General features: G+C 51.8%; 70 protein-coding genes, 1 other RNA gene, 1 pseudogene and 1 riboswitch (2 of these 73 cut by a window edge). Of the genes and pseudogenes, 16 read left to right on the top strand and 56 right to left on the bottom strand.

Going from position 1 to position 54,063, the window contains the following annotated elements; all coding sequences use genetic code 11:
• Together smpB and AC0CW1_RS09610 are read left to right on the top strand one after the other, a co-directional pair.
• Positions 1–283, top strand: partial view of an SsrA-binding protein SmpB gene (gene smpB / locus AC0CW1_RS09615; protein ID WP_488182839.1) — the 3' portion only. 185 nt of this gene lie to the left of the window's left edge; 283 of the gene's 468 nt are visible here — the last part of the coding sequence; its start codon lies off the left edge, out of view; it ends in the stop codon at positions 281–283.
• Between the two features lie 166 nt (positions 284–449).
• Positions 450–1,988, top strand: coding sequence for an HD domain-containing phosphohydrolase (locus tag AC0CW1_RS09610; protein ID WP_488182838.1), 1,539 nt, complete (start codon positions 450–452; stop codon positions 1,986–1,988).
• A 95-nt stretch (positions 1,989–2,083) separates the two neighbouring features.
• Here the strand turns inward: AC0CW1_RS09610 and AC0CW1_RS09605 are convergent, their stop codons facing one another.
• The 4 genes from AC0CW1_RS09605 to AC0CW1_RS09590 all read right to left on the bottom strand — a co-directional run bounded on the left by AC0CW1_RS09605 (position 2,084) and on the right by AC0CW1_RS09590 (position 5,424).
• The gene (locus AC0CW1_RS09605) at positions 2,084–3,949 is read right to left on the bottom strand and encodes a CHASE2 domain-containing protein (protein ID WP_488182837.1); all 1,866 of its coding nucleotides are present in this window, start codon (positions 3,947–3,949) and stop codon (positions 2,084–2,086) included.
• Positions 3,950–4,222: 273 nt separating this feature from the next.
• Positions 4,223–4,795 carry a manganese catalase family protein gene (locus AC0CW1_RS09600; protein ID WP_488182836.1) on the bottom strand — a complete coding sequence of 191 codons (573 nt, stop codon included), beginning with the start codon at positions 4,793–4,795 and terminating at the stop codon, positions 4,223–4,225.
• Between the two features lie 27 nt (positions 4,796–4,822).
• Complete coding sequence (locus AC0CW1_RS09595) at positions 4,823–5,083, bottom strand: spore coat protein CotJB (RefSeq protein ID WP_488182835.1); 261 nt, start codon at positions 5,081–5,083, stop codon at positions 4,823–4,825.
• Positions 5,084–5,103: 20 nt separating this feature from the next.
• Positions 5,104–5,424, bottom strand: coding sequence for a spore coat associated protein CotJA (locus tag AC0CW1_RS09590; RefSeq protein WP_488182834.1), 321 nt, complete (start codon positions 5,422–5,424; stop codon positions 5,104–5,106).
• Positions 5,425–5,594: 170 nt separating this feature from the next.
• Here AC0CW1_RS09590 and AC0CW1_RS09585 point away from each other — a divergent pair, with 170 nt between their 5' ends.
• Complete coding sequence (locus AC0CW1_RS09585) at positions 5,595–5,810, top strand: hypothetical protein (protein ID WP_488182833.1); 216 nt, start codon at positions 5,595–5,597, stop codon at positions 5,808–5,810.
• 298 nt (positions 5,811–6,108) lie between these two features.
• On the opposite strand, the gene AC0CW1_RS09580 is transcribed toward AC0CW1_RS09585, so the two are convergent.
• Positions 6,109–7,302 carry a pyridoxal phosphate-dependent aminotransferase gene (locus AC0CW1_RS09580; RefSeq protein WP_488182832.1) on the bottom strand — a complete coding sequence of 398 codons (1,194 nt, stop codon included), beginning with the start codon at positions 7,300–7,302 and terminating at the stop codon, positions 6,109–6,111.
• Between the two features lie 324 nt (positions 7,303–7,626).
• Between AC0CW1_RS09580 and ssrA the strand changes: the two genes are divergently transcribed.
• Positions 7,627–7,978, top strand: a transfer-messenger RNA (tmRNA) gene (ssrA, locus tag AC0CW1_RS09575).
• Positions 7,979–8,088: 110 nt separating this feature from the next.
• Here the strand turns inward: ssrA and AC0CW1_RS09570 are convergent.
• The 50 genes and pseudogenes from AC0CW1_RS09570 to AC0CW1_RS09325 all read right to left on the bottom strand — a co-directional run bounded on the left by AC0CW1_RS09570 (position 8,089) and on the right by AC0CW1_RS09325 (position 40,853).
• Positions 8,089–8,322, bottom strand: coding sequence for a hypothetical protein (locus AC0CW1_RS09570; RefSeq protein ID WP_488182831.1), 234 nt, complete (start codon positions 8,320–8,322; stop codon positions 8,089–8,091).
• On the bottom strand, positions 8,315–8,611 hold the full coding sequence (locus AC0CW1_RS09565) for a hypothetical protein (protein WP_320405083.1): 297 nt from the start codon (positions 8,609–8,611) through the stop codon (positions 8,315–8,317). The genes AC0CW1_RS09570 and AC0CW1_RS09565 overlap by 8 nt, the downstream gene beginning before the upstream one ends.
• Before the next feature lie 20 nt (positions 8,612–8,631).
• Positions 8,632–10,005 (bottom strand): glucosaminidase domain-containing protein, encoded by a 1,374-nt coding sequence (locus AC0CW1_RS09560; RefSeq protein ID WP_488182830.1) that lies wholly within the window; start codon positions 10,003–10,005, stop codon positions 8,632–8,634.
• Between the two features lie 53 nt (positions 10,006–10,058).
• Positions 10,059–10,190 (bottom strand): hypothetical protein, encoded by a 132-nt coding sequence (locus AC0CW1_RS09555; RefSeq protein ID WP_488182829.1) that lies wholly within the window; start codon positions 10,188–10,190, stop codon positions 10,059–10,061.
• A gap of 60 nt (positions 10,191–10,250) precedes the next feature.
• Entirely contained in the window at positions 10,251–10,391 is a 141-nt protein-coding gene (locus tag AC0CW1_RS09550; protein WP_488182828.1) for a CD1375 family protein, read from the bottom strand.
• Between the two features lie 18 nt (positions 10,392–10,409).
• Positions 10,410–10,553, bottom strand: a complete 144-nt coding sequence (locus tag AC0CW1_RS09545) for a hypothetical protein (protein ID WP_488182827.1) — start codon at positions 10,551–10,553, stop codon at positions 10,410–10,412.
• A 15-nt stretch (positions 10,554–10,568) separates the two neighbouring features.
• Positions 10,569–12,275: a DUF6273 domain-containing protein gene (locus AC0CW1_RS09540; protein WP_488182826.1), complete on the bottom strand. Its 1,707-nt coding sequence runs from the start codon at positions 12,273–12,275 to the stop codon at positions 10,569–10,571.
• A complete protein-coding gene (locus tag AC0CW1_RS09535; protein WP_488182825.1) occupies positions 12,232–13,335 on the bottom strand; it encodes a reverse transcriptase/maturase family protein in 1,104 nt (367 codons plus the stop codon). The genes AC0CW1_RS09540 and AC0CW1_RS09535 overlap by 44 nt, the downstream gene beginning before the upstream one ends.
• A gap of 297 nt (positions 13,336–13,632) precedes the next feature.
• On the bottom strand, positions 13,633–14,088 hold the full coding sequence (locus tag AC0CW1_RS09530; RefSeq protein ID WP_488182824.1) for a four helix bundle protein: 456 nt from the start codon (positions 14,086–14,088) through the stop codon (positions 13,633–13,635).
• Positions 14,089–14,304: 216 nt separating this feature from the next.
• Positions 14,305–15,063 (bottom strand): phage tail protein, encoded by a 759-nt coding sequence (locus tag AC0CW1_RS09525; RefSeq protein ID WP_320405075.1) that lies wholly within the window; start codon positions 15,061–15,063, stop codon positions 14,305–14,307.
• Between the two features lie 6 nt (positions 15,064–15,069).
• Entirely contained in the window at positions 15,070–15,600 is a 531-nt protein-coding gene (locus AC0CW1_RS09520; RefSeq protein ID WP_488182823.1) for a putative phage tail protein, read from the bottom strand.
• Positions 15,587–16,669, bottom strand: a complete 1,083-nt coding sequence (locus AC0CW1_RS09515; protein WP_488182822.1) for a baseplate J/gp47 family protein — start codon at positions 16,667–16,669, stop codon at positions 15,587–15,589. The genes AC0CW1_RS09520 and AC0CW1_RS09515 overlap by 14 nt, the downstream gene beginning before the upstream one ends.
• A complete protein-coding gene (locus AC0CW1_RS09510; RefSeq protein ID WP_320405072.1) occupies positions 16,662–17,090 on the bottom strand; it encodes a DUF2634 domain-containing protein in 429 nt (142 codons plus the stop codon). The genes AC0CW1_RS09515 and AC0CW1_RS09510 overlap by 8 nt, the downstream gene beginning before the upstream one ends.
• A 4-nt stretch (positions 17,091–17,094) precedes the next feature.
• Positions 17,095–17,493 carry a DUF2577 domain-containing protein gene (locus AC0CW1_RS09505; protein ID WP_488182821.1) on the bottom strand — a complete coding sequence of 133 codons (399 nt, stop codon included), beginning with the start codon at positions 17,491–17,493 and terminating at the stop codon, positions 17,095–17,097.
• Between the two features lies 1 nt (position 17,494).
• Positions 17,495–18,445 carry an XkdQ/YqbQ family protein gene (locus tag AC0CW1_RS09500; RefSeq protein ID WP_488182820.1) on the bottom strand — a complete coding sequence of 317 codons (951 nt, stop codon included), beginning with the start codon at positions 18,443–18,445 and terminating at the stop codon, positions 17,495–17,497.
• A complete protein-coding gene (locus tag AC0CW1_RS09495; protein WP_320405069.1) occupies positions 18,442–19,113 on the bottom strand; it encodes a LysM peptidoglycan-binding domain-containing protein in 672 nt (223 codons plus the stop codon). The genes AC0CW1_RS09500 and AC0CW1_RS09495 overlap by 4 nt, the downstream gene beginning before the upstream one ends.
• Positions 19,113–21,020, bottom strand: a complete 1,908-nt coding sequence (locus AC0CW1_RS09490) for a tape measure protein (protein ID WP_488182819.1) — start codon at positions 21,018–21,020, stop codon at positions 19,113–19,115. The genes AC0CW1_RS09495 and AC0CW1_RS09490 overlap by 1 nt, the downstream gene beginning before the upstream one ends.
• Before the next feature lie 212 nt (positions 21,021–21,232).
• Entirely contained in the window at positions 21,233–21,640 is a 408-nt protein-coding gene (locus AC0CW1_RS09485) for a phage tail assembly chaperone (protein WP_488182818.1), read from the bottom strand.
• Positions 21,641–21,660: 20 nt separating this feature from the next.
• The gene (locus AC0CW1_RS09480; RefSeq protein WP_320405066.1) at positions 21,661–22,119 is read right to left on the bottom strand and encodes a phage tail tube protein; all 459 of its coding nucleotides are present in this window, start codon (positions 22,117–22,119) and stop codon (positions 21,661–21,663) included.
• Between the two features lie 18 nt (positions 22,120–22,137).
• Positions 22,138–23,475 (bottom strand): phage tail sheath family protein, encoded by a 1,338-nt coding sequence (locus tag AC0CW1_RS09475; RefSeq protein ID WP_488182817.1) that lies wholly within the window; start codon positions 23,473–23,475, stop codon positions 22,138–22,140.
• Between the two features lie 6 nt (positions 23,476–23,481).
• Complete coding sequence (locus AC0CW1_RS09470) at positions 23,482–23,682, bottom strand: hypothetical protein (protein ID WP_320405064.1); 201 nt, start codon at positions 23,680–23,682, stop codon at positions 23,482–23,484.
• Positions 23,682–24,110 carry a phage tail terminator family protein gene (locus AC0CW1_RS09465; RefSeq protein WP_488182816.1) on the bottom strand — a complete coding sequence of 143 codons (429 nt, stop codon included), beginning with the start codon at positions 24,108–24,110 and terminating at the stop codon, positions 23,682–23,684. The genes AC0CW1_RS09470 and AC0CW1_RS09465 overlap by 1 nt, the downstream gene beginning before the upstream one ends.
• Positions 24,111–24,131: 21 nt before the next feature.
• Entirely contained in the window at positions 24,132–24,674 is a 543-nt protein-coding gene (locus AC0CW1_RS09460; protein ID WP_488182815.1) for an HK97 gp10 family phage protein, read from the bottom strand.
• Complete coding sequence (locus AC0CW1_RS09455) at positions 24,671–25,060, bottom strand: hypothetical protein (protein ID WP_488182814.1); 390 nt, start codon at positions 25,058–25,060, stop codon at positions 24,671–24,673. The genes AC0CW1_RS09460 and AC0CW1_RS09455 overlap by 4 nt, the downstream gene beginning before the upstream one ends.
• A gap of 6 nt (positions 25,061–25,066) precedes the next feature.
• Positions 25,067–25,519 carry a phage head-tail connector protein gene (locus tag AC0CW1_RS09450; protein ID WP_488182813.1) on the bottom strand — a complete coding sequence of 151 codons (453 nt, stop codon included), beginning with the start codon at positions 25,517–25,519 and terminating at the stop codon, positions 25,067–25,069.
• Between the two features lie 30 nt (positions 25,520–25,549).
• Positions 25,550–25,795, bottom strand: coding sequence for a hypothetical protein (locus AC0CW1_RS09445; RefSeq protein WP_488182812.1), 246 nt, complete (start codon positions 25,793–25,795; stop codon positions 25,550–25,552).
• Positions 25,796–25,813: 18 nt separating this feature from the next.
• Positions 25,814–26,659, bottom strand: a complete 846-nt coding sequence (locus tag AC0CW1_RS09440; RefSeq protein WP_320405058.1) for a phage major capsid protein — start codon at positions 26,657–26,659, stop codon at positions 25,814–25,816.
• Between the two features lie 34 nt (positions 26,660–26,693).
• The gene (locus tag AC0CW1_RS09435) at positions 26,694–27,278 is read right to left on the bottom strand and encodes a phage scaffolding protein (protein WP_320405057.1); all 585 of its coding nucleotides are present in this window, start codon (positions 27,276–27,278) and stop codon (positions 26,694–26,696) included.
• A gap of 114 nt (positions 27,279–27,392) precedes the next feature.
• Positions 27,393–28,460 (bottom strand): minor capsid protein, encoded by a 1,068-nt coding sequence (locus tag AC0CW1_RS09430; RefSeq protein WP_488182811.1) that lies wholly within the window; start codon positions 28,458–28,460, stop codon positions 27,393–27,395.
• Positions 28,447–29,928 (bottom strand): phage portal protein, encoded by a 1,482-nt coding sequence (locus tag AC0CW1_RS09425; RefSeq protein WP_488182810.1) that lies wholly within the window; start codon positions 29,926–29,928, stop codon positions 28,447–28,449. The genes AC0CW1_RS09430 and AC0CW1_RS09425 overlap by 14 nt, the downstream gene beginning before the upstream one ends.
• Before the next feature lie 10 nt (positions 29,929–29,938).
• Complete coding sequence (locus AC0CW1_RS09420; RefSeq protein WP_488182809.1) at positions 29,939–31,210, bottom strand: PBSX family phage terminase large subunit; 1,272 nt, start codon at positions 31,208–31,210, stop codon at positions 29,939–29,941.
• On the bottom strand, positions 31,188–31,685 hold the full coding sequence (locus AC0CW1_RS09415) for a terminase small subunit (protein WP_488182808.1): 498 nt from the start codon (positions 31,683–31,685) through the stop codon (positions 31,188–31,190). The genes AC0CW1_RS09420 and AC0CW1_RS09415 overlap by 23 nt, the downstream gene beginning before the upstream one ends.
• Before the next feature lie 192 nt (positions 31,686–31,877).
• Positions 31,878–32,393 (bottom strand): hypothetical protein, encoded by a 516-nt coding sequence (locus AC0CW1_RS09410; protein WP_488182807.1) that lies wholly within the window; start codon positions 32,391–32,393, stop codon positions 31,878–31,880.
• Between the two features lie 36 nt (positions 32,394–32,429).
• Entirely contained in the window at positions 32,430–32,825 is a 396-nt protein-coding gene (locus AC0CW1_RS09405; protein ID WP_488182806.1) for a single-stranded DNA-binding protein, read from the bottom strand.
• Positions 32,822–33,178 (bottom strand): hypothetical protein, encoded by a 357-nt coding sequence (locus AC0CW1_RS09400; RefSeq protein WP_320405050.1) that lies wholly within the window; start codon positions 33,176–33,178, stop codon positions 32,822–32,824. The genes AC0CW1_RS09405 and AC0CW1_RS09400 overlap by 4 nt, the downstream gene beginning before the upstream one ends.
• A gap of 16 nt (positions 33,179–33,194) precedes the next feature.
• The gene (locus AC0CW1_RS09395; protein WP_488182805.1) at positions 33,195–33,551 is read right to left on the bottom strand and encodes a hypothetical protein; all 357 of its coding nucleotides are present in this window, start codon (positions 33,549–33,551) and stop codon (positions 33,195–33,197) included.
• A 165-nt stretch (positions 33,552–33,716) separates the two neighbouring features.
• Positions 33,717–34,487, bottom strand: coding sequence for a DUF5131 family protein (locus tag AC0CW1_RS09390; RefSeq protein ID WP_488182804.1), 771 nt, complete (start codon positions 34,485–34,487; stop codon positions 33,717–33,719).
• Positions 34,480–35,035: pseudogene (locus AC0CW1_RS09385) on the bottom strand (MT-A70 family methyltransferase). The gene AC0CW1_RS09390 and the pseudogene AC0CW1_RS09385 overlap by 8 nt, the downstream one beginning before the upstream one ends.
• The gene (locus AC0CW1_RS09380) at positions 35,035–35,316 is read right to left on the bottom strand and encodes a chitinase (protein ID WP_488182803.1); all 282 of its coding nucleotides are present in this window, start codon (positions 35,314–35,316) and stop codon (positions 35,035–35,037) included. The pseudogene AC0CW1_RS09385 and the gene AC0CW1_RS09380 overlap by 1 nt, the downstream one beginning before the upstream one ends.
• The gene (locus tag AC0CW1_RS09375) at positions 35,300–35,989 is read right to left on the bottom strand and encodes a DUF6273 domain-containing protein (protein ID WP_488182802.1); all 690 of its coding nucleotides are present in this window, start codon (positions 35,987–35,989) and stop codon (positions 35,300–35,302) included. Before AC0CW1_RS09375 ends, AC0CW1_RS09380 begins: the two co-directional genes overlap by 17 nt.
• Entirely contained in the window at positions 35,967–36,377 is a 411-nt protein-coding gene (locus tag AC0CW1_RS09370) for a RusA family crossover junction endodeoxyribonuclease (RefSeq protein WP_488182801.1), read from the bottom strand. The genes AC0CW1_RS09375 and AC0CW1_RS09370 overlap by 23 nt, the downstream gene beginning before the upstream one ends.
• A 14-nt stretch (positions 36,378–36,391) precedes the next feature.
• The gene (locus AC0CW1_RS09365; RefSeq protein ID WP_488182800.1) at positions 36,392–37,255 is read right to left on the bottom strand and encodes an ATP-binding protein; all 864 of its coding nucleotides are present in this window, start codon (positions 37,253–37,255) and stop codon (positions 36,392–36,394) included.
• Between the two features lie 4 nt (positions 37,256–37,259).
• On the bottom strand, positions 37,260–38,030 hold the full coding sequence (locus AC0CW1_RS09360) for a hypothetical protein (RefSeq protein WP_488182799.1): 771 nt from the start codon (positions 38,028–38,030) through the stop codon (positions 37,260–37,262).
• A 29-nt stretch (positions 38,031–38,059) separates the two neighbouring features.
• Entirely contained in the window at positions 38,060–38,833 is a 774-nt protein-coding gene (locus tag AC0CW1_RS09355; protein ID WP_320405042.1) for a hypothetical protein, read from the bottom strand.
• Complete coding sequence (locus AC0CW1_RS09350) at positions 38,811–39,695, bottom strand: PD-(D/E)XK nuclease family protein (protein WP_488182798.1); 885 nt, start codon at positions 39,693–39,695, stop codon at positions 38,811–38,813. The genes AC0CW1_RS09355 and AC0CW1_RS09350 overlap by 23 nt, the downstream gene beginning before the upstream one ends.
• On the bottom strand, positions 39,692–39,931 hold the full coding sequence (locus tag AC0CW1_RS09345; RefSeq protein WP_488182797.1) for a hypothetical protein: 240 nt from the start codon (positions 39,929–39,931) through the stop codon (positions 39,692–39,694). The genes AC0CW1_RS09350 and AC0CW1_RS09345 overlap by 4 nt, the downstream gene beginning before the upstream one ends.
• A gap of 38 nt (positions 39,932–39,969) precedes the next feature.
• Positions 39,970–40,125 carry a hypothetical protein gene (locus AC0CW1_RS09340; protein WP_488182796.1) on the bottom strand — a complete coding sequence of 52 codons (156 nt, stop codon included), beginning with the start codon at positions 40,123–40,125 and terminating at the stop codon, positions 39,970–39,972.
• Positions 40,126–40,332: 207 nt separating this feature from the next.
• Positions 40,333–40,512, bottom strand: a complete 180-nt coding sequence (locus tag AC0CW1_RS09335) for a DUF6011 domain-containing protein (RefSeq protein WP_488182795.1) — start codon at positions 40,510–40,512, stop codon at positions 40,333–40,335.
• 2 nt (positions 40,513–40,514) lie between these two features.
• Positions 40,515–40,670 (bottom strand): hypothetical protein, encoded by a 156-nt coding sequence (locus AC0CW1_RS09330; protein WP_488182794.1) that lies wholly within the window; start codon positions 40,668–40,670, stop codon positions 40,515–40,517.
• 12 nt (positions 40,671–40,682) lie between these two features.
• Entirely contained in the window at positions 40,683–40,853 is a 171-nt protein-coding gene (locus tag AC0CW1_RS09325) for a helix-turn-helix domain-containing protein (RefSeq protein ID WP_320405035.1), read from the bottom strand.
• 214 nt (positions 40,854–41,067) lie between these two features.
• On the opposite strand from AC0CW1_RS09325, the gene AC0CW1_RS09320 reads away from it, so the two are divergent.
• The 5 genes from AC0CW1_RS09320 (at position 41,068) to AC0CW1_RS09300 (ending at position 44,860) form a co-directional block, all read left to right on the top strand.
• The gene (locus AC0CW1_RS09320; protein ID WP_488182793.1) at positions 41,068–41,463 is read left to right on the top strand and encodes a helix-turn-helix domain-containing protein; all 396 of its coding nucleotides are present in this window, start codon (positions 41,068–41,070) and stop codon (positions 41,461–41,463) included.
• 38 nt (positions 41,464–41,501) lie between these two features.
• Positions 41,502–41,891 (top strand): hypothetical protein, encoded by a 390-nt coding sequence (locus AC0CW1_RS09315; protein WP_488182792.1) that lies wholly within the window; start codon positions 41,502–41,504, stop codon positions 41,889–41,891.
• Between the two features lie 78 nt (positions 41,892–41,969).
• On the top strand, positions 41,970–42,632 hold the full coding sequence (locus AC0CW1_RS09310) for a hypothetical protein (protein WP_488182791.1): 663 nt from the start codon (positions 41,970–41,972) through the stop codon (positions 42,630–42,632).
• Positions 42,629–44,170 (top strand): recombinase family protein, encoded by a 1,542-nt coding sequence (locus AC0CW1_RS09305; protein ID WP_488182790.1) that lies wholly within the window; start codon positions 42,629–42,631, stop codon positions 44,168–44,170. Before AC0CW1_RS09310 ends, AC0CW1_RS09305 begins: the two co-directional genes overlap by 4 nt.
• 156 nt (positions 44,171–44,326) lie before the next feature.
• The gene (locus tag AC0CW1_RS09300; RefSeq protein ID WP_488182789.1) at positions 44,327–44,860 is read left to right on the top strand and encodes a hypothetical protein; all 534 of its coding nucleotides are present in this window, start codon (positions 44,327–44,329) and stop codon (positions 44,858–44,860) included.
• A gap of 82 nt (positions 44,861–44,942) precedes the next feature.
• Here AC0CW1_RS09300 and AC0CW1_RS09295 read toward each other — a convergent pair whose 3' ends face one another.
• On the bottom strand, positions 44,943–45,803 hold the full coding sequence (locus AC0CW1_RS09295; protein WP_488184123.1) for a VanW family protein: 861 nt from the start codon (positions 45,801–45,803) through the stop codon (positions 44,943–44,945).
• 319 nt (positions 45,804–46,122) lie between these two features.
• Here AC0CW1_RS09295 and AC0CW1_RS09290 point away from each other — a divergent pair, with 319 nt between their 5' ends.
• The 7 genes from AC0CW1_RS09290 to AC0CW1_RS09260 all read left to right on the top strand — a co-directional run.
• A complete protein-coding gene (locus tag AC0CW1_RS09290; protein WP_488182788.1) occupies positions 46,123–46,971 on the top strand; it encodes an acyl-CoA dehydratase activase in 849 nt (282 codons plus the stop codon).
• A gap of 72 nt (positions 46,972–47,043) precedes the next feature.
• Positions 47,044–48,213 carry a double-cubane-cluster-containing anaerobic reductase gene (locus tag AC0CW1_RS09285; RefSeq protein ID WP_488182787.1) on the top strand — a complete coding sequence of 390 codons (1,170 nt, stop codon included), beginning with the start codon at positions 47,044–47,046 and terminating at the stop codon, positions 48,211–48,213.
• Between the two features lie 235 nt (positions 48,214–48,448).
• Positions 48,449–50,500: a methyl-accepting chemotaxis protein gene (locus AC0CW1_RS09280; protein ID WP_488182786.1), complete on the top strand. Its 2,052-nt coding sequence runs from the start codon at positions 48,449–48,451 to the stop codon at positions 50,498–50,500.
• 321 nt (positions 50,501–50,821) lie between these two features.
• Positions 50,822–50,929, top strand: a riboswitch (SAM riboswitch).
• Positions 50,930–51,059: 130 nt separating this feature from the next.
• Positions 51,060–51,962, top strand: coding sequence for a methionine ABC transporter ATP-binding protein (locus tag AC0CW1_RS09275; protein ID WP_488182785.1), 903 nt, complete (start codon positions 51,060–51,062; stop codon positions 51,960–51,962).
• Positions 51,955–52,608, top strand: a complete 654-nt coding sequence (locus AC0CW1_RS09270) for a methionine ABC transporter permease (RefSeq protein WP_488182784.1) — start codon at positions 51,955–51,957, stop codon at positions 52,606–52,608. The genes AC0CW1_RS09275 and AC0CW1_RS09270 overlap by 8 nt, the downstream gene beginning before the upstream one ends.
• A gap of 68 nt (positions 52,609–52,676) precedes the next feature.
• Positions 52,677–53,540, top strand: coding sequence for a MetQ/NlpA family ABC transporter substrate-binding protein (locus tag AC0CW1_RS09265; RefSeq protein ID WP_488182783.1), 864 nt, complete (start codon positions 52,677–52,679; stop codon positions 53,538–53,540).
• Between the two features lie 309 nt (positions 53,541–53,849).
• On the top strand, positions 53,850–54,063 hold the start of the coding sequence (locus AC0CW1_RS09260) for a PrkA family serine protein kinase (protein ID WP_488182782.1). 1,682 nt of this gene lie beyond the right edge of the window; the window shows 214 of its 1,896 coding nt (coding positions 1–214); the start codon lies at positions 53,850–53,852; the stop codon falls past the right edge of the window.

Below are 54,063 nucleotides of genomic sequence, written 5' to 3'. Positions count from 1 at the left end.
GCACATCAGCCCCTTCGAACAGGGCCACAGCTTCAACCATGATCCGACGCGCACTCGCAAGCTGCTCTTGCACCGGAATGAGATCCGCAAGCTGAGCGCTGCTGCCCACCAAAAAGGCCTGACCCTCGTGCCCTTGCGCGTCTATTTAAAGCGGGGCTATGCCAAGGTGGAACTGGCCATCGCTCGCGGGAAAAAGCTCTACGACAAGCGTGACGATATCGCTCGCCGCGATGCCGAACGGGAGATGGCCCGGGCCATGCGCCAGCGGGAAAAGGGAGAGTAAGACAGCAGAAAAAGCGGAAAAAGTGCGGCCTCCGTCAGGTCGCACTTTTTTTATCAGTGTAGCGGAAAAAAGAAATCGGCAGGAAGACGGCCAAAAAGAGCAAATAGATACCTAAAAGATGCAAGGTCGAATAGTCACATGCGAGTAAAGAAAGGGTACGCGAACGATGAGCACTCCTTTGATCCGTACGCTGGAAGAGGTCGGCACGCTGCTCGATATCGGTATCGCCCTGTCGGCGGAAAAAGACCATGACCGCCTGCTCGAACGGATTGTGTCAGAAGCCAGGCGAATCACCTCCGCCGATGCGGGAACTCTTTACCTCTGCGAAGGCGAACAGCTTGTGTTCAAGATCATCCAGAACGAGACCATGAAGGTTTATGTAGGCGTCAAGGGGGAGCCAGTGAATCTGCCGCCCGTTCCGTTGCGGCCGGAAAATGTTTCGGCCTACACGGCCTTAAAACGGGAAGTTGTCAACATCGCCGATGTCTACCAGGCCGAAGGCTTTGATTTCTCCGGGCCGAAACGGTATGACCAGATGACCGGCTACCGGACCGTCTCCATGTTGGTGGTGCCCCTCGAGAATCATGAATCAGAGATCATTGGCGTGCTACAGTTGATCAACGCCAAGGATGGCGAAGGGAAAGTCATCCCCTTCGCCCCCTACTTGGAAAAGGTCGTCACCAGCCTGGCTTCCCAGGCGGCCATCTCAATGACGAACCGCCAACTCCTGGAAGACATTGAACAACTCTTCAACTCTTTTGTGGAGGTCATGGCCACCGCCATTGACGCCCAGACACCTTACAACGCCAACCACACGCGGCGGGTGGCCCAACTGGCCGGCGCACTGGCACGGGCTGTCAACGCCGCAAAGGAAGGCCCCTGGGCGACGGAGCATTTCGATGACCAGCGCTTGAAGCACCTGATCATGTCGGCCTGGCTTCACGACATCGGCAAAATCACCACACCTCTGGCGGTGATGAACAAGACGACCCGGCTCGGCGAGCGGCGGGAGACGGTCTTATTACGGCTGGAGTCGATCGCCTCAGCCTTGCGCCGCGATAACTTGGAGGCCAAGCTGGCCCTCCAGCAGAAGGGACTTACAGCCAGAGAGGAACAGGCTGAGGCGATACGGATCGAAGCGGAAGGGACCGAGGCTTGGGCTGACTGGCAACGGAGCCGCGATCTGATCGTCAACGCCGACAACCCCTCCTGCCGGATCACGCCGGAGATCGTACGAGAGCTGGCAAACCTGGCCCAACGGACCTATCAGGATGCAGAAGGGAGCATCAAGCCCTGGCTGACGGCGGACGAGGTGGAGGCCCTTAGCGTATCTCGCGGCACTTTGACGGAAGAGGAGCGACGCCAGATGGAGGGCCATGTGGAGGTGACGGATCGCCTCCTGGCCAAGGTCCCTTTCCCGCCGAAGATGGCCAGCGTCCCCCTCTGGGCGTCCATGCACCATGAGCACCTGGACGGCAAGGGCTACCCCCAGCGCTTGTCCGGCGACGCTATCCCCATCGAGGCGCGCATCCTGAGCCTCGTCGATGTGTACGACGCCCTGACAGCTTCTGACCGGCCTTACAAGAAGGCCATGCCGGAGGAGGAAGCGCTGCGCATCTTGGGCTTCATGGTCAAAGACGGCAAGCTCGACGAAGGGCTGTATCGGATCTTCTGCGAGCAAAAGGTATGGGAAAAGATCGAGTGAGACAAGGAACCCTCCAGGACTGGACCTGGAGGGTTCCTGTTTACCTTTTCAACAGATACCTGTTTGGCGGACTCCCTTTCTCCTAAGTTTACTAATTATACGGCCCGTTCTCCGTTGTAAGCGGGAAGGGTGTAGATTTTAACGGGGTGAACCAGGCCGCGAACATCCACTTCGCCGATTTCCTCCAGGCCGAGTTGGGCAAGCTGTTCCGGCGTTGTTTCAGCGCCTAACATGTAACGGACGGTTCGCTCGCTGACGATAATACGGGACTTGAACTGCTTGTTCATGCTCTCCAGCCGGGAGGCCAGGTTGACATCCTCGCCGATGACGGTGTAGTCCATTCGCTCCTCGCTGCCAATATTGCCGGCCAGCACGGGACCGCTGTTGAGACCCACGCCCAGGTCGAAGAGCGGTTCTCCCCGCTCCTTCCAGACCACATTCATCTCAACGAGGGCGTCGCACATCTCCTTCGATGCCTCCAAAGCATGGCGGGCGTGCTCCGGATCGGGAATGGGGGTGCCAAAGACAGCCATGATCCCGTCCCCCATGTACTTGTCAAGGGTTCCGCCATGCTTGAAGATGATGCCGGTCATGCGGGTGAAGTACTCGTTCAGCCGGGAGACAACCTCTTCCGGAGAGCGGCCCTCGCTGTAGGCCGTAAAGCCGCGGATGTCGGAGAAGAGGATCGTCGTGTCGATGCGCTGGCCGCCCAGTTGGATCGATTCTGGATGGGCCAGGAGTTCGTTGACAACGGCTGGTGAGACGTAGCGGCCAAAGAGCCCCTTCACTTTCTGGCGCTCTTGCTGCTCCAGGATGAAATTGTAGACGGTGGCGGCCAGGTATGTAGTTGAACCGGCGATCAGCGGCGCCACCAGGTTCAGCCAGTAGTGGCCGAGGATCAGGACAAGGCTGACCAGGGCGATCCAGCCGGCTGTGAGGAAGATTTGGGTCGCTAAGCTGTTCCAGGGCTGCCCTTTCAGGCGCAAGGCGACGGTATAGGAGGCGGCGCTGAAGAGGGCGAGCAGCAGCAGGTTGAGCGCCTGCGGCGCCCGGAAGTAGTAGGAGTGGTTGAGGAATGTGTCCACGGCGGTGGCGTGCAGTTCCACGCCAGGTGTAGGGAGGTTGCCACCCAGCACGAGGTTGCTGCGTGTAAAGGGCGTGTTGTAGATATCGCCGAGCAGCGGCGATGTGGTACCGACGAAAATGATCTTGCCGGCAAAGGTTTCCGGCGATACTGTGCCGTCGAGGACTTGATGGTAGGAGTAGGTGGGGAAGGACTGGGCTGGACCGGCGAAGTTGAGAAGCGGCGTCTTATTGTTTTCCGTCGGGATTACAAAGTCCCCGGCACGCACTGTTCCGTCAGGAGCAAGGGTCGCCTTGGTGGGGCCGAGCCCATGGGCCACCATGGCCGATGCCAGCGCCAGCGAGGGGATGGTTCGGTTCTTGTCAACTGTCACCGGCATGGTTCGGCGCACGATGTTGTCCGCTTCGGTTGGGTAGTTGACAAAGCCCATGCTGAAGGCGTTTTTGCGAAACGCGGTAAGGGGGAGGCGCATCACCTGATAGGTGTCTTCGCCTTCCTTTTCAAAGGTGAAAAAAACAGGCAGGACCACATGACCATGGCGGCCGATCGCCTCTGCTAGGCGGGCATCACCCTGGGGGTCGGCTTCGTTGGACAAGGTGAAATCGAAGGTGACCACTTTGGCTTCCCGCAGGCGGTCCAGTAGTTCGGCATGGACTGCCCGGTTCCACGGCCAGCGACCGATCTTGGCGATGGATGCGTCATCGATGCCGATGATGGCCACATTGCCACTGGTGGCTTGAACGCCGCGGACACGCAGCCACATGTCATAGGCCATCGCCTCCAGCGGTTCCCAGAGGCCGGCGGCGGAGGTCAGCGTCATGAGCATGGTGAGGCCGAGAGCGATAAAATGGCCTGTGGCGCCTTTGGCGACTTTCAATCGAGTCGCGCTCCTTTCTCTCCCCTTTCTCTGTTCGGATCCGCTTGGACAAGCGGAAAGGCTGCCAAAGCATATGTCGTAGAAGGGATAAATTAGATGGGGAGGATTCTAACACAGATTAATCATACCATAGGAAAAATCAGAAAAACACGCCGGAATGTTACTCCCAAACCTGCTGTTACAGGATTCAATCGCATAAGCTTAACCTGCGCTATATATTAAAGACCCCCAGCCTGGTAGCCGGGGGTCTTACGTATTCTCGTATGACTCTTTTTAGTAGCACTTTTTCCGATCCATAAAAAACTGCACGTCATCAAGAGCCTCGCCGAAGCGCTGGAAGTGAACGACTTCCCGCTCCCGGAGGAAGCGCAGGGCATCTTTGACGCCGGGATCATCGGTCAGGTTGATCAGGTGCTCATAGGTGGCCCGCGCTTTTTCTTCGGCGGCTAAGTCCTCATGCAGGTCAGCGATGGGGTCGCCGGTAGCTTGAATGTAAGCAGCGGTCCAGGGCACGCCATTCGCGTCAGCATAGTAGAGCGCATTGTCATGCTGGGCGTAAAAGCCGCCGAGACCGACTTCGCGCAATTTTTCTGGCGGAACGTCCTTAGTCAGCTTATAGATGAGGGTGGCGATTACTTCCAGGTGGGCCATTTCCTCGGTTCCGATATCGGTGAGGAGCCCTTTGGCTTTCTTCGTAGGCATCGTATACCGCTGCGTCAGATACCGCAGGGCGGCGGCCAGTTCGGAATCGGGTCCCCCGTACTGGGCGAAAAGGTACCTGGCCATGCCGATGTCGCACTTTTCCACCCGGACCGGGTACTGGAGCTTTTTCTCATAGATCCACATTGCTTGTTATCTACCCTCCCGACCGCGTCAGCAGTAGTCGATTTCCCAAGGCCAAGGCGCCTCGATCCAGTTCCAGGGGTACCGTCCGGGGCAGTATCCTTCTACCGTCAACAGCGCGTATCGCTGCTCGTAGGCGTGCTTCAGTTTTTTCAATTCGTCAGTGACGCGGGTGAAATCCCGCAGTGCGGCCTTGTCGTTCGGGTGGGTGTCCAAAAAAAGGTTCAAGTCAACGGCGACAAACTCCAATTCCTGGATGCGCCGGAGCAGTTCTAACTGGTGCCGGTCCATATATCAGCCTCCCTCCCCTCTCATCGACGGCGCCGGTCGTTGCAGTAGGGGCGGTAGAGACCGGGGAAAATCGTTCCCTTGCAAAGGGCTTCGGCGGGCGGGTAGAAGGGTGGGCAATACTGCTGGTAGGGCACATAGGCTCGAGCCAGTTTCCAACCCGGCTTCATCATCTCCGGTGGCACCGTGATGGCAGGGTCGTAAGACTCGCAAGGTTCACAGGGCGCTGGCCGGTGGTACATAGGCTCACGAGCGATAGGCTCGACAGGCATGGGCATCGGCATCATCGGTTCGCAGGGCATGGGCATTGGCATGGGCATCGGTTGGCGCGCAATCGGCTCCATCGGCATTGGCATCGGCGCGCAAGGGGGCATGGGCATCGGCTCGCGTGCAATCGGCTCGACCTGCGGACACGGCTCGGGAAGCCGACATTCGTGCTTCGGCGGGCAAGGCTTGGGACGGTGCGGTTTGGGCGGACAGGGCGGGCAAGGCGGCGGGCAGGGGCGCGCTGGCGGTGGAGGCGGACAAGGGCGTGGCGGCGGTGGTGGCGGTGGTGGCGGTGGTGGCGGCGGTGGCGGTGGCGGCGGTGGCGGCGGTGGCGGTGGCGGCGGTGGCGGTGGCGGCGGTGGCGGCGGTGGCGGTGGCGGCGGTGGCGGTGGTGGCGGTGGTGGCGGTGGTGGCGGCGGCGGTGGCGGTGGTGGCGGTGGTGGCGGCGGCGGTGGCGGTATAATCCGCTCGGGTGCTATCGGCGTGTAGGGCACTTTCGGATAGCCGGTCGGTGGTTTCCGATCCATGACTATTGAGCACCTCCTCATGTTCGCTCCATCATATGCCAATACAGTAAAAAAGGTCCCGCCGGCTGGCGGGACCTGTGCGCTATTATGGAATAAATTCAATCGACGCAGCATATGCGGATCCGTTGAAGAGGGGAGATGCGGAGAGCGTTTGCATGGATGAGCGGCATGATTGGCGATAAGGCAAAATGATCAGGCATAAATGGCACTGCTGCTATTATAGGACGAATGGGATTACGTAAGGCTGAGCAAAAAATTCTCGATCCGGTTTAAACCTTCCGTGATGTTCTGCATCGAGGTGGCATAGGACAGACGGACATGGGTGTCGATGCCGAAGCCCGATCCGGGAACCAGGGCGACCTGCGCCTGTTCCAGCAGGAGTTCGGCGAAGTCGTCGGAGCTGGTGATCTTCCTTCCTGCAAACTCGCTGCCGATGATCTTCGATATGTTCATCATCACGTAAAAGGCGCCGTTGGGTTTGAGACAAGACAATCCTGGGATGGCGTTGATCCGCTCGACCATATAGTCTCTTCTGCGGACAAATTCATCGACCATCGTGCCGACGATGTCTTGGGGACCGGTGATCGCGGCTAGGGCGGCCTTTTGAGCGATTGAGTTCGGGTTTGACGTGGCGTGGCTCTGGATGTTGGCCATGATTTTGGCAATCGGAGCATTCGACGCCGTGTAGCCAATCCGCCAACCCGTCATCGAATAAGCCTTGGACATGCCGTTGACGATGATCGTCTGTTCCTTGATTTTATCGTTAATGGAAGCGATGCTCACATGTTCAAACTTATCGTAAATCAGCTTTTCATAGATTTCATCGGAAATGACAAAAAAGCCATGCTCGACCGCCAGATCAGCGATCTCGGCCAGTTCCTCTTTGGAATAGATCATGCCGGTGGGGTTGCTCGGGCTGTTCAGGACGAGGGCTTTTGTTTTCGGGGTCAAGGCTTGCTTGATCTGTTCGACGGTGAACTTAAAACCGCTCTCTTCCGTGGTGTACACGATGACGGGAACGGCGTCCACCAGTTTCACCATCTCCGGATAGCTGACCCAGTAGGGCGCGGGGATGATGACTTCATCGCCGGGGTTGCAGATGGCCTCAAAGGCGTTCACCAAGGAGTGTTTGGCGCCGTTGCTGACGATGATGTTCGCCGGCGCGTAGTCGACACCGTTTTCCGCCTTCAGCTTATCGCAGATGGCCTGTTTTAACTCCAACGTGCCCGAAGCCGGGGTATACTTGGTAAAGCCCGCTTCAATCGCTGCGATGGCTGCTTGTTTCACATGATCGGGCGTATCGAAATCGGGTTCGCCTGCGCCAAAGCCGATCACATCGACGCCTTCAGAACGCATCTTCTTTGCCTTCGCGTCTATCGATAAAGTAGGTGAAGGATTAATCGATAATCCTTTTTTTGACAAATCCATTTACGGCCCCTCCAGCATCTGATATTTAACCACATCCTTCATTGTAACGCATGAAGGCCCTAATGAAAAAGCACTGTCGCGCATTTCGCTAGGATTATATTGTATACATCTTCATCCAACCAATATCCATGCCCATGCCTTTCACCGAGGTCCCTGTCTGTTTTCAAATAGCACCAAATGATTAAAAGAATAGCTGCCATTGCTTTAAACGGGCCTTTATGTTAGAATACATTTTAGTCATGCAACCGATTCGAACGGATGGGTGACGTGACGGGTGAACCTCGTGGGGAGCCGACAGGCTTTCTGCCAGGTGGATATTGAATAGGGGGCGTAATGGTTTCGACGGGGAACGGGTTGGCCTGGGACGCGAGCCGGGTTGCCGCCAGGACCGTAAAAAGGGCGGAAGGCTTTAATTGCCGAAGAAAACTACGCTTTAGCTGCTTAATTGCACCTAACCTCCTACCTTCTGTGCTCTCGGTGAGGGATTAGGGGGTCATTTAAGAGAGCTGGCTCGGACCAATTCTCGGAGGTTCGAGCGAGACTTATCGAGATAGCCTGACCAACGCTCTGTCTGTTGTGCGGAAGGATGGCGAAACCTTAAACGACAGAATACGCTCGTAAATGCCCTTGTTGGCTCTTCTTCGGACGCTGGGTTCGACTCCCGCCGCCTCCACCAAAACAATATAAGGCGAACCCCTTTGAAGACATTCTGGTCTTCCATGATTGCTTCGCCTTGATAATAAAAATAGCGGACAGGGTTTAATTTCCCCGTCCGCTTTTTCGCGATTAAGTATCTGCCGAATCGTTGTTTGATTCACCACCGCCGGAACTGCCGCCGGTGTCCTTCTTTTCGTGCTGTGTGCCAAAATAGAAGGCGATCACCATTGTAACGATCTGCATTGTTGCCTGTGCGTCGAACACGCCACGAAGGGCAAGGACCGCAAAGACAGCGATCACGATAAACGTGACAATCGTCTTTACATTGATCAAAGAAGCCAGCTTTTCGGATATTTTAGACATGCTGTTTTCCCTCCATTCTATCAATTCTTAAATGGGCCTGTTTTGCGGACGCTTCGACGGCCGTCATTCGTTCCGCAATTCTTACATACAATTCGTCCTGCTTGTCCTGTTTGCGCTTAATGTCATCAATACCAGCCTTGATATAGCCGATTTCAGTCAGAAAGACGCCGTCGTTTTTCCCTTCTTCGGCCGCGTCTTTTTCACTGTTCTTTTTGAAAGTCGCCACACCGATTCCAGCGCCAAGCAAGGCACAAGCGATCGAAATGACGACTGTCAATTCAACTGTCATAGATTCACCCCGCTTTCCGGTTATGCCGGTAATTTTAAGACCTGGCCGGCGTAGATAGTCGTTCCGGACAGACTGTTCAGTTTTTGAATTTCGGGCCACCTGGACCCATTTCCAAGCTGTGACTGTGCGATCTGCCACAGATTGTCACCCTTCTTTACCGTGTAGGTCTTCGGCGCCGGTGTGGACGTACCGGACTTTCCGGAAGGGATTTTAATTTTCTGGCCGACATAAATGACGTTCGGGTTTGCGATCCCGTTATATGCGGCCAATGCCTGGTATGTCGTTCCATAAGCGGACGCAATTTTTGAAAGCGTATCGCCGCTTTTTACTGTGTAAACAGTTTCAGAAGGCGGCTGTGAATTTTCGCCAGAAGAAGGAACTTTCACGTCCCAGGCCGTTAGGTTGTACTTTTCGATCAGGTTGATCAGCTTGTTTGTGTATTCCGGATCAGTAGCGTAACCGTCTTCGCGAACATATTGACAGGCCAGTTTATAGTCGGTCAAGCCGCGAAGGTTCTTGTAACGATCAAGTCGGTTGAACAAGGCTGAATGATCCGCGACCGATTCCGCCCATGAAGGGTATTTCCTGAATGTAGCGTCAACGGTGATATATTTCGACCCGTCCCATTCCTGCGTCTTGCATGTGTAGCCGGCGCCGTTATATGCCCCCTTGATTCCGAACAGGTTATTCGCGGCCGTTGCCAGGCCGGACTTCCCCCAGCCAGATTCAAGGATTGCCTGGGCGATCGTCAGGGAAGCCAGGATTCCGGACGTCTTCATATCAGCCGACGCCATAGGTCCGATCTTATTGATAAAGGTTTCCTGTTCAGTGTTGCCTTTTGAAATAGGTGAACCGCTGTTCTGATCCGCCTGGTCATATTCGATATAAGGGCATTTCAGCCAGTTTGTCCAGTTACGATCAGACAGCTTTGTCTGACATACGCCGTCACCAAATTTTGTGTTATTTGTGGATTCAATCACCAGGCCGCCGCCGATATAGACGCCGATATGGCCGTCAAGCCAGACACAGACGCCGGGGATTTCAGGAATAGTTCCGATCGGTCCTTTTTCTGTTGCCGCCTGGAACATACCGTTCGCGCTCTTGTCGGTGTTGGCACTGTAATTCGGGGACCCGAAGCCGCCCCAGTAATAGGACTTAATCAGACCGACACAATCCACGCCGTAGAAGTCTCTTCCAATCAGTGAACGGAATTTCTGGACGCGTGCGGGATTGTACCAGTCCGGATATTGGTTTACTTTTCCGGAAATATATGATTCCGTGACCAGTCGCATAATACCGCCCCACATATAGACGGTCTTTGTTTTAAGGGCCTTTTTGACATAGTTAACCAGGCCGGAAGCTGTAAATGTTGACATATTAAATGCTCCTTTCAAAAGATAACCCCCTGGGAAGTGATCCCCAGGGGGCCGTTCTTTTTTTGCGTCGCTTACTGGGCGGCGTCTTCAATGTAACCCATTTCGACCAAGTACGCGGTTACGCGTGGCCGAAGACCATTCGGGACGTTTTCAAGCTGAATCTTTCCCAGAATGATTTCGCCGACATAAAGACGAACTAACATTTCGAAGACCTCCTTTCCGAAAAATATCCTTGCAAGGAATATGAAAACGGTGGTCCGCAATTAGACCACCTCGTTTTCCTGTGTTTCCTGATCGGACGAAAGTGCCGCTTCGACTTTGCTTTTAAGGCCGGCCGGAACGTCTTCAATGGTCAAATTACCGGCTTTGATTTCATTGACATATAACTGAACCAGTTTAGACATGACGTTTCCTCCTTTCCGTTATTGTGCGAATACAACGTCGCAAATTTCCATGACACAGCCTTTCAGAAGCTCGTTTTCTTCGGAAAGCTGTTTGATTAGAAGGTCTTTTTCGTTTTCCTTCTTTTCCTTCGGGACAAATTCGCATTCTTTAGGATCAAACATTTCGATTTCCTCCTTTTAAGCGAAACGGATCGTCGCCTGAATTACTTCGATCGTCTGGGTTCCCTTCGTGAGTGTGAAGCGGTACGCCAGGCCGTTTGTCGTTGCGACAGTCTGATTCGCGAATGTGTGGACATACAGGTTCACCTTCGACGTGATGTCTTCCCATACTGGTGAAGCGTCAAAGGGATTATTTGTAACTTCAACATGAAGGACGCTATCGGCCGGCCTTTCAGACGGATACAAGGAAACAAAGCACTTTGTAACCTTCGAATCGGTTGAAAATGCGCGGGAAGCGGCGATCCTGGTAACAGTTCGGCTGAATGTGATCACACGCTGGGCCGTTCCTCCGGCGCCGTCGCTGACACTGATCGTCAAGGTATGCGATCCGGCCAGAAGGCGAAGCCACACAGACGTCAAGTCGGCCGTATTCGTCGCGCCGCTCGTTGCGGTGTAGGTGCGAAGGGTGATTGTTTCAGCCCCATTCGTCACCGTTTCCGTGACAGTCAAGGTCTGACTGGCTGCTTCCGCGTCGGTCACGGTGTAGTTGTAAGTCAAAGGCGTCGTTTTGGCGCCCACGTTCTGATCGGACCCGCTGATCACCGGATTCGTATTGTACGAAATAGGCGTCGCTGTTCCGGTCTGGTACGCCGATTCAGCGCCCAGGGAATCGACCGCCTTCACGCGAACCTGATAATTTGTTCCGGCCGTTGGGACGGTGTCTGTGATCGACGTCGAAGACGTGATCCCGATCTGGACATAAGCCCCGGAATCGACACGACGTTCGAAGACGTAGTTTATCGGATTGCCTTCCGGATCGGTTGACCCTCCGGTGGTAATGGTTAATGATTGACCAGCGCGGGGCGTACCATGGGAAATGGAAGACGGGGTTGTAGGCGGCTGGTTCCACTGGATTATATAAGCGCCGTCGGTATCCACAGAATCAGATACCAAGATAGAAGATGCCAATTCCAAAGCCGGCCGAACGCCACCGTTGCCGTTGTACGCGTAGCCGCTGCCCAAACTGCCGCCCGTGCCGACATCCCGCGCGCTGAGCGAATAGCCGGCGTAAGGGGTCCTTAACCACCAATACCAGTATTGCGAAGATGAAAGACTGGCGTTTGTGTATTCGGACGCACTGACGGCTTCGGCCGTAGGATATGCTTGTCTGCGGCTGGCACTGTTGAAGTAGTCCCACAGTGTACCTTCTGCGACGCCGTATTCATTACCAAGTCCGACTTCTGTTTCTGACAAAAGATAAACCTTTCGCGTGATGTCTTCATAACCTCCGCCGTCGGTTACTGTGTTCTTTGCGATCCTGATCGTGGTATCAAGAATCGCATTCCTGAAATTTTCTTCGAAGAATGACAGGAAGCCGGCTTGGGCGTCGTATTCGTTGTAATTTGACCAGACGTTCGCATTATTAGGCGGTGCGTCATATGCGTGTTGTGCCGCATACCAGGCGCCGGCTCCGGCAGAACTGTTCAGCCATTTATCAATATTCGACTGGCTGTACCTGTTATTTCCGTAGCTTCGCCTGTTGCTGTCTGGGTTACTTGCTTCTTTCGCGTCGAAGCATTTCAGGGTAATAATCTTTTCGGCGACCAGTTTTGTTCTTCCCGAAGCCTGGTGTCCGACAATGAAGCGAATGATGCTATTGTTATACTTTGTGTTTACGGACTTAACGACTGCGCCAACGGGTAACGTCGATATTTGCTTTGCCATGATAACCCTCCAATTCTTTAGAAAATAGGCAGTAGAACAATTCGTCCGTCTGCCTGATTAGATGATGGCTGTCACCGTGTTCAGCATGGCCTTTCCAGCTTGCATATGAAGCCAGAATTGTTTCAAAATCAATCCTTCCTTCATTCAGCAAGTTACGGAATTTTTTCAGTTTCCGGCGGATTCGGTTTTTGCTGTCGCGGCGTATTTTCTGGACGACCTTTCCGGTGTCTGTCATAAAGGTCCTGAATCCCAGGAAGTCAATTCCCTGGGATAACGGGAAAATTGCTGTCTTCCCATTGAGTTCAAGACCAAGGCTTTCGACATATTTCCGGATTTCCAACAGGCAGTATTTCAAATACTCCTTGTCGTTGTGGATCAGATAGAAGTCGTCCATATACCGGCCGTAAAATTTGATTCCCAGGCGTTCTTTAATGAAATGATCCATTCCGGAAAGGTAAAGGACCGCGAACCACTGACTGGTGTGATTTCCGATCGGAATCCCTTTTCCTTCCGTTGAATCAATTATCATATCAAGAAGCCACAGAACGTCGGGATCGTGGATCAGCCGACGAAGCTGTGACTTCAAAACGCCATGATCAATAGTGTAAAAATACTTTCTAACATCACATTTCAAGACCCAGCCGTCCGCCCCGAACTGCCGGTAATATCTCCGCATGAACGCTTTCAGACGGTCAAGACCGAAATGTGTTCCTTTGCCTTTCTGACTTGCGTAGTTGTCCAGGATAAAAGTCTTTTGAAGTCGCGGTTCCAGGACGTTATCGCAAAGGCTGTGCTGGACGATCTTATCGCGAAATGAATTGTACATAATCAGACGTTCCTTCGGTTCATGGACCATGAAACAGTTGTACGGACTTAACCGGTACTTTTTCGAAGTCAGCATATAGTGAAGGAAGGTCAGGTTTTCAAGCGCGTTCACTTCGTATCGAACGACCGCATATTTCCAGCGTTTGCCTTTTCTGGCGTCCATGTATGCCGCATAAAGATTGTTCAAGTCGGTCAGCTTCGCAAAGTCAGAAGGCGAAGTCTGCTCACCATTCAAAATATAAAACCTCCTTGCCGCTTATAGCCTGGGCGTCGTAGCCGAAGCCCTGGCGTCAGCAATCTTGTGTTTACCCTGGCCTTTCCGGCGTCGGGAAGGATATGTCCTCCTTTGTCGGGGTTCTCTGCTTTCAGGCTCGTCGCCATACTCGGTCACGATTTCCACCAAATCCGGCCGAACGCCATTGTTGCCGTTGTACGCGTTGTCGTTGCTCAAACTGCCGTCCGTGTTGACATTCCGCGCGTTGTTCGAATTGCCGGCGTTCGGGGTACAGGACATACCCTAATTCAAAGCCCGTCAGTTCTGTTCTTCGTCAGGGCCGGCCTGCGCCTTTTCGGCCGGTTCCTGCTCTGACTTATACCAGGCGGCGGACATGAACTTCACGTCCAGGGTTTTCTTTGTCCAATATTCAAAGGTCCCAGTGTCGATATAACCGCGCTTTTTCGAAAGTTCAATATAGAAAAGCAACAGTTTGCAGTCAGTCAGCGCGGCCCGTTGCAGTTCTAATCTTTTGGCCTTGTCTGATTCGTTCCGGATCGGGAATATTTCATTTGCTTCCAGTAGGTTTTCGTAGATCGAAAGGACCCGTTCCTGAATCCGGTTGACGATCGTGAACCTGATCTTTTTCGGAAAATGCTTCGCGTTGTCAGTCAGGTTCAACGTGTAGTCGATCAGATCGGCTACAACAGGAAGAACATGAAGGGGACTGTCATTCCCAGCCGCCCTTCGCTGATAATTTCGTCTTGTTCCCATTGATACACATTCGCCCCCTTATTGCGTCAATCGTTTCGCGCCGGCCGGAATAATCGAAGCCATAATCGCGAAGAATTACGGTCTGTTCCTCACCTTCATATGTCACGCCGCAAAGGACGACGCTGTCGCCGTCGCAGTGGCCGCATACGGGCCGCAATTCAACGAATAGGGAAGATATAAGGCAGGACGTTTCCGACGGCTTACAGGCAAATCTGGTCACAGATAAAGCCTGTTGTTTGTCGTGTCCAGGATACCTTCCGGAAGTCCTGAACCGTCGTAACCTTTCCACTGGGAAAGCTGTGCGGACGCGAATGTGTGTGTAACTGTCGTTCCTGTGAATCCAGTGTCAAGCTGTTCCTTGATAGCCTGAATATCATAATCCTGGCGCCGCTGAATTTCTTCGACGGACTGGCCTGTGGATTCTATAACTGTATTGGCCGCCTGTGTGTGAATGAGTGGCGCGGAATATGCTATCATCTGCGCCGACGTAACGAAGGAGGAAGCCCCGACCTGAACGGAAATGGCGCTGTTTTCCTGGTTCGTCACGAACATAGCGACGTCGTGAATGTGTACAGTGTCGGCTGGATTTTCTATATCTCCCAGGAAGGAAGAAGGGGGAAGAATATTGTCGCTGTCGCCGCCGTCAAGCCAGGAATAGGCGAATAAAAATTCAACGCCGTTCCCGTCAAGGGCAAAAATTCCGATTTCTCTGATCCATACCGCCGATTCAAGACCGGCGTTTGTAACCTGGACCGGAATTTTCATAATGGACGGATTTCCGTCGATAAATTCCTTTGCCTGGACCTGGGTATCGACTGTCACAGGCGACACAAGGGCGGTCAATGTGTTCGGACTTACCGTCGGGACGCCGTCGCCGCTGGCCGCTCTGACAATTTGAAGCTGTGATCCAGTCGCAATCAACTGGGTCAGGACTACATTACCTCGATCAGTAATTGTTGATCTGAAACGTGCCATAGTAGTTTAACCTCCTTGTGGAATGTGTTCATGCTTATTTATTGTCACAGTCGTCGAACACACAGTAAAAGCCGGCCGAAGTATCGTCTGCGGAATCTGCGACTGCATTTTCAAGACCAGGTTCGCGGGAACCATGCGGCCAAGCACGGCCGCCAGGGCGTCCCGCTGGTCATATCCGGAAAGCACAATCCGGATAAAAAGTTCATAAGCGTCATTATCAAGATTCACGGTGAAGTCCTGACTGACTGTGGATAAATACTTCAAAAGGTTTCTGTATGTGTAGGGAAGCTGATCCAGGTATTTCAGGAGTATTCTTTGACGTCTTGTTTCTAACGTGTCGCCAGGCGCCACAGAAAGGCCCAGGATCGCTTCCCAGCGTGAAGCCCCATATTCGGACAGGCTAACCAGGAAAAAGTCCTGTGGGGCGTTCTGGACGGCCTGGACGGCGTTGTCAAATTCAGGTTGTTCCCCGTTCGTGATCTGCTGGAATTCAACCAGTTCACGAAGATAACGCGGCCAGTAATTAAGAAGCTCCATTTGTCACCACCCCCAGGACCGGAATCGACGTGGCGTCAAGCGAAATATTGGCCGTTCCGCCGTTTATTGTGGTTCCTGTAATGTCGATCACTCCTTCGACGTTCAGGATTTTCGTTTCAATCTGGCTAACACGGACTACAAGGTTTGAACTATCGGCCCATACCTTCGCCAGTTCGACGAAATAGCTTTGAATTGCGTCACAGACGGCTTGCTGGACACTGGCCCAAGTGACACCCGAAGCAAATGTCAGAGTGAAGGACACGTCGATCGTTACGCCGGTGACGGCTGTTACTGTTACGATATGGCCGATCGGTGCAATGCCGACGCCTTCGCCCTGGCTTCCGACCGGATCGACGTCAGCCTGGACAGAAGCGACCAGTTCAGGAGAAGGAACGCCCCATTCGCTGTCCAGAAGAACGATCTTCACAGTTCCGCCGCCATTCCAGACCGGAATGACCTTCGCGGCTCCGACGCCTTGTAGTAGTTCGACCTTGTTCCTATAATCGGCAATATTGCCGCCGAATGCCTGGCTTTTCAGCGTTGCGAAATACCTTTCACGAAGGGAGTCGTCTGATTCTTCGTCTCCGCCAGGAATAAGAACGTCGGCCAGTGTTGCGGCCGCCAGTCCGTCAACGAAGTCGATCGGGAAAAGGGTTCCGAAATACTCATTACCGACAGCGCCGGCCGTTTCTGCTGTCAGCTTGTACTGTCCGGCCGTGATCCTTTCCGTAACCCTGTAATTGATGTCGCCGCCTGAAAAGCGTGTTCCGATTGCCAGTTCATAACCGGCGCCCTGGGCGTTTTCAAAATAGCCTTTCCTGACGGCGTATGTAGCCGCCTGACGGAAGACACCCCTTTCCTGGGCCTTTTTTGTCAGATCAACGTCTGTCGCCGTGTCGGGGAACGCTCTGTCCATGATAGTTCCAAGTTCGATATAGAGGATCGCCAATTCAGCCGCCGCCGGCGCGATAGCGTCATATATGACAGAACCTTCACGTTTGTCCACGGAATCAGAAACGCGCGCCAGACAGCGGTCCATGATGTTTTCAAAGGTCATGTTTTCAAACATTCGCGCTTACCTCCGTTTCAATGGTTACTTCGCCGAACACGGTTGACGCTGTGAACCTGACAGACAGCGTCCTTTTATCGATCTGCTCGGCTGTAATGTCATAGACGTCCGTGATCCGCTTGTCTTCCAGAAGCGCTTCGCGAATAATACGCTTGATTTCACTTGCTATCACTTGATAGCTTTTTCCGACAATCGCGTTCATTTCAATTCCATAATTCCAGGAATAGATCAGGTATAAAAAACGCTCTGATTGAAGGATTTTAATGATTGCTTGCTTCATGGCGTCGGTTTCGTCTATAAATCCGCCCACACGGCCGGACGAAAAGTCGATCTTATACGTCCTGGACGTCTGATCCTTTTGTTCAATGACTTCGACGTCCTGACCGATAGCGACTGACGCCGCGTTCGGTATCAATGCCATAAAATCACACCCTTCCCAGGACCAGAAATTCCTGACCCCCTTGATTTCTTAAAAGAACGACCTTGTCACCGACAGCAAGTCCGAAATAGATTTCCTGTGCGGTTTCAAGGCCGGTATTTTCAGTATGAAACGGCTGGACACTGTGGGAATGTGCGTCGGCCGTTTCTGTATTGTGTTGTGGGACCGTGTGATCGTGGGGCAGAATTGTGTGTTTATGCGTCAGGTATGATCCTGGCCTGAATTCTTTCATCAGGACGACCTGTTTTTCGCCAATATCGAACCGGTTATCAACGCGGATCACAAGTGGACTGACCGACGTCACGGTTCCAAACATAAAGGCCGCCGGCGCTCCGGCCTGGCCGGTTTGCTCTGCGACCTTTTTCATAGTGTCTAATATTCCCATATCACACCACCTTTAACTTCAATGACATAGTTTGCTTTATTAGATCATGGCTGGCTTCGTCAACAATAAAGAACTGTTTGACGCCGATTTCAGCAATCCCTATAAACAGGGCGCGGCCGGCGCGGACAGAAAGATCGGAAAGGGCGCTGACTTCAAACGACCGTTTCGGCCTGTTGTAAAGTTCAATCATCATGTTACCGCGTTCCTTGATCTGTGCTTCGTTCAGGTTTTCGTCCACCTTTTCGAAGTTTTGGAGAATGCCCCAGAACTTCATTGAGTTCGAATCCTGGAAGATATACACGTCACGCTTTCCGGTTTCTTTATTGTCCTTGACCAGCTTTATTTTGTTGTAGGTGTCGGAATCAATATCCGACGAAAAAGTGTAACCAGTCGCCAGGCTGGAATCACCGATAAAAAGGTCCAGCTTTGAATCGGACACGTCCGAAATTCGAAGACTTCCGAAGTCGTCCCATAGATAGAACATTTTGCCGGTATTGATCAGCGTCATATCCAGGGCTTTCAGAATGATGTCAAAAAGGGTCTGGTTGTCTTCAACCATGGACGGAATGACATAGCCGGTATTTGCAAGGGTGCCGGTTTTGATCTGGAAGTCAGCCGCTATTTTTGCCGCGATCTGATCCGCCCGTTTCCCTTCGAAAACATAAGTGTCTTTATTTTTCAAATACCTGGTCTGATCGTAAGCTGTAACCGTGATTTCACCCGATTCAGTTCGTGACAGTTTGAAAACATACCCGTAAAATATGCCGGTGTTTCCGTCTTTTACTGCCACAATGCCGCCGTGATCCCAGGCGACGCTGTCGTTTGCAATGACTGTCAGTTCAACAGAAGCGGGGGAACCGGTACGCTTCGTTGACCATTTCGCCGCTGTAACAAGCGAAGACACGTCAAAGGCGACGCCCGTCTTCACGTTCTGATAAAGAATGTTGATCATGTTATCGTGAAGACCTGCCCTGGATAGATAGTATATTTTGAATTTCCGGTTCCCTTGTTCCGCGCGTCAATAGTTGCCTTGTTGGAGTTATAAATATCCAGATACCGATTCCCGTCATTGTAATATTTCTTTGCAATGGCCCACAGGCAGTCACCCTTGACGACTGTGTGGGTTTTGACAGGCGCTGGACTTCCGGAACGCGTCGGTTCTTTTGCCTGTGCCGGCTTTGAAGCTACCGTCGGAAGGACGATTCGTTTCGGTGAATAATCCTTCCATTCGATCAGCTTGATCTGATAGTAAATGTCGCCGACCTCACCGGCGCGTTCTTCATAGTCGAAGGAATCAACGCCGAAGCGAATGTTAATGTCCAGGTCTGTTCCAGTGATCAGAAAGCGGATCGGGGACGCGTTATCGCGTGCGTTCTCGATCGCTCTTACGATTTCGATCGGCTCCCTGATTTTGCCTGTGACATAAGGGGCCGAATGAACCGGAAGGAATGATTCCCAGGACACTTCACGAAGGCCCCTCTTGCGAAGGATATTGATTTCTCCAAGTCCGATCACGGTTGTCTTCTCGTTCTTACCGGCGGCCTTTACGGATAGTTTTTCAGGAAGGACGGGAATTGAGATTTCCCGCCCTTCGATAATCAATGTCATTTTATAAGCCATTACGAATACACCCCTTCCGCCGCCATTGCGAATTCGTCTTCCAGCTTCGTTTCGATCTTTCTGACGACTTCGTCAACGTCAACCTTTTCGCTGATCTGGGCATTCATAGCGACAGTTGGTGTCAAGGTAACGAAGTTCTGAACGACACGCATTTCGGCAACGTCGCGCATCAGTTTCAAGTCTTCATCTGCGATATTGACGTCGTCCTTGATTTTCCCGACTTCGCCGACCTTTCCGACATTCGCAATATCACCGTTTGTGGCAAATTTGCTGGTCAAGTCCGCATTTTCCTGGGCCTTCTTTTGTGCGGCTTCGGCTTTAGCTGTTGCGATCTCGGCCTGGCGCTGTGCTGTTGCGGCCTGTGCGTCGGCTTTCATCTGGTTCAGCTTTGCGTCGCGGTCTTTGATCTGGTTTTCTATCTGGGAACGATAGGCTTCAAGGCCCTGGTTCCTGGCCTGTTTTGCGGCTTCGTTTTCCATCTGGGCTGTTGTCCCGAATGTTACCTTGTCAATCAGGTCAATACTGACGCCAGGGATTTTATTCAGGACGGAAATGAATCCGTTTATGATGTCGATCGCTCCGTTGATCATGTTTTGAAGGATCATCAGGACATTAGCCTTCATGTCGCCCATGAAATTAGCAATATTGACGCCGGCCGTCATAAAGGCCAGTTGTAACTGATTCCACATATCCATGACCCAGTAAACGCCGGTAAAGAATCCGATCTTCACCCAGTCCCAGGCGGTCAGTAGGGCATTACATACAATTAGCCAGGCGACGCGAAGTCCTCCGACAGACTGGACCCATTTGTAAATAAGACCGATCACAATTCCGATCGCGATCGCAATCCATAGGATAGGATTCGTCAGCATGGATACCAGAAGCGCCCTGTTTGCCGCTACCTGTAACCATGTCACGGCTGTCCATATTCCGGTTATTATCGCAAAGGCTCCGACGGCCGCGACCAGACCCCAGAAAATCGGTTCTATAGTGGACCAGTTGTCATAAATCCACTGGGCGCCCTGCCCGATAAGCTGAATCACCGGCTGGAAGGTTTGAAGAAGCGTATTGCCGATCACAGTTGCCACCTGGCCGAATGTCATTGGTAATTGTGCAAACTTCTTGTTTACTTCGTCGGCCGTTGAAAACATGGCACCTTTGATAATATCAGCCGTGATCTGACCTTCCGCTGACATTTCGCGTAAATCGGCCATAGACTTTCCTGTATATTTTGCAATGGCCTGCGCCAACATTGGCGCGTTTTCCATAATAGAACGGAATTCGTCGCCTTGCAGTTTTCCGGATGCCATAGCCTGGGTAAGCTGATACATGGCCGCTTTTTGTTCTTCAATGCTCGCGCCGCCGATAACGAAGTTTTTATTCATTAACTCGGTGAACGCGATCATTTCGTCGTTGCTTTTGAAGGCGCTACCTGCAAGCGTTCCAAGTTTTGAAACGACTGCCGCCGTATCCATATAGGCCGCCCTGGACCGATTCGCGGAAGCCATGATTTTATCCTGTAATTGCGACGTGGTTTGAAGACCGTCATTGATTAAGTCCAGGCGCGCGGTTGTAGAAGTCAAATTATCGGACAGATCAATAATCTTTTTTATGCTAAAGGCGGCAAGGGCTGTTTTTATCATACTACCCAAGCCGCCCCAGACACTTTTGATCTTATTTGCTCCGTTGCCAGCTTCGTTCTGTCGCCTGTTGAATTCTTCAACCTGGCGGCTGGCGTTATTGATAGCCGGTGCGCCGCGTGTGAAGTTTTCGCCAGGGTTCACTTGTTCGGTCAGGCGATCCGTGACTTCAAGGGCGCGATTGGTTCGTGTGACGGCGGACACGATTCGATTTAAGGTGCTGGTCATTCTATCCTGTATTGATAAACTGGTGGACACTCCGGCCACGGATAATCACCTTCCTTTCTTACCCTTCCGTTTTGCTTTTGCGGCTTCTTTCTTTTCCTTCTCGACTTGAAGATCAATGGACGCATATATAAAGGCCCGTTCGCGAAGGGAAAGGCTAAAAAGCGTACTGGGAAGGATTTTCAAACGGTGGAGGGCGTAATGTGCGTAGACCGATTCGCCGTCCGCGTCTTCGTCATTACCGCCCCCCGTTATTAGTTTTTTGCTTCTTCCCTCAATTCATTGACGTCGGCCGAAAAGCCGTTGACCTCCTGAATAGCCAGAAGAAGATCAGTATATTGACCAGGATTCAGCATCTTGTCAATCAGGGCTTCGGCTCCCATTACGCCATATTTAGCTTGAAGTTCGGCGTCCTTAAAGTTAGGATCGACACAACAAGCGATTACCAGGCGGTTATTATAAAGGTCCGTGTCAGTTTCAGTCTGCTTCTGGTGCGTCTTTTTATCGAAGGTGGTTTTCTGACAGCTTTTCCTGATTGCCTTGTTTTCGCCTTCTGTGATAGACCTGATTGTGAAGGGGAAGGGGAAGGGTTTAATGTCCACGGTAGTTTCCACCGTGGTTTCCACTTCCTTTTCCAGAAGAAATTCCTGTAATTTACCCATTGTCGTTTATCCTCCTTTGATTAAAACTTTGTGAACGGTGTAAGAATGTCGAAGTCTTCGAAGGTGAAGTCTGCGTCTTCGTCCAGCGGATCGTCGGAATCGCCGTCCAGCTTCGCCAGAACGGTTGAATCCAGGTTACAGCCGATAAGAAGCATTGACTGTTTCCCTGCCGAAGAAGCCGGATCGTCGTTTTCAATCACCATGTCGAAGTACAGATCGACGCCTGTGTTCTTGTAGTTTGCAAGCATGGACCTAAAAAGCGGCGTCAAGTAATAAAGGGTCATTGACCCAGTACCATTCAGGCCGGTCACTTTATGGCCGGTCATGCGCTTTCCGATCGACTTGATTTCAGACTTGTTCTTGTCGATATTGGCTTCAATGGACTTTGCAAAGAATAATTCTTCGTTGTTGCCATTGATTTTCGCGTATGCTCTGCCTTCTTTTCCGGAAATGGTATCCGGTGCGTTAAGGGTTCTCAATTCGATTCACTCCTTCCATTAGTTGACCGTAACAGTCATATACAGCTTTTCCATACTGTCATTAGGCTGGAGGGCGCAAGCGACAGCAACGTCACGCTTTCCGTTGCCCTGCTGGACAGTGATGTCAGCGCTTTCGAAGTTGCTAATCGCGTCTATTGCCTGGTACTGCATAGCAAGGGATACCAGGTCAGCCTTGAAAAGCTGGCGTCCGGTGTCGCTGTTGGTCACGGTTCCGATATAGCTTTCGCCAAAGATTCGGGCGACATCATTCGCCCAGCCGTCCATGACGCGGACAACACGGTTCGAAGTCCAGTCTTCGGAAACGCCTTCGCCGAATGTGACAAGGCTGTTGATGTCAGTCAGGACGCGCGCTTTTCCATTGTCAGCATAGAAAACGAATTCGCCGGCCTGAATAGCCGCTTCAAACTGGCTTTTTGTGTATTTGATGTCAACGTCCACAGCGCCGTCATATGCGACGTTCGTCAGTGATTCGTTGACTTCTGCGCCGGCAGAAGCGCCGGCCACCCATGCGACGGCCTTGTCGCCTGTAATTGTGGTGCCGTCGGCCAGAATAACGCCGTTTTTGACGTTGATTAGGCCCATGTCGTCGCCGTCATACTGATAGAGGACACCGACGATTTTCTCTCCGTTATCGTAGCGAAGACGCTTCACGAATGCGGCAAAAAGGGCCTTGACCGTTTCATCTGTGCCAGGATAACCGATCACATTAAAGGTTTCGACCTCAATCTTATTCAGAAATGCGGTATATGCTCCGCCGTCTACCGTGCCGTTTGTCCCGCCTGTCAATGCTGTTGCAGAAGCCGGCGTCAACGTTTCCGCTGTTCCGAATGTCACGAAGTTATTATTTTTTAGGTTAGCCGTTCCGGTGCTTGCTGTTACGGTCTGGGAATCCACCTCCATTGCGCCAAGATAGGTCACAACGTCAACCTTCGTCGCGTCGTCTGCATTGGTCAGAACGGCGACCTTGATGTCGTTTCCTCTGGTTCCGGACCATTTCGCCGTTACGGTCATTCCTCCGATCGTATTTGAAGCCTTAACACCACCGGAATTCACACGGTAAGCAAGAAGGGTCTTCGCGCGCTTCAAGGCTTCCCTGACAAGTAGAAGGGGGGCGGCAGTTGGATCATGGCCGAATACGTCGATCGCTGTTTTATTGAAGTCTTCCGCTGTTACAGAAAATACCTGATTTTCAGGTCCCCAGTTCAATTCCAGGGGAAGGGTGACGACGCCACGCGTTCCAAGTCTGGCCGCGCTTCCCAGGCTTACAAAGTTGATATAAGCGCCAGGAAGGATTTTATTTTGTACTGTGAAAGTACCTCCGCCAATAGGGGCCATTTAAGATCACACCTTTCTTTCAAGAAATTCGGAAACAAGCCTTTCGGCCTGTGCCTTTGTGTATGTTTTGCCAGCGTCCAGGATAGCCACCAGGGCGTCCCTGTGCCGGCTGAATGCCTTACTGTTGACCAGTTGTTCTTTTGTAAATCTGGGTTCCGCCGCCGTCGGCTGGTCTTCCTGTGGGGCGGTTTTCTTTTTAGTTGCCATTACTTCAATTCCTCCTTCTGGTCAAGGTTTTCCATAGGATCAATCATTTCGGGCACCAGGACGAAGCTGAAATTCGCGTCGAAGACAAACTGAAAGACGCCCGTTTCGTCCTTCCTGGCTGTCTGGTCTGAAAGTGCAATCCGGCGCGTCCCTGTTTCAGAATCGGCAACGTAAAGGGCTTCAAAGTTGTCATACATTGATTCGGCCCAGTCGTTGAAAACCATGTTGTCGTCTGCCTTCAAGAAATAGAGGACTTCGAACTGACATGATCGCGTCCTTCGACGGTCCAGTTTCTTTTCCTGGCTTGTTTCAATAACCCCGACGAAGAAGTTTCCGTCCGCGTCCTTCGGTATTTCGTCAACGAATACCTTTCGATCAGGCCAGATTCCGGTCAGTTTTGAAGCAACGGCTTCCATGAATTTATTCACAGTCATTCCGCATACCTCCGATTAACCGGAACCGTGCGGGGTTAAGCGTTCCCGAATGATCCGGTCCATTTTACGGGCAAGGCGCGCGTCCTGCGTGTCCTTTGTCCGTTTTATTGCTCTGCGAAGCGTGAAGTGACCGCGTACATAGCCTTTGTATGGTCCGACATACATTCCGCCTTCCGGATCGTTTTTCTGGTAAACGAAAGTACGGCCGGACCAGTGACCCGGTACAAAGTGACTTCTAAACCCGTATTCAAGGGGCTTCGCATAGTCCAGGTTATTATAAACGTCGATTCTGTACCATTTGCCTGACCTTTGCGGCTTGCTTCCGTCGTGTTCCTTGTTGCCGTTATGAGTTAAGGCTTTGTTCCCTGCGTGGAAGTTGTTTCGATAATCACCGTTGTTCACAATGTCAGGCACGTCGTTTTTACAAATCAGTTTCGCCTGTTTTGCCGCGTAGACGCCTTCGCCAATTATCAGTTCTTCCATGATGTCAGGGATTTCGTTTTTCAAGGCTTCAATCTGTTGTTGAAAGGCAATCAAACCTCTGTTGTCAACACTCACGACAGATCACCGTCCTTGACCTTGACTTCCTGGTGTGTGGGATATACAGCCGGTCGGCCGACGACTTCAAAGTCGTAAATGATCGGACTGTCCGGACTATACCTTCCGAACCTTTTCAGGGATATTTTATCCCCTGGAAGAATCGAAAGAGTAGGGGGAAGGAAGATCACGGCGTCATATTCGATTTTGTTTTGCGCCCTCGTTTGCTGGCTCTTGTCGGAACCTGATTGTGAAAGCGCGCAAATGATAGCAGAATACACCACAGAAGGAACGGACTTCGTAATCTTGTTCGCTCCTGTCTGTGGTGCTGTTCTTGATACTGTGGCGGTGTCTTCATAGGTTCGTTCTATGGCCGCGCGTTCTGCGGAAGGATTTCCGAATCCCATGTCTGATCACCACCTTAATTTCCGATATTCGTTCAGGACTGTCTTCCAGCCGAAGAAGTCGCCGCCGTCTTGCCCCAGGTTGAAGGTTGAAGCTGATCCGGAAGCGCCCGAAGAAGTCGCGAATGACGTTGTAACGTCGCCGCGCTTAACGGACGCCACCGGACCGACAGCGGCCGAAGTATCGCCCAGGCCGGCGCTTTTATAATAGCTGACAGCCATGACGACAAGGACTTTTTCAAGGGGCGCCGGAAGCGTGTCCTGGCCGGTGTAGGATAGGACCATTTCTTCGATCGTCTGAATGACGAATTCCAGAATTCCGTCCTGATCCGTGCCTGTGATTCCAAGAAGGACCTTCACCTTTTCAAGCCTGGAATACGCCGGCGACATAAGGACTTGAAGAAGTTCGTTCTTTTCAAGATCAGTCAAGCCTTCCAGGGAATCAAGTATCTGTTGTAACACGCCATTCACCACCTTTTCAGGGCGCCGGCTTTATTCACCACGCGCCGCCTTGATTAAAGCTATAATGTCGGCGTTTGTGGCCTTTTCTGTGGTCTGAACGCCGATCTGTGCCGCCAGGGCCAGAAGTTCAGACTTGTTCATCTTTTCCAGCGGCGTTTCCTCACTGACGGCTTTTTCCTGGTATTCTTCATATGCCGGCGAATTGCGAAGCTGGTCTTCAACGACTGCGCTTCTCGGTTCCAGGATTACGCCGGTTTCTTTATTCCTGAATTTCATCACCAGTCACCGCCTTTCTTACGACGCGGCGTAGGTGAAGACAAGGTCAGGGGTCAGAACGGCTGTTCCGTAGTCGTAGAACAAGGAAACGCCGTAGTCATTGGACAGCGGAATCTTCTCCGGCTCGGTGTAAGGATAGGACACGACCGGCTGGGCGATTGCTCCGTCGATCATCAGGACGGCGTTCTGGCCTGATGGAATATTGATCGAAGAATAAACCCTTACGCCGTGATACATACCGAAGGATTCGGCCGCTGTGTCCACGCCAGGATTCGGCTTTGTGTCCAAAAGGTCCCTGATCTTGCCATAGAAGGCGGGGGAACAAACCATATTCATAATTTCACGGGGTACGCCGCGAACATAGTCATTCTGGACGGTTTCAAGGGTCTGGATATAGGCTTCCAGAATTTTAGCCAGGTCTGTTTCTGCGGTGGTGAAAGCAGTACCGCCACCAGGAGCGAACGCGGCCGCGAAGAATGCGACGTCAAGTTCACTGACCATAGTTCTGATATGATCGTCAACACGTCTTGCCATAATGCCGCCCACGCCGAAGGTGTCAAGGTCAAACTTAGCGCATTCCTCGACGATCTCTTTGTGAACAGACAGGTTTACAGGGGTAGGCGGTGCGGTGATTGCGTCACCTTTTCCGGCCGCTCTTGCGGTTCCGTAGTTTTTGGACGTGCTGTTCTTGAAACGTCTGAATTCCACCGATCCAGCGGCAGGATTGCCGGTATAAGCCTGGGATTTCAAGCCGGAAGACAAGGTGTTCTTCTGGACGTTCTCGATCACATATCCGTAAAGTTCTTTCAGTTCAGCCTTCAATGCTCCTGAATTGATAAGGCTGATCGCGTTGGTTCTTGCCATTGAAAATCATTCCTTTCTTTGTGTTGGTTTTTGGTTAAAAGATCACAGGTCCGCCCTGTGTATTGGTTTTAGGGGGCGCGCCAGGCTCGGCCGGTTTTGCTCCCTTGATGTCCGGATTCTGGTCCTGTGCCTTGAACAGATATGACTTTGTTTCCTTAATGGGCTTCAAAAGACTGTCAAGGTCAGTTTTCAGGTTTCCGGAATCGTCCACGTCGATTTTTTCAAGGTCCAGAAGAGAAATGATGTCGGCTGGATCGTGAACCTGTCCGGCAAGTGCCAGCTTCAAAGCTGTATTCTTCTGGATTTTCTTGATTTCTGCCGTGTGGTTCGTTTGAAGGGTGCTGATTGTTGTCTGGGCGGTTTTCACGTCTTCGGCGATCTTTGCAGGATCACCAGAACCACCGATCGCCTTTAACGCGTCGGCGGCGGCTTTCAGCGCTTTTTCCGCGCTGGCAGACTGTGTCTTCACGGCGTCGTATTTATCAGCCGGAACGAATGTCCCGTCATTACCGACCACCAGATCGACGTCTTTTCCGTCTTTGCCTTTGCCTTTCAGTGCCGCTTCGACTTTGCTTGTCAGGTCTTCACCAAGTAGGGCTTTGATACTCTCGTGAATCATGGTTTCTCCTTTCTACCGCTGTATTTTTCGTGACTTCCACACGCTTTGCGGTTCCGTCTGTTCGCCGGACGGATACGGCTAATTTTGGATATGAAAAAACGCCCGTGAAGGCGTTTAATCAACTGTTTGTAATTGATTGCGTTTGCTTGCAGAAGATTTCTTCTGTTTTATGCCGTGATACTCGGCCCACTCTGAATAAGTCATATTCTTCGGCATTTTCTTTCCGGAATTATACCAGTCCATTTCGTCGTCCGGATCATATTCGACCGTTGTTGATCTGCAATTCGGGTGCATGGGCGGGAAGTTAGTTCCTGGCCTTGCTTCCGAAAGGGGAAAATGTTTCCCGTCAAGACTGGCGCATATTTCACTTGTACGGCTGTCCAGCGTTGCCACGAATTCATATTTCTTCACACCGGCGGCCTTATATGCGGCGATCTCGGCTTCATTGTGAATATGGTTCGTTTCGGTTCGGATCAACCGTTCCGCGTTCTTATAGGATTGGCCCATTCGCGCCGACATTTCCTTTGACATGGTGACGACACTTTTCCCTTGAATAAGGCCCTGTGTCGTGATCTCCCGAAGGTGAAAAAGAAGGGCCTGTTTGTTTTGCCATAGCCGATCCGAAAACATAGCGCCAGACCAGGGATAAGAAACAACGCCTTCAATCATGCCGGCGTTTATCTTTGCAAATTCATTCAGGAAGCCGGCGCGGCATTGTAGATCATAAACCTTATGATAATAGCTTTCTGTGAAACTGTCGCCGAATTCCGCCTTCATCTGTGCGACGCCCTTCGTGAACAGGTCATTTAGTATCATATCTATCTGGCCGATAAGGGCTTCCAGACGCGTTATTGAACTGTTATATGATAATGCGTCAAGCTGTGCCGTCAACAGTGCCTTAACGCGCGGATCGGTTTCCTGGGCGATCTTCCTGACGTACTCCGCCAGGGAAGCCTTCCATTCCTGGGCTTCTCTCTTGTTCAGAAGGCGGACAGCTTGTTCATATGTCAGGCCATACTTGCCGGCATACCTGGAATAGAAGTCACTGATTTCTTTCCGGATCGCCTTCGCCGCTTTTTCGTACTCTGTAAAAGTCTTTGCTGATAGGGCGGCGCCGCGAAGATAGGCTTCGTTCTCACGGATCAGGGCGCGCTTGTACCAATAAACTTTACTGTTCGACATTGTCGCCACCGCCGTTTCCGTCGTCGCCTATATCGGCGCCAGCGTTCGCGCCCAGGGCATTATCGAACAGACCAGACCCGAATTCCTCCATAGCCTTTTTCTTTTCTTCGTCAATCCAGGCCATTTCTTCGTCCACGTCCTGAACCCACGGGTGATTTTGAAGCTGTGTCCTTCTGGAAATGATCCCGTCGCTGTTTCTGACATTATTGATCACGTCGGTTTCATTGACAGGCATATCCATGTTGAAGACAATGTCAAACTGTTCCTTTGTGAAGTCACCTTTACCAGTAAGCTGAAAATATACGTCAATGAACAGTTTCAGGCGTTGGAAGGTGTCTTTCAGTTCTGCTCCCAGTGATTCACAGTCTGCGTCAAGGTCCATGTATCGGAAATTGATCGCCGTTCCGGAAGCGTTCCCCAGGTCTGGGTCTTTTGTATCCACAGCAGAAGCGAAGTCGAACACGTCGCGGCGCTGTTTGTCCAGGAAGGCCATGACCGCGTCAATATTCAGATCGGCCTGTAATTTATCCACGCCGCCGTCAGACGTGACTTTGATCGCCAGGTGTTCCTTTAGGTCCTTGATGAATTCGCCCAAGTCCTGGCCGCCGTAGTTTTTAAGAATATAAATGAATTTTGCCACGTCGCGAAGGACGTCGGCTGTCACTGACGTTTGCCAGTTGATATCGTCGATCAGGTCCTTTATGAAGTAGCAAAGGGGAAGTTCTTCCTCGTTGTATTTCAGCCAAGCGATCGGGACTTCTTCCCAGTTGTATGCCTTATTCCCGACAACGAAATGACTTTCTGTGTAGTCATTGGATTCGTCGCCGTAATCCTTGTCAACCATGAAGTTATAGCCGCCTTCTTGACCGGTGACAAACCGCTTCACACCACCAGAAAACCAAAATTCGGCCCGTGTGATAGTATGCTTTCGGTTCCCGATATAGATTATCTGGTCATAAAAGCGAATGAAGGCGTCCATTTTGGTTCGCTCTGCGTCGCTCCATAAAGGAATCAGTTCCGTCGAAGGAATACGCATGAAGGCCAGCTTCCCATTGTCAAAATAGGGCTGTATGTAGGCTATGCCTGACTTGACAGCGCCTTTCCCCAGGCTTTTAATCTTGCGGCGGAACGTAGGATCAAAGACTTCGTTCAGGGCGTCGCCGTACTTTTTATTTCCGGTGTTAACAGTCCAGGGCTTTGACAGAAGATAATTTGCTTTCTGATCAACCAGCTTTTTCAGAATCGGGTGTTCGATTTTGCAGTTCGAACGATTGGCGACGTCGTTTGTTTTCCTCTGGACGTCAGACCGGTTCCTGTAATACTGTTCAGCTTCGACCATGATTTTGTATTGCTCGGAAGCCTTGAATTCCTTTATTTCCTCACCGACGATCTGGGCCAGTGACATTGTCGCCTTTTTCGGATCAGAAAGGATCATGTTTATCCGGTCCATGACGGTTAATTCTGCCATGCTTTTCACCTCACTTCAAAACTTCGATAGCGGAACCGCGACGAATTCTTTCAACGGAATAACGAAGGGCGGCCATTGCGTCGTCCATGAATTCGACTGGTTCGTCTATATAAAGACCCGTTGTCGGGTCCTTTTTCCACTTCCATTGTTGAATTTCTTTTAATGTGTTCACACAGGAAGGGTGTATGTGTATCTTGCGGCCTTTCAGGAAGTCAATCTGGGCTTTGACACTTCCTTGCTCCTTCTTCACTGGATAGGCCCTGAATCCGGCCTTCTGCCAGGTCTTGATCCTGTCAGGTTCGGCCGAATCGCAAAACATTTCTATTCGCGGATCAATCTTCGCCGCACGGGCAAGATCAATAATTTCTTCCGTGTCCTTTTCGAAACAGTACAATTCGTACCGGATATAAATTTCACCGTCTTTGTAGCCTATTCCCAGGATTGCGTTCGCGTGATTGAAGCCGAAGTCCTGACCATAATAGACAGAATCGAAGCGATCCCTGTCTGTCGGGAAGTCATGGACTTCAAAGTTCGTCAGGATCAGACCGCCAAGTTCGCCCCATTCACCAAGACCATAAACACGATAACCTTCTGGGTCCTCCACGGCGCGGCGCTCCATACGTCGGAAATAGCCGGCGTCAATGAAGCGGTTCGTCTTATATGTGGAATGGTGCGTCAGGACCTCCGGATCGGCCTTGTCAAAATATCGGGCCTTGATCCAGTGGGAAGCGCTGACAGGGTTGAAGGTCATTGTGATCTGGTAATACAGATTCGGGTTTATTTCTGACAAATCTCCACGAAGACGATCGTCCAGAATGTCAACATCTTCGGAAAGAAGTTCCGTCGCTTCTTCAATCCATATCCAGACCAGTTTCCCTTTCTTGAAGGTGATTGACTTGACCTTTTCACGTTGTCGCTGATCCTTCACACCGCGAAATATAATCTTGTTGCCGGTGATCTTGCATTCCAGGGATAGGGGATTTAGATTCACCTTCCAGAATTTATTCGCGTATGCCCCGAACATTCTGTATATGGCCGCTTGCAGTTCTGCGAAGGTACTCTCGCGGTTCGTTTCCTCAATCTTACGAACGACAAGAAGGTTCGCGCCTGTGTAGTATGGATCGGACAGCTTCGCAATATAGTCCTGGGCGATATTGACCGACTTTCCTGAACCGGCTGATCCTTTCAGTATGCGGTATCTTTTACGGCATTCATTGACCGGCCGGAATACAGGGTTAAACTGCGCCGAAGACCTGACTTCAATCTTCGCCGCCATAGTCATAATTGATCACCACCGTCACAGGGACATTTGATTCCGGATCGTCCTTGAACATTCCCAGGTGTTTTCCGCATAATTCAAGGGCTTTGATTTTGTCTGCCAGCCTGATTTCACGTTCCACACCTTCACCGTCTGCCGTTGGAATAGTCTTGACCTTAACAGAAGCTATTGCCGCTGTGTCGTCCTCGGAAGCGCCTTCTGCGATTGTTGCGCTGTCGAAGTTTATGACGTCGGCCGCATTCACGAAGGCAATCCTGGCAAGTTCACGAAGGACGCGGTCAGCATTTATTCCGGTCCTTTTCGAACGCTCGGCCATAGCCTTTTCTATACACGCGCGAACTTCAGGTTTTTTCAGGTTTTCATTTCCGATTGATCCTGCACTTTCCACACTATAACCGGCGCGAATCGCCGCTTGTGTGGCGTTAAGGTCAATCAGGTATTCGTCACAGAAGATTTTTTGTTTCTTCGTCAATGCCACGATTCATCACCGACCTTTCGTGTTTAATTACAATTTGTACGGGGATAATAGAAAAAGACGCCTGTGAAGACGTCTTTTTCTGTATCCCTATGAAAAAAGGAGGGGGAAAGGGCTATTCCCCGATACCATAATATGACATAGGTAATTACGGAACAATAGCGCACATTCGCGGACATTTGCAATCACTTGCAATCAAATTTTTACGCCTGTTTCCATGCTCGGAATATGGGCTTTTCTTTCTTTATTCCAGAATCTTTTCATTAGGGAAGCAATCGCGGCGTTTCTTCTTCTGGCTATTGTTGAAACGTCCACTTCCAGTATTTCGGCCGCTTCTTCGTATGTATGCTTTGGATAGTACAATGTCAGAAGAACACATTTTGACTTTGCGTCCAGGCTCAAAACATGCTGATATACAGTTTCAATCTGCCGCTTTCTTTCTTCCAGGGCTTCGATATTTTTTTCCGCTCTTGCGCGTCGCTTTTCTATTTTCTCCATCATGCGAATCATTTTTCCGTCCAGATCAGTGGAGGATTGAACGCGGACATTGTCATATTTCATTGACGGATAGGCCCTGGCTCTGATTTCTTCCAGGTCCGCTTCCAGTGCGGCGCGTTCAGCTTCGATCTGGGCGTCGATTGTCCTGATCTCCTGGGCGTGATTTTGAAGAATGTCTTCTATATTTTTTCGGATTCTTTCTTCGGCGTCCACGTCGGTTCCCTCCCTTCGCCGGTAATATTAGCGCCGTCAAAACGGAAGGCCTTCGTCGTCGCCGACTGGTATGAAGTCACCGCTGGCGATTGCGTCTTCGACAGGGCTTCCTGATTGTCCGTCGTTCCGCTTCGATTCTGCGAAGTAGACTGATTCGGCGATAACCTCGACCGCTCCGTGTTTCTTTCCGTTGTCGTCTTCCCAGGTGCGCGTCTGGATACTTCCGACCAGGGCGATCTTTGAACCTTTCTGAAAATGCTTCGCGCAAAATTCGGCCGTGTTGCGCCAGGCTATAATCTTTATGAAGTCCGTTTTATCCCTGTTAAAGCGCCTGTCAACGGCTATCGTGAAAGCACATACCGGCGTCCCGTCCTGGGTGTAGCGAAGTTCTGGATCGCGTACAAGACGACCCATAAGTTGACATTGATTCATGCTATACCACCTTCCGATCTTATAAGTGCGGCCATGTCTGCGATTTCCGCGACGATCCCGCCCGCGTTCCTGCTAATATTCCTGGTGATTGAATTCTGCTTCCTGTCCACCATAGACACGTTAATTTGATTCAGCATAGGAAGCGCACAAATCGCCACAGAAACGCCTTTTTCTGTTAAGTCGATAAATAAGTCGTCCATGTCCTTTTCCGTCAATCCTGGGCCATTTTGGACGTTCTGGGCGGTGCTCCGATTTAATTTTTCCTTTACTGCTTCAATCACAAATTCGAAGTCCACGCCAAGCGTTTTTATAAACGCTTTGTCTATTATTGAGTTCACGTTTATTTCTGCCATTTCGTTATTACCCCTTTCAGAATTTCTTCCCGTGCTTATATTCACGGGTTTCGTTATATGCCATTTTCTTGGCGATTGCGGCTTCCAGATCAATTCCCAAGTGTCCGCACAGGTCCGCGATTCTGATCACAGCGTCAGCCAGTTCGGAAGGGATACCACACGGCTTCCTGGAACCGTCCGGCTTTTCTTCGTAATATGTTTCACGGGGGTCACGGCCGGTTCTGGCTTCTTCAAGCGCTTCGGATAATTCGCTATGTATCAGGGCGATCGCGTCGCCAAAGGAAGGCGCCGGATTCCAGAATCCATGTTTTACCGCATTTTCATGTGCGCGGCTCACCAGTTCAGAAGTTTTCATTTTTTCGTTTTCCTCCATTCTTCGCTTCCAGTCCGGACATTTTACATTCCCGTGATATGGCGGGTATTCCGGAAGGATCAGTTTATCATGTGCGACACAGCCGATCAGGCCAGTATTTATCTGTTCAAGATTTCCGCACGTCTGACAGGTCCGTCCTGGCTGGCCGCTTGTTGTCTGCATTTTTCAAGAAATGTCATAATGATCACCCCAGGGAAATTCTTGAATCAGGTTGTCGCCCCAGACCGGCCGAAGGCTTTCTTTCATGAAAACAACTTCTTCGGTGCAAGCAAGGACTATACTTTCGACCCATTCCCGTTTCGGAATACATTTGTCTTTCCTGTTTCCGGTTTCTGCCCCGATAATGATCCACGGCGGCATGAATCCAATGTTTATTTCGCCGTGCATTGGTTCAATGCTGAAAAAGGTGTTATAAGTCTGCGGCAAATCAGCCAGTTTTCGCCATACGCTTTCATAATCGTCCTGGTTCGTAATTGTCGCGCCGTACCAGAAGTTAGCCTGTTCGGGTAGTTTATCTTTGTAATACAGGTTCAAGTAACGTTCCGGATTTTTGGTTAGGAATAAATACCGGTGTTTCGTAGCCGAAAGACAAGTCGTGAATACAGCTTCGATCCATTCGTCTGGGACCCATTCACCGAACAAGTCACACATGGACCCGACGAAGATTGTCTGTGGCTTCCTGGTGCGCGCCGGCTCTCCCAGTCGATAGCTGTGAAGTGTAGGGGTGAATCCGTATTTCCACGGGCCGCCGTTGCTTCCTTTGGTCCTTACTTCATGCAGGACGCCGCCTGGCTGTGTACAATCGTCCCAGTTATCAGTCATTTTAGGTGTGAATCTTTGCGCTATCCTTCGCGCATAACAGTACGGGCATTTATGAAGACAGCCAGTGATAGGGTTCCAGGACATAGTCGCCCAGTCGATTTTTGTATTATTCATTGAAACAACCTCCTTCCACTTCGTCGCCCCAGGCGTCCCAGCCTGACGCGGTAGTTCTGGCAAATAGCTCTATCATAGTACCCCCCCCCCGCAAGCTGAACGATCCTGTCGCGCACGACTGCCGGCTTTTCGCTGTGTTTTCCGACAGGTTCGTCTATTATGCTATGGACCGCCTTTGACGCACGTTTCGGGCGTCCCCTCGTTGCAAGAAGGCATATTTCGGCGTTTGCCCTGGTCCAGCTTCCCAGACCCCAGAACCAACCAGGGGATTTCTTATTTCGCTTTACCCACACGAAAGCGGCGGTTTTGTATTTGAATCCCCAGCGACGGATCGCTTCCAGGCCGACTTCAAGATTCGGGAAAGTCACCCACAGAAACAGAAGGCAATCGTCGGCGGCTATGTCCTGGACCGGTAGATTGAATATGTCTTCCGGTGTCATTGTCTGGTAATGCTTCGCGGCCGGCCCGTTTCCTGTTCCGTCGAATAACTTATATGACCAGGGCGGATCGGCATAAATGACATTGTACTTTTTATCTGGGAAAGGGATCACGCGCTTTCACCGCCTTCCTGCAAGGCTCTGGCCGCCATGATTTCAGCAGACCGATTGAATGTATATTCCGAAAACGCTAATTCGCGGACCGTATCGGCCGTAAGAAGGACCAGGTATTCGTCCCCGTAACCATCTTCGCCATATTTCCGGCCGGCGCGTTCATTGATACGGTTCAGCTTTTGGCGTGCGTATCGTTCGGCCTTGGTAAGGAAGGCGGGACATATTTCAGTCCCGACTTCTTTTTCGACCCTGGCCTTCAAATCAGAAGTCAGAATCATCTTTGTCGCCCTCCGTTCCTTCGGCGATCCTGCGAAGGACTTCTTCGACAAGCTGGCGGGTTGTGAAGCCTTCAAGAAGGGCCGAATCAGAAATATTGACTTCGTCTTCTTCCAGGACGATTTCGATTTCAGATTCCAAGCGGAAAGCCGGCCGAACGCCACGGTAGCCGAAGCACGCGTAGCCGTAGCCCAAACTGCCGTCCGCGCTGACAAACCGCGCGAAGTACGAAAAGCCGGCGTACGGGGTTATTAGCCACCACCAGTCGTCAAGTTCAAAAAGGTCCTGTTCGGCGTACTTTTCAAATTGCTTCTGGGTCAGAAGTCCGATCTTGTCTTGGCTTGTCCCATAGCCAGCGCCGCCCTGGTGATCCGAAAGGTCCCATTCAGTCAGGACAATCCTGTCGGCGTCAATTTTGCCGGCGGTCTTGATAGCGGCCAGGAAGTTTTCGTTCAGGTCTTTTCTAATGGTGCTGGTGCACCAGTCGTTCAGATTAAATCCTTCTGGGCGTTCATATACGAACGGGAAAATATTAAAGGGTCTGTCACCGATTGATCCGGACGTTATAACAAGGGTTGTCCCGTCTGCGAAATGTTCTAATATGCGAAGCGTAACCGGTCCTGCATTGAATTCTGTTCCGACCGCAAGGTCCTTAATTTTTACTTTTACTGACATTGTTTTTTCCTCCTTCATAATCTTCAATGACTACTTCGACGCGTGGGTCCTTCGGATCAACGCCGAAGCTGTCTGTGAAATATTCGATATGCTTCCAGCCGTCATTTTCCAGAACGCCCATGTGGACCAAGCTGTCCTGAATGAATTTCTTTGCGAAGGCGATATTGTCTTTATCGCGCTTCCGGTTCGGCTCTATCCATGTGTAATGAATCACAACCGGTCCCGTGAATCTAATGCCGCGAAGCTGGGATTTTATCATAAAGCCGATAACGTGTTCGGCCTGTTTCTTCATGGACGCCGCTTTATATTTGCCTTTCTTGCCGCGTTCGGCGTCAATGTATTCGTTCAGTCCTGGCAGAAGGCCAGGAATAGTAAGTTTACAACGCAAATCTTCACTTCCTTTCATTCCAGGCCAAGAAGTTTTCTGGCCTTGTCGCGTCTTTCGCTGGCCTTCACTGTGCGTCTGGAATCTCCGACCAGCTTCAACCTGATCGGACACATTTCCAGGACGCGGTCATATATTCTTGAATGTGCCAGGGAAGGCGGGTTCTTTAGGTCTTCCATAGACAGGTTCGTTGTTACAATCAGCGGCATTCCTGACCTTGACCTGGTATCGACCACATTGAAAACCTGTTCAACGGAATAGGACGTGTCACGCTCGACGCCCAGATCGTCAATGACCAGCAATTTATATCGTTGTAGCTTGTCAATGAATGCCTGGCGTTCTTCGTCAAAGCCTTGAAGTCTATTCAGTATTCGGGGGAAGTTCGTCACGCTGACCGACACCAGCTTTTCAAGAAGTGCGTTCGCTATACAACAGGCCAGGAATGACTTTCCGGTTCCGACGCCACCATAAAACAGAATTCCGATATTGTCCTTCTTCATTTCCTCCCAGTTTTCAACATACTTCCGGCATACGTCGGACACTTCCGGATTTCTTCTGTCGTCCTGGTCAAAGGTGTATTGAAGGTATGCCGGATCGGTGATCCCGTCGCGTCGAAGGACTTCCATTCGCTGGAGGAATTCTCTTTTTTCCTCCGCCGCGCGTTCTGCTTCGATTTCCTTTTGTCTGCATTCGCAAGGGATACCCACACGAACCAGTCGTTCTTCTTTTCCTCCGAAGGCAGGGAATAGGACGTCACACTGTTTTCTTGTATGGCATTTGCCACACATCAGGAAGCCTTCGGCGTCCATGTAGTCGCCTTCTTCCTGGTTTTTTAGGCTGTGATTGACCAAGCCTTCAAGAATGTTGCCAGTCCGTTCCATACAATCACCCCTTCAAAAAGTCTTCGTCGTCGTCGTAGTTCTTTTCGGCCGGCGCCTTCTTTACGATTGCCGGCTGACATTCGTCATTCCAGCGTTCGCCGCGAAGGAAAGTCGCTGGATATGGAATGAACTGACCGCCGTCCTTTGTCCACTGTTCAGAAGCCTTCCAGCGTTCTACACCTTCTATAATGGCCTGAACCATAGCTTCGTCAGGTTTTATCTGCCCCCAGGCTTTGATCGCGTCTTTTTTACCGACACGCTTCGGATATACTTCCCAGAAGCGATTAAAACCGTCTGCCACCTGTGCGCCGTTTGCGCTCGTTCTCGTTTTTCGTTCCTCGTTTACGTTCTCGTTCTCGTTTACGTTTACGGGGACATTTGCTGACATTTGATTGCAAGTGATTTCACTGTCATGTGAATTCGATTGATAACAGTTGCTATCAAATGAAGTCGGAAGTGGGAATTTGCTTTTTGCCGCTCTCCGTTGCTGGTGTTTGTCCCACGAAAGAAGTTTCAGGTATTTCTTCCCGTCGTCACCGGTATATGTAGCGATCAAACCGGCCCGACATAGTTCTTCAATCCAAGCCTGAACCTTAGATTCCTTCGGACATGTCAGCGGAAAACAGCTTCCGATTATGATCTTCGGGTTCCCGTGAAACAGGCCGAAGTCGTCTGCCTTCACAATCAGCCGATAAAACAGGACTTCCGCTTCCGGCGATATATTCGCCAGTTCTTCGGACGTGCAAATGGATTCTTTTATAATCCTGTTCGGCACTTGTTACACCCCCTTTCTTGACCTCACAATCAATTTGCTTTCTTCTGGCAGGACCGGCACAATTCACGACCGTATTTCTTCATGGAATACTGTTGTTCCGCCGCCGATATTGGACCACCACATTCAGGACATAAAGAACCGCCGCCTGACGCGTCCTGTTGGCCTGTATTGGCCGCTTGATTTCCTGCACGACTATTTGTATTACCAGCGCCGTTTCGTGTCCCTGTGGCCGATTTTGGCGCTTCTGCCTTGCCGTTCATGTCGAACCTGACATTTCCGTTCCTATCCACAATGACCAGTTCCGAAACTTCACGCCTGTCGTTATAAGCGATATGTGACACTTCGAAACGCGTATTCGGATAGCACTTGTAGGCGTCTTTCTGGCCCTGTTTTTCGGTGTAATATTCGGAATCAGCAAGTTCGACATATATGAAGGGGGCGGTGTATAGTTCACGGCCGATCCCGACATTGAATCCAGCGCGCTTGAACGCGTCCGACGCCTGGCCTTTTTCCTTTTCGGTGTTGCTCTCGACGCCGACGTCCTGTTTTCTGATCCAGGCTTTCTTCGTGTCGTCCCATATGTCGATATTGCAGAACAGATTCCCGTTTATGACTTCGTGGGTTCTCTGCCAGTTACCAGGCCCGAAGACCTGGTCCAGAATTCGCATATCGACACGGGCGTCTTTGTAGATCAGGAGAACGGCGCCGACGCGGCCTGACTTGCTTTTGCTGACGCTTTGGACACGACATTCAACGTCTTCGGCGGTCAGCAATGGAATGTCAAACTGCTTCGTTTCCGCCATTTTCGGCCACCTTCCTTTCCTTGTAATAGTTGCAAAATTCACAAGCTGAACAATAATCAGCGCATTTCTTGTCTTCACCAGGGCGGACCTGAATTTCGTCGCCGCCATTTTCAGCCTTCCATTTTTCAGCTTCTTCCAGGCTATCAAGGACACGAAGGGCGGTTTTGCGGCCTTTCTTCATAACCGCGTATTTGTCGCCGCTGTTGAAGCGTTCTTCCGGTGTGCAAATTGGAAGGTCTTCGTCCGACAGCTTTTCGGCGGCCGCTATTTCGGCAAATCTGGCGGTCAGCCATTCTTCACATTCGGCGAAGTCTGCGTCGTTGAAGGTAAATTTAACAGTCTGAACGGGGAAGGGCGGATAATCAGCCTTGACCTTTGCGTCGCGTTTGCTGTGATCTTTCAGGAAGGCTACAATCTGGCCGCCCTGGGCGTCGAAGCCGATCTGGCGAAGCATGTAACAATAGATCAATGTCTGGCGGCGCCAGTCTTCGAAGTCGCCGAAGATTATCTTCCAGACGGAAGCTGTCTTGTAGTCGGTGACGATCTTTGTGTCGTCGTTGTACAGGTCAAACTGACCTGAAAGGACGTATCCGGCAAATGGGACTTTGATTCGTTCTTCCTTCAATTCGTTCCCATCTTCCTGGTGCTTTTCAAGAATCCCGTGGACGGCGGTTCCGAATAAAAGCCAGACCATGTCTGAAACGTCGCGTTCGATCTCTTTGTCATGGCGGCGTTCCAGGATCGTTTCTCTGACGCCTTTCAGAAGGGAAGTGACGCGGTATTCGTTCGGTTCATAGATATAGTCGCGCTGTGCCATGCTGACGAATGGGGAAGGAAGGTTCAGTTTATTCGTAATGATCACAGTTCAGCACCCCCTTCCTTGTCTGTCATGGCGGCGTTACGTTCGGCGACCAGCTTTTCAAGTTCAGCGACGCGCGCTTCGGCTTTGTCTGCGCGTTCGCGCTGGGTCTGATAATCCTTGAACCACATATCGGAAGTGGACTGTGCGTCTGCGGCCTTTTGTTTTAATTCCTGGTTTTCAACCAGAATATTGAAGATGAAAGCCTTTACGGCTTCGGTATCATAAAGATTTAACACTTGAATTTCCTCCTTTTTCCTGATAAAATTTGATAGGTTTAATTTTTTTCTTTAGGATCGTTGCGCTTTGTGGTGATTGCGTAACGGTCCTTTTCTATTGCTTCAACCGTGATGTGTTCTTCGCCCAGTAGAAGAAGGGCCTTGACGACCTGGGCGACCTGGACCGGCGAAAGCGTCTTCGGCTTGTACTTCATGCTTGTCCCTCCTTTCGGCGTATTCTTCGAATCCTCCGGCCAGGTATGTAAAGAGGACCCACAAAAACATAAACCCGAATGATCTGAATGTTCCTTCATGAAACGGGACGGTGTCGCATTCGACGGCGCCGACGGTTCCAATCATAAGGAAGAACATCAGGAAGGCTATCGCGCCGAATGCGTTTTTTCTATACTTCCGCCATGTTTTCATAGCGGACGCCATCCTTCTGCTTGTTGTTCGTCGGACTGCTTGTCCGCTTTTGCAGATTTTTTAGAGGGGACAACAATCCCCATTTTTGCGGCGCATACTTTACCGTAACCGATTGCGATATAATCAGGGTTTTTCAGGTGTCGGCCACAGCGGCCGCATTGCGTAGATTCTGACACGTTTATTCCTCCTTTCTTCTTGCGCGTTCGCGCTCCCATTTTTCGAATCGTTCCTTCACTTTAGGGTCTTTGAAGTATTCGGCCACCACGTAGATCAACGGCTGGGCCAGGCGTTCAAGTTGATAGTCTGGGATATTGATTGTCTGTGCTTGCCCCATGCGGTTTCCTCCTTATTTCGTTTTTCTGGCCGCTTCAAAGGCCGCCAGGTCTTCGGGCGTGATCCGGTATCCTTTACCGATCCTAATCGCTGGCAGTTTCTTTTCACGAATCCACGCCCAGACGGTGATCACTTTGACGCCGTATTTCTCGGCGACCTGTTCACAGGACAGGTATTTTTCCATTATTTGACCTCCTTTCACTTGACTATGCTTCGGTTTAGTTATATAATAAGGGTTGACGACGACCTTAATATAAGCTAAACCGAAACCGACGGAAACGGTTTTTCCGTAGGCTGTATTTTGTTTACCCTAATTTCATTGGGTTAACCTTATTATAATTCGGTTTACTTGTATTGTCAATAGGCTTTTCCGAATTTTTATAAGGTGGTGCGAATTTATGAAACCAGGCGAAAGACTTGTTCAAGTGGCAAAGGAAAAAGGGATTAACCAAAAGGAATTAGCTAAAAAATTAAACGTGTCGGCTTCGACTGTGTCAGATTGGGGAAGTGGAAAAACCGAACCGAAAGGGCCTAACCTTATCAAAGCGGCTGAAATTTTGGGTGTGTCTGTCGATTATCTTGCCAGTGGTGAAAATATTGGAGCAGGTAACGTGCATACGAACAACGGCGCAATCGGTCATTTTCATGCGCCGGTTACAATTTCAAACGGTTCAGAACGTCAACTTTCGGCCAATGAAATTGAGATTCTACGCGTATTTTCAAGTTTGGGAACAGCAGATCAGGCAAAAATCATAGTTTACGCGAACGAATTGAAAGAAAAACAGAAAAAATAAAAGACCGCCGAAGCGATCTGGAAGGGGGGCATATATCTATGTTTGGAAAAAATAAAAGTAAAGTCATTTCTGCATTTCATTATGAAGGCTTACCTGATTTCACAACAGATTATCCCTGTACGGTTGAAGTTGGAACTGACTCTATTGTTATTCAGCGAAAAAAGCCAGAAGTTACTGTTACTTTACCTTTTGACCGGTTATTAACAATAAGCCCTATGCAAGAAAAGGACTTTATGATGAAATATCATGGTCATTCTGACGTCAGAAAACTTTTGGGGTCAAAGAGACATTTCGTAGTTATTGAATACATATCACAGTCAGAGGAAAAGAAATATTTCGCTCTTTGGGCGCCAACACACCAAGCTATGGGATTAATAGGTCTTCAAAATATCAAGCAAGGCGACGCGTCGTCCACGTACACACTATGAACGCCATAATTTCCTTATACTTACCTGGAAGAAGGAAAATAAAAAAGACCGCTTATGCGGTCTGAAAGGGAGGTATATATGACAAGTGTAAAAAAGTTTGCAATTTATGCAATGCGTGCGGTTGGTGCTGTCTGGGTTTTATTCTGTGTAATAGGCGCGTCAGAAGTGGGATATGGATTTTTAATTGTTGCGATTCCTGGTCTAATTCCATACTTTATAAAAACGAATCCCGAAGCTGCAAAGTTAAAAATTGATCCTGTGACGCAACAACGAATCGCCCGTGAAAAGCAGATTTATTTTGAATCTGTTGAAATTATGAAAAACACAAAAAGTATTCAGACATTCCTTCAAAGGTATTCCGACGTAGAAAGGACGGCAATGAATATAATTTCCCTGTCAGGTGGTTCTGAACAATTCGATAATGTCGGCCTGTTTTGTGACCTTTTACCGAAAGTTATAGAAAAAGAAATGCAGTCGGCCCAGGAATTGAAAACAACAAAAGGCAGAAAAAACCGGTTGATGAAGATAATAAACACACTGGAAGAATTTGAAAGAGAAGACGAAAGCAAAATTGACGACGCAATTTCCACCCAAGAACATAGAATATTCCTGATATTAGAAGAAGGTGTTGACTGGTCAAAGGAGAAAACGCCGGATATTTCATTTACAAAGGAAAAAATCGAAAAGATGATTGATGAAAAGGCGGCGGAAATAATAAACGGGCATGGTGGTTCATTATGAATGCTGTAATCTATGCCAGATATTCGCCTGGCGGGGACCAGACAGATCAATCTATCGAAGGACAGCTTCGCGAATGCCGTGAATTTGCTGATCGAAATGATATAACTATCGTCGGCATTTATGCAGACCACGCCCTGACAGGAAGGAACGACCACAGGCCGGACTTCCTTCGCATGATCGCCGACAGTGAAAGTGGAAAGTTTGAAGCTGTGATTGTCTGGAAACTGGACCGATTCGCGCGAAATAGATATGACAGCGCAATCTATAAAGCGAAGCTGAAAAAGAACGGTGTAAAGGTCATATCCGCAAAGGAAAATATCACCGACAGTCCGGAAGGGATCATTCTTGAAGCCATGTTGGAAGGTATGGCCGAATACTATTCAGCGAACCTGGCACAGAATATAAAGCGCGGCATGAAGGAAAGCGCGCTGAAATGCCAGGTAACGGGCGGAAATATCGCGGCCGGCTATAAGATCGGACCGAATAAGGAATTTCTAATTGATCCGCCACAGGCCGCTATCGTAAAGGAAATATTTGTACGGTATGACAGCGGCCAGACTGTGACACAGATTATAAACGAATTGAACGGGCGTGGCCTTCGGACTTCGCGTGGAAAACAATTCGGTCCGAATAGCCTTCATACGATTTTGAGGAATGAAAAATATATCGGTGTTTATAAATGGAATGATGTTGTGATCGAAGGCGGTGTCCCTTCGATAATTGACAAGGCGCTTTTCATGCGTGTTCAGGAAAAGCTGGCCCTGAATAAGAAAGCGCCGGCAAGGGCGGCGGGGAAAGTGGATTATTTACTTTCAACAAAATTGTTCTGCGGCAAATGCGGAACTAATATGAACGGGGAAAGCGGGACCAGTAGAACGAAAGGCCGGAAATACCATTATTACAAATGTGCGAATGCCAAGCGTCGAAGGGGCTGTAAGAAAAAGCCGGTTCGGAAGGATTGGATCGAAGACCTTGTTGTCCTGGAAACAGTTCGCCGCGTGCTAATCGACGAAGTGATTGAAGCGATAGCCGACAAGGTGATTGAACTTCAAGGACGGGAACGGGACAAAAGCCTTCTTCATGCTCTGGAAATGGAATTGGAAGGCGTCAAGAAGTCGATCGCGAACCTGGTCAGGGCAGTCGAAGCCGGTATCTTTTCAGAATCCACACAGGCGCGCCTGGCTGAATTGGAAAAAGAGAAGAAGACCCTTGAAGGACGGATCACCCAGGAAGAAATAATCACGCCAAAGGTCACAAAGAACCAGGTGATTTTCTGGCTTGAACAATTCAAGGACGGCGACGTATATGATCTGGAATACAGAAAGAAGATTATTGACGTCTTCGTGAAGGCTGTTTTTGTATATGACGATCATATCACGATCACTTATAACTATATCGACGAAAGCGGGCGGCCACGTTCTGTCCAGGTAGACGGCGACAGCTTCCCGACTGATCCGGCGAAAGGTTCGACTTTGAAGTCTGACCCTCCACCAAAATTTCAAACCGCTTTATTTGGACGCCCTTGCTACGTCGAGTAGAAAGGGTGTTTTGTTTTAAAAAGCAGAAGAACACATTTGTGTTCTTGCAAGGAGAACGATTGGTGTTTGATGAAGCTCTTGACTGAGTATACCTCTTATGGAAAAATTATAATAAGAAGTATAAATGCAATGGAAAAACCAAAGTGAGGATGCGCGATGAAAAGATTCATTTTGCCGCTGCCGCTGTTGCTATTGCTGGGTTTATTATGTTTCACAGCAGGTTGTGCTAGCGGAAAGACCAAAGACGAGCCGGATATACGCGTCAGTTTCGTTGCCGCTGATTTAACTGACGAGGAATACGCTTATGTAGGGACAAAAATGGTAGAGAATCCATCGAAGAATGATTTTAAGAAGATGGTCTTTACAGTCCATGTCAACGATTCCCCAAAAACAACAGACCGAAAAATCGACGTGCCTCCACTGAAAGAAGCGGTCAATGCCAATGACAGAGAACGTTATTGGTTTGGAAAGCAATATAGTCGAGACAATCAGGAAGAAAATGATGCCGAATACATTCAGGAATTTGTGTTCTATGCGAAAGGGCTTGACGAACAGACGATCAGGAACCTTTTTCGCTCATCGGAAGTGCGCGTATCCTGGGCGACTGCCAGCGGCGAGCGGAGGGAGAAGACTTTCCCGTTAGGAGGTGTCCTGATGTTTTCCAGAGAAACCAACGCTTTCACGCGCTAAAAAAGCTGATGATACAACCTAACGTCAATTACATTCGTATCAATTTGTCTGTACAGGGCGTCGGCAGTCTTTATGGACTCCCTTAATGCATCGACTTCCACAGCCGCAGTCCGAGACCGTTCGGCGTCTTCAGCTTTTCGAAGGCGATCAGCGCGTCGCCGTTGCGGAAACGGTAGTCCAGTTCGCCGTAGTAAACGGTGGCATCTCCGCCGCGCGGCACATAGGCGACCGGCCGGGAGTGGTGGTTTTGTTCCACGATCTCCACGTCTGTTCTCGATGCGGCCTGGTGGACGATGGTGGAGGCGAAGCAGATGCCGCCGCCCTGCTCCTGGACGAAGCGGTTGTCGATAAGCGACATGCCCGTGATAAAGCCGCGCTCTCCTGTCCGAGGCCCTACGGCGTCGTTGAAGGAGAAGGTTTCGTTCGCCTTCAGGACATAGCCGTCCAGGTGGTCGAGGGCCGTGGCGGCGTTCCGTCCCCCATTGTAGCTGACATGGGTGAGTGGGAGCACCACCTCGGAGGCGATCACCCAGGAGGGGATGGCGACGGTCGCTTCAGCGCCATCGAGGATCGCTGACGCGATTCGTTCCAAGCCGCCTTCGCGGAGCCGGAGATTTTTTGGCAGCATATCGGCGAAGAGGACGGCCGTTTGCCGGGCGATCCCGGGATCCAGGGTTGGGAGGTAGGACCACTTGCCCGGCGACAGGTAATCGGCGCCGGCGCCGGGGACGAAAGTGAAGGTCTCTTTTCCGATGAGGAAGGTGATCGTTCCTGCTTTCGGTGTTTTTTCTGATGGTTGACTTTGCGTCGACGCGGACGCCGGTCCTGCCCCAGTCGGTGGAACGTATGCTTCCGTCCCAGTCAGGCTGACAGACTGCAATCCATGCAAGATGAGGGTGCAGGTCGCCATGGCTGCGTACAGAACGGCTCGGCGCGCGAGCATGTTCAAGGTGAATCGACCTCCGTGAAAAAAGGCCTTGCGAATCAGCAAGACCTTTTGGTGAATATTAGTGAATCCATCCTACTGTAATGTCTATTCGCCGCTGTTTCGCTTTAGAAGCCCCTTGTTGCAGCCAATGGGCTATCGGCAGCCCTATCGCTTAATCTGCCAGCTGTTACGCCTTTTTCGCTAACCCAAAAGGAAAGCCGTCATAGCGAGCCGAATAAATATCTTTTGTACGAGACAAAAAGCCGTTGCACCGATCAACAGTCGCAACGACCTTTCTGAAAAAGCTTAAGTCCAGCAACAAAGGTGGGTCACGTTGGATAACAAAGACACAATCACCGCGCTGACAGCGGGAACGGCCGGCGGCGCGTTCTGCCTTGTGGCCGGCATCGACGCTGGCTCAACGGCGGTCAAGGTGGTCCTCGATGATGGACAACGCTGCGGTTTTTGGCAGCGCCCCTCCGGCTGGAGTCCCGGCGAGACGGCTCGGGAATTGCTCCAGGAGGCATTAACAGCCTGGGGGAGAAAAAAGGAGGATGTCGCCCATATCTGCGGCACTGGGTACGGGCGGGTCAATCTGCCCTTCCTCGACTCGGCGGTCACGGAGATCGCCTGCCATGCCCGGGGAGCGTGGCACCTCCGCCCTGGCGTGTCGCTCGTCATCGATATCGGTGGCCAGGATGCCAAGGGGATTCTGGTCGGATCCACTGGTCGTGTCATTGATTTTGTCATGAATGATAAATGCGCCGCCGGGACAGGCCGCTTTTTGGCGGTCATGGCCCATGCTCTAGGGATGGAGGTGGCCGAGATGGGCGCCTTGGCGTTGGGGCAAGGGGGATTTGAGGCCCAGCCGATCAACGCCATGTGCACCGTTTTCGCCGAATCGGAAGTTATCGGGTTGCTCAACCAGGGTGTCGACCGGCGGGCGATCATCGCTGGTCTGCACCAGTCGGTGGCCCGCCGCGTGTCGGCCATGGTGGCCCGCCTCGGTTCATCTGGGCCGGTCCTGTTTACCGGCGGCGTGGCCCGCAATGGCGGAGTCCGCGCAGCTTTGGAAAAGGAAATGGGCTGTCCGGTGGAAGTGAACGAGCAGTCGCCCTTCGCCGGCGCCATCGGCGCCGCCCTGATCGCCCGGGAAAAGGCGGCCGGCGGAAGACAAAGCTGAATACTGCGCAAGAGAAGTGCAATTGAAGCGAAATGAATGAGATATGAATACAGAGAAGAGGAGAGATCCACCATGACCGTAATCGCCGAAGAACGCCCCTACGCCATGGCCTTTTTTGATGTGGCCATCCCCAAGGCGGCCGGCTCGATCGTGGAGCAAAAGCAACAAGGCAAAAAGGTGATGGGCCACTACTGTGTCTTTGCGCCTCAGGAGTTGGCCATGGCGGCCGGAGCCGTCCCGGTCGCCCTTTGCGCCACCAAGGAAGAACCCATCGCTGATGGCGAAAAGGTGCTGCCCCGCAACTTCTGTCCCCTGATCAAATCTTCCTACGGCTTTGCCATCACCGACAAGTGCCCCTTTTTCCTCCATTCGGACCTGGTCATGGGCGAGACGACCTGTGACGGCAAGAAGAAGATGTTCGAACTGATGGGCAAGTTCAAACCTATGCACGTCATGAGTCTCCCGGCAGGGAGCAAGAGCGAGGCTGACCGCAACTACTGGATGGCTGAGATGGAGCGAGCCAAAGGCGCCCTGGAGGAGTTCTTCCAGACGACCATCACCGACGAGGCCCTGGCGGAAGCGATCAGGGAACTGAATGCCGAGCGTCAGCTCATGCAGCGCCTCGCCGGCTACCTCAAGCACGACCCCGTTCCTCTCTCCGGTCAAGACCTGCTGAAGGTGCTCTGGTCGAGAAACTTCTGCTTTGATCGCGCCGCCTTTGCCGAACGGGTGGAGGAACTGATGGCCGAGCTGGACGAGCGGATCGCCCAAGGCGTCGGCGCCGCCGCCCAGGGGGCCAAGCGGATCATCGTCACCGGCGTCCCCACCGGTGTCGGCACAGAGAAGGTCATCCGCATCATCGAAGAATCGGGTGCCGCCGTCGTCTTCCTGGAGAACTGCGCCGGCATGAAGCAGTTCCTCGTCACCGTCGATGAGACAAAACCGCCCCTCGAAGCGATCGGCGAGAAGTATTTGGCCACCCCTTGTTCCTGCATGAGCCCTAACACGGATCGCCTGGACCTGCTCGTCCGCCTCGTCGACGAGTACAAGGCCGACGGCGTCGTCGACATCACCTGGCAGGGCTGCCATACCTACAACGTAGAATCGCGCATGGTCCGCGACTACCTGCGGGAGCAGCGCCATATCCCCGTCCTACACATTGAGACAGACTACTCGGAAGGCGACAGCCAGCAGATCCGCACGCGGGTGCAAGCCTACCTGGAGATGCTCGGCGGGGTGTAAAGGCGCGACTACTCCGAGGGGAAAGTAAAACCGCAATTCCCTTTCCAACTGCTGTTGGGAGGAATTGCGGTTTTTTTATTTTTCAAAAAAACAAGTCAAATAAAAAGTTTAATGTATGTGCTAGATGTGCTATCGAAATTTTAAGTTTCCATTAAGCCTTCACTTGAGGAAAAGGGAATACCATGGTAAGCGTCGTAATTGTAATTACAATCACAATTGGAAAGGGTGAGTGGCGATGAAAAGTATCAAGTCATTGTTAGTGGGGTTTACCCTCTTGCTTACCGTGGCGATTTTTGCCGTTCAAACAGCTATCAGTTTTATGTACACCAAGGATAACGTCGATGCATCAGCGCTGTCGCGCATGCGTTTGCAGACGGAGATGGAGGCGGCCCGGTTGGAGTCGCAAATCGCCATCACCGGCGCTATGAGCCAAACCATCGCCAACGATGTGGGCGCTTTAGGTCCCCAACATAGTGAGAGCTTGTTGAACATGGCTCGGGAACACCTGAGGAGCCTGCCCATGAGTGTCGGCGCAGGATTTTGGCTAGAACCAGGCGCCTATCCGGAGAAAGGCACGTACTTCGGCCCCTACCTCTATAAAGAGGGCAATGAGATTAAACTGACTTGGGACTATAGCAACGCTGAGTTTGATTATCATCAATACGACTGGTATAAAGACGGCATGAACAGCCCCGGCGGAGCCGTCTGGAGCGAGCCCTATGTGGACACGGTGACAGGTGTTCCCATGATTACCGCCAGTCATCCTATCCGTTTGGCAGGGAAGAGGATCGGGGTGACTACTGTCGATATTGGCTTGAAGGAACTGACTGAAGCGGTGCGGCAGATTCGCGTCGGCCAGGAAGGCCGCGCATTTATAATAACCCAGCAGGGCTTTTACCTAGCCCACTCCGATGAGAGTAAGAACCTAAAAGATAAAATCCTCGATGAGCAGGATCCCCGGTTGCAGCAGTTTGGAAAACAGGTTGTGGAAGCCAAAGAAGTCGGGTTGGCTTACCTGACGATAAACGGGGTGGCCCAGCATGCCGTTTTTGTGCCGATCGGCAACACAGGGATGAAGCTTGTGTCCGCCATTCCGGAAGCGGAAGTCAATGCGCCGGCGAAACGGTTGCTCTGGACGAACCTCTCCATTTTCCTGCTGGCCGTAGCCCTCTTTGCCCTACTGATGTATCTGCTGATCGAGCGACGTGTGGCCCGTCCGCTGCGACACCTGAAAGAACAGGCAGAACGCGTTGCCCAGGGCGATTTGTCGGTGGCGAAAAACGAAGTTGTTTCTCAAGACGAGTTTGGCCAGTTGGCCCAGTCTTTCGCCACAATGACTGTCAACCTGCGCGGCATCGTCAGCCAGGTGATGGCAGAGTCAAAACAACTGGACGAATCGTCCTGTCACCTGACCGAATCGGCCAACCAGGTGGGTGAGGCGGCGACACAACTCGCCGAAGCTGTCGGAGGGTTGGCGGAAGGCGCCGGCAAACAGGTGGCGGAGGTCGCCCGTTTTCGCGACCATGTGCGAGCCAGCGAATTGCATGTCCATGAGGGGGAAGCGGCCTCACAGACCTTGGCGCAGGATGCCCGCCAATCGACGGCGGCAGCAGCCCAGTGCCACGACACCATCGAAAAAGCGTCCCAGCACCTCCAAGGCGTCAGTCAGTCCGTCGACGCCAGCACGGCGGCGATTCGCCGGCTCAACGGGCTATCCGAGGAAATTGGGGTGATCACCACCTCCATCACCGACATTGCCGAGCAGACGAATCTGCTCGCCTTGAACGCTGCCATTGAAGCGGCGAGAGCCGGCGAGCATGGGCGCGGTTTCCACATCGTCGCCGATGAAGTGCGCAAGCTGGCCGAGGAATCGGCCCGAGCAGCGGCTCAAATCACGAGCCTTGTCAGCAACATGCAGCAGGAGACCTCGGGCACGGTCGATTTGATGAACGCCAACGTGACTTCGATCGGCGAGCAGGTGGGCCTGATCCGGCAAGGGGCCGCAGCGTTGGAGCAGGTCATCGGTTCGGCCATGCGCACAGAGGGCAGCGTTCGTCAGATGCAGGAAGCCGTCAGTTTGATCTCTGCCTCCGTGAAAGCGATGAATGCGTCGGCCGGGGTGATTGAAGGGGTGGCCGGCGAGTTTTCGGCCCTTTCGCAACAACTGGCTGCCTCTACGCAGGAGCAGGCGGCTGTGGCTGAGGAAATGGCCGAACGCAGCAGCCAGCTCAGCCAGTCCTCGCAATCGCTCCAAGAAAAAGCCAAACAATTTCGCCTTGACCCCTAGAGCGCCCTTGTCAGGCTAGACAAGGCCTCCATTTCTGCGCCGAAGTGCTTCGAGATCGAGCAGCGGCTGTCTGAAATCCTTGACATCCCTGTCTTTCACGACCGGCACGGGACGGACATCGTCTCCCTGGCAAGCCTCGTACCCGAGGCGGAGTTGTCGGCAGAGGTGACATCGGTAATCACCCGGGCTGTCGATGAGGTGGCGCGGCGCACCGGCGTGACGAGACCGACTCCCCCTGGGACAGGCGAGGAGGAGAAAAAACAGATTGACAAGCAAAGTTTGTGCTTGTTATACTCAAGCGCGTGACAACCAAATAGGGACTTCTTATCAAGAGATGGCTGAGGGACTGGCCCGATGACGCCCGGCAACCGGTTATGAATAACACGGTGCCAATTCCTGCGGGATGCGACGCATCCTGGGAGATAAGGAGGGGAATAAGCGTGCGCAAAACCTCTTCTTGTCGAAGAGGTTTTTTGTTTTGTTCTATCATTTTTCTCGTGTCACCGAGGTTTTTCATGTTACCGAAGTTTTTTCACATCACTGAAACGAGGAGAAACCCATGATCGAAATCCGCAACCTGAAAAAAGTCTTTCCCACCGCCGGGGGCCCCTTCACAGCCATCGACGGGATCAACCTCACCATCCCTAAGGGGAAGATCTACGGCATCATCGGGCCGAGCGGCGCCGGCAAGAGCACCCTCATTCGCACGATCAACATGCTGGAGCGGCCCAGCGAGGGCAGCGTCATCATCGCCGGCGAGGACATCACCCGCTTTGACGATGGCCGCCTGCGCGCGCTCCGCCAGCAGATCGGCATGATCTTTCAGCACTTCAACTTGCTCACCTCCCGCACCGTCGGCGAGAACATCGCCTTCCCGCTGGAGATCGCCGGCATGGACAAAGGGCAGATCCGGGCGCGGGTGAAGGAGTTGCTGCCCCTCGTCGGGCTGGAAGACAAGGAAGACACCTATGTGGCCCATCTGAGCGGCGGGCAGAAGCAACGCGTCGGTATCGCCAGGGCGCTGGCCAACCACCCGAAGATCCTGCTCTGCGACGAGGCCACTTCGGCCCTCGATCCCCAGACGACTAAGTCTATCCTGCGCCTGATCGCCGACATCAACCGGCGCTTCCACCTGACCGTCGTCCTGATCACCCATGAGATGCAGGTCATCCAGGAGATCTGCGACGAGGTGGCCTTCATCGAAGGCGGCAGGATCATCGAGGCCGGCCCGGTGCGCGAGGTCTTCACCAACCCCCGTTCTCCTGTCGTCAAGGAATTCGTCCGGGGCGCCCGGGAAGGGGGAGACGACGCCAACATCCTCTTCGGGAACATCGACACCGTCCGCGAGACACCCTGCGGCACGCTGCTGCTGGAACTGACCGGCGAAGCGGTCAAGGTCGACGAGGCGCTTGCTTATATTCGCTCCCGCGATGTAAAGGTGGAGGTGATCGACCGTGAATGAGGCATACCTACTGGCGACCTGGGAGACCTTCTACATGGTCATCGCGGCGACAGGTCTTTCGACGCTCCTCGGCATTCCCTTGGGCATCCTCCTGGTCGTCACGGAAAAGGGCGGCGTTCTGCCCAACCGGCTCGTCAACGGCTTCCTCGCTATCGCCGTCAACATTTTCCGTTCCATCCCCTTCATCATCCTGCTGGTGGCCATCCTGCCCCTGACCAAGTTGCTCGTGGGCAGCCGCATCGGCACCCAGGCTGCCATCGTCCCCCTCACCGTCGCCGCCATCCCCTTTGTAGCCCGCATCATCGAAGCCTCCCTCAAAGAGGTCGACAAGGGCATCATCGAAGCGGCCCGCGCCATGGGGGCGACACCGGGACAAATTATCGGCAAGGTGCTCCTGCCGGAAGCGCTCCCCGGCCTGCTGCTGGGGATCATCATCACCTTTGTCACCTTGATCGGCTATTCGGCCATGGCCGGCGCGGTGGGAGGAGGTGGTTTGGGCGATTTGGCGATCCGAGAAGGCTATATGCGCAACAACGGCGATGTGACCTGGGTGACGGTCGTAGTACTGGTGGCCATGGTGCAAATCTTTCAGAGCCTCGGCGACTGGCTCACCGGGCGGATCCGCAAGCGCCGCGGGCTGGTATAAACGCTGACAAAAAAGACGAGAAACGCAACCAATATCACAGCAATAAACAAATAAGGAGTCGTGACAATATGTTCAACCAACTGCTGCAGAAAAAAATCACCCGCCTCATCGGCGGCCTCCTGGTGCTCTCCGTCGCCGCCCTCGGCGCAGCCGGTTGCGGCGCCACATCCGGGGCGAACAGTTCCGGAAGCACTGGCGGACAGCCGGCAGCCTCGAAAACGATCCGCTTCGGCGTCTCCCCCGTGCCCCATGCTGAGATCGCCAAGCTCGCCCAAGACCTCCTGGCCAAAGAGGGCATCGAACTGAAGATCGTCGAGTTCAACGACTATGTGCAGCCCAACCTCGCCCTCGCTGACGGCGAACTGGAAGCCAACTTCTTTCAGCACAAGCCCTACCTGGACACCTTCGCCGCCGAACATAAGCTGGACCTGAAGACAGCCGCCGGCGTTCACGTGGAGCCCATGGGCATTTACTCTAAGCAAGTGAAGAACCTCGCCGACCTGAAGGAAAAGGCCAAAGTCGCCATCCCGAACGATCCGACCAATGGCGGACGCGCTCTGCTGCTTCTCCAATCGGCCGGCCTCATCAAACTGGACCCCAACGCCGGCGTGAAGGCGACGACAAAAGACATCAAAGAAAACTCGAAGGATCTGACCATTACCGAACTGGAAGCGGCCATGCTGCCCAAAGTGCTCGATGACGCCGACATTGCCGTCATCAACACCAACTTCGCCCTCGGCGCCGGTCTCAACCCCCTCAAAGACGCTCTCACGATGGAAGGCAAGGATTCCCCCTATGTGAACATCGTCGTCGTCAAAAAGGGCAACGAGAACAACGAAGCGATCCAGAAGCTGGTCAAGGCGCTCACCAGCCCGGAAGTGAAGAAGTTCATCGATGAGAAGTACAAAGGGGCCGTCGTCCCCGCCTTTTAAAAATCTGTCCTCGATTTGACCCAGACGGTTACGCCACGTCGCCGCCCAGGACCCGGAAAACATCACCGCCGTGGCAAGTTGCGCGATGTAACAGCCAATAAATTTTTCGAATAACACCCTTTAAATGCTCCGTCCTACCGGCTGAACCGTTCGTATTTTCAGACAACCCCTGTGTTTGATCCACCCTACCCCGCATAAGGTAGAAGTAACCATCCAGCCAACTACGCTACCGAAACGGTGAAGGGGCAAATGGCGCGGCATACAGGAAGAAATTGGCCATGCCTTCGGATAAGAACAGGGGGGAGCGATTTGGAGTTTCTCAATAAATTGGAAAACTACCGGCAGCGGGAGAGAGAGTTAGCCTGGGAAGGTACTTTCCGGGATTATCTCCATTTGGTGAAGGAGCGGCCCTTCATCACCCAACTGGCCCACTCCCGAATCTACAACATGATCGTCTCGGAGGGAGTGGAGGAGATCAACGGCGTCAAGCGCTACAAGTTTTTCTCCCACGAGATGTTTGGAT

The sequence above is a fragment of the Heliomicrobium sulfidophilum genome, from assembly GCF_057715735.1.
This window is presented reverse-complemented; position numbering and strand designations above follow the sequence as displayed.

What these genes read in the sequence shown, in the direction of transcription:
- AC0CW1_RS09610 (WP_488182838.1), top strand. Translation starts at nt 450, where the DNA reads ATGAGCACTCCTTTGATCCGTACGCTGGAAGAGGTCGGCACGCTGCTC.
- AC0CW1_RS09600 (WP_488182836.1), bottom strand. Translation starts at nt 4,795, where the DNA reads ATGTGGATCTATGAGAAAAAGCTCCAGTACCCGGTCCGGGTGGAAAAG.
- AC0CW1_RS09595 (WP_488182835.1), bottom strand. Translation starts at nt 5,083, where the DNA reads ATGGACCGGCACCAGTTAGAACTGCTCCGGCGCATCCAGGAATTGGAG.
- AC0CW1_RS09590 (WP_488182834.1), bottom strand. Translation starts at nt 5,424, where the DNA reads ATGGAGCCGATTGCGCGCCAACCGATGCCCATGCCAATGCCCATGCCC.
- AC0CW1_RS09580 (WP_488182832.1), bottom strand. Translation starts at nt 7,302, where the DNA reads ATGGATTTGTCAAAAAAAGGATTATCGATTAATCCTTCACCTACTTTA.
- AC0CW1_RS09570 (WP_488182831.1), bottom strand. Translation starts at nt 8,322, where the DNA reads ATGTCTAAAATATCCGAAAAGCTGGCTTCTTTGATCAATGTAAAGACG.
- AC0CW1_RS09565 (WP_320405083.1), bottom strand. Translation starts at nt 8,611, where the DNA reads ATGACAGTTGAATTGACAGTCGTCATTTCGATCGCTTGTGCCTTGCTT.
- AC0CW1_RS09555 (WP_488182829.1), bottom strand. Translation starts at nt 10,190, where the DNA reads ATGTTAGTTCGTCTTTATGTCGGCGAAATCATTCTGGGAAAGATTCAG.
- AC0CW1_RS09550 (WP_488182828.1), bottom strand. Translation starts at nt 10,391, where the DNA reads ATGTCTAAACTGGTTCAGTTATATGTCAATGAAATCAAAGCCGGTAAT.
- AC0CW1_RS09545 (WP_488182827.1), bottom strand. Translation starts at nt 10,553, where the DNA reads ATGTTTGATCCTAAAGAATGCGAATTTGTCCCGAAGGAAAAGAAGGAA.
- AC0CW1_RS09540 (WP_488182826.1), bottom strand. Translation starts at nt 12,275, where the DNA reads ATGGCAAAGCAAATATCGACGTTACCCGTTGGCGCAGTCGTTAAGTCC.
- AC0CW1_RS09530 (WP_488182824.1), bottom strand. Translation starts at nt 14,088, where the DNA reads ATGGGAACAAGACGAAATTATCAGCGAAGGGCGGCTGGGAATGACAGT.
- AC0CW1_RS09525 (WP_320405075.1), bottom strand. Translation starts at nt 15,063, where the DNA reads ATGGCACGTTTCAGATCAACAATTACTGATCGAGGTAATGTAGTCCTG.
- AC0CW1_RS09520 (WP_488182823.1), bottom strand. Translation starts at nt 15,600, where the DNA reads ATGGAGCTTCTTAATTACTGGCCGCGTTATCTTCGTGAACTGGTTGAA.
- AC0CW1_RS09515 (WP_488182822.1), bottom strand. Translation starts at nt 16,669, where the DNA reads ATGTTTGAAAACATGACCTTTGAAAACATCATGGACCGCTGTCTGGCG.
- AC0CW1_RS09510 (WP_320405072.1), bottom strand. Translation starts at nt 17,090, where the DNA reads ATGGCATTGATACCGAACGCGGCGTCAGTCGCTATCGGTCAGGACGTC.
- AC0CW1_RS09505 (WP_488182821.1), bottom strand. Translation starts at nt 17,493, where the DNA reads ATGGGAATATTAGACACTATGAAAAAGGTCGCAGAGCAAACCGGCCAG.
- AC0CW1_RS09500 (WP_488182820.1), bottom strand. Translation starts at nt 18,445, where the DNA reads ATGATCAACATTCTTTATCAGAACGTGAAGACGGGCGTCGCCTTTGAC.
- AC0CW1_RS09495 (WP_320405069.1), bottom strand. Translation starts at nt 19,113, where the DNA reads ATGGCTTATAAAATGACATTGATTATCGAAGGGCGGGAAATCTCAATT.
- AC0CW1_RS09485 (WP_488182818.1), bottom strand. Translation starts at nt 21,640, where the DNA reads ATGGGTAAATTACAGGAATTTCTTCTGGAAAAGGAAGTGGAAACCACG.
- AC0CW1_RS09475 (WP_488182817.1), bottom strand. Translation starts at nt 23,475, where the DNA reads ATGGCCCCTATTGGCGGAGGTACTTTCACAGTACAAAATAAAATCCTT.
- AC0CW1_RS09470 (WP_320405064.1), bottom strand. Translation starts at nt 23,682, where the DNA reads ATGGCAACTAAAAAGAAAACCGCCCCACAGGAAGACCAGCCGACGGCG.
- AC0CW1_RS09455 (WP_488182814.1), bottom strand. Translation starts at nt 25,060, where the DNA reads ATGGGATTCGGAAATCCTTCCGCAGAACGCGCGGCCATAGAACGAACC.
- AC0CW1_RS09445 (WP_488182812.1), bottom strand. Translation starts at nt 25,795, where the DNA reads ATGAAATTCAGGAATAAAGAAACCGGCGTAATCCTGGAACCGAGAAGC.
- AC0CW1_RS09440 (WP_320405058.1), bottom strand. Translation starts at nt 26,659, where the DNA reads ATGGCAAGAACCAACGCGATCAGCCTTATCAATTCAGGAGCATTGAAG.
- AC0CW1_RS09435 (WP_320405057.1), bottom strand. Translation starts at nt 27,278, where the DNA reads ATGATTCACGAGAGTATCAAAGCCCTACTTGGTGAAGACCTGACAAGC.
- AC0CW1_RS09430 (WP_488182811.1), bottom strand. Translation starts at nt 28,460, where the DNA reads ATGTCGAACAGTAAAGTTTATTGGTACAAGCGCGCCCTGATCCGTGAG.
- AC0CW1_RS09425 (WP_488182810.1), bottom strand. Translation starts at nt 29,928, where the DNA reads ATGGCAGAATTAACCGTCATGGACCGGATAAACATGATCCTTTCTGAT.
- AC0CW1_RS09420 (WP_488182809.1), bottom strand. Translation starts at nt 31,210, where the DNA reads ATGACTATGGCGGCGAAGATTGAAGTCAGGTCTTCGGCGCAGTTTAAC.
- AC0CW1_RS09405 (WP_488182806.1), bottom strand. Translation starts at nt 32,825, where the DNA reads ATGAATCAATGTCAACTTATGGGTCGTCTTGTACGCGATCCAGAACTT.
- AC0CW1_RS09400 (WP_320405050.1), bottom strand. Translation starts at nt 33,178, where the DNA reads ATGGCAGAAATAAACGTGAACTCAATAATAGACAAAGCGTTTATAAAA.
- AC0CW1_RS09395 (WP_488182805.1), bottom strand. Translation starts at nt 33,551, where the DNA reads ATGGAGGAAAACGAAAAAATGAAAACTTCTGAACTGGTGAGCCGCGCA.
- AC0CW1_RS09390 (WP_488182804.1), bottom strand. Translation starts at nt 34,487, where the DNA reads ATGAATAATACAAAAATCGACTGGGCGACTATGTCCTGGAACCCTATC.
- AC0CW1_RS09380 (WP_488182803.1), bottom strand. Translation starts at nt 35,316, where the DNA reads ATGATTCTGACTTCTGATTTGAAGGCCAGGGTCGAAAAAGAAGTCGGG.
- AC0CW1_RS09375 (WP_488182802.1), bottom strand. Translation starts at nt 35,989, where the DNA reads ATGTCAGTAAAAGTAAAAATTAAGGACCTTGCGGTCGGAACAGAATTC.
- AC0CW1_RS09365 (WP_488182800.1), bottom strand. Translation starts at nt 37,255, where the DNA reads ATGGAACGGACTGGCAACATTCTTGAAGGCTTGGTCAATCACAGCCTA.
- AC0CW1_RS09355 (WP_320405042.1), bottom strand. Translation starts at nt 38,833, where the DNA reads ATGGCGGAAACGAAGCAGTTTGACATTCCATTGCTGACCGCCGAAGAC.
- AC0CW1_RS09340 (WP_488182796.1), bottom strand. Translation starts at nt 40,125, where the DNA reads ATGAAGTACAAGCCGAAGACGCTTTCGCCGGTCCAGGTCGCCCAGGTC.
- AC0CW1_RS09330 (WP_488182794.1), bottom strand. Translation starts at nt 40,670, where the DNA reads ATGGGGCAAGCACAGACAATCAATATCCCAGACTATCAACTTGAACGC.
- AC0CW1_RS09325 (WP_320405035.1), bottom strand. Translation starts at nt 40,853, where the DNA reads ATGGAAAAATACCTGTCCTGTGAACAGGTCGCCGAGAAATACGGCGTC.
- AC0CW1_RS09320 (WP_488182793.1), top strand. Translation starts at nt 41,068, where the DNA reads ATGAAACCAGGCGAAAGACTTGTTCAAGTGGCAAAGGAAAAAGGGATT.
- AC0CW1_RS09315 (WP_488182792.1), top strand. Translation starts at nt 41,502, where the DNA reads ATGTTTGGAAAAAATAAAAGTAAAGTCATTTCTGCATTTCATTATGAA.
- AC0CW1_RS09310 (WP_488182791.1), top strand. Translation starts at nt 41,970, where the DNA reads ATGACAAGTGTAAAAAAGTTTGCAATTTATGCAATGCGTGCGGTTGGT.
- AC0CW1_RS09305 (WP_488182790.1), top strand. Translation starts at nt 42,629, where the DNA reads ATGAATGCTGTAATCTATGCCAGATATTCGCCTGGCGGGGACCAGACA.
- AC0CW1_RS09300 (WP_488182789.1), top strand. Translation starts at nt 44,327, where the DNA reads ATGAAAAGATTCATTTTGCCGCTGCCGCTGTTGCTATTGCTGGGTTTA.
- AC0CW1_RS09295 (WP_488184123.1), bottom strand. Translation starts at nt 45,803, where the DNA reads ATGCTCGCGCGCCGAGCCGTTCTGTACGCAGCCATGGCGACCTGCACC.
- AC0CW1_RS09285 (WP_488182787.1), top strand. Translation starts at nt 47,044, where the DNA reads ATGACCGTAATCGCCGAAGAACGCCCCTACGCCATGGCCTTTTTTGAT.
- AC0CW1_RS09280 (WP_488182786.1), top strand. Translation starts at nt 48,449, where the DNA reads ATGAAAAGTATCAAGTCATTGTTAGTGGGGTTTACCCTCTTGCTTACC.
- AC0CW1_RS09275 (WP_488182785.1), top strand. Translation starts at nt 51,060, where the DNA reads ATGATCGAAATCCGCAACCTGAAAAAAGTCTTTCCCACCGCCGGGGGC.
- AC0CW1_RS09265 (WP_488182783.1), top strand. Translation starts at nt 52,677, where the DNA reads ATGTTCAACCAACTGCTGCAGAAAAAAATCACCCGCCTCATCGGCGGC.